This is a genomic window from Bacillus sp. RO1 (assembly GCF_012524115.1).
Lineage (GTDB): Bacteria > Bacillota > Bacilli > Bacillales > Bacillaceae_I > Sutcliffiella_A.
The window spans coordinates 57,672-115,342 of record NZ_JAAZWB010000060.1 but is presented as its reverse complement, the minus strand read 5'-3'; the positions used below and the strand labels follow the sequence as shown (position 1 = coordinate 115,342).

General features: G+C 41.1%; 58 protein-coding genes (2 of these 58 cut by a window edge). 57 read left to right on the top strand and 1 reads right to left on the bottom strand.

Going from position 1 to position 57,671, the window contains the following annotated elements; all coding sequences use genetic code 11:
* The 18 genes from HC179_RS07910 to spoVM all read left to right on the top strand — a co-directional run.
* On the top strand, positions 1–1,450 hold the 3' portion of the coding sequence (locus HC179_RS07910; RefSeq protein ID WP_168863831.1) for a calcium-translocating P-type ATPase, SERCA-type. The gene continues 1,238 nt to the left of window position 1, outside the view; only the last 1,450 of its 2,688 coding nucleotides appear in the window; its start codon lies beyond the left edge, outside the window; the stop codon is at positions 1,448–1,450.
* A 193-nt stretch (positions 1,451–1,643) separates the two neighbouring features.
* Positions 1,644–2,519, top strand: a complete 876-nt coding sequence (locus HC179_RS07905; protein ID WP_168863830.1) for a YicC/YloC family endoribonuclease — start codon at positions 1,644–1,646, stop codon at positions 2,517–2,519.
* A 60-nt stretch (positions 2,520–2,579) separates the two neighbouring features.
* On the top strand, positions 2,580–2,843 hold the full coding sequence (gene remA, locus HC179_RS07900; protein ID WP_010193107.1) for an extracellular matrix/biofilm regulator RemA: 264 nt from the start codon (positions 2,580–2,582) through the stop codon (positions 2,841–2,843).
* 15 nt (positions 2,844–2,858) lie between these two features.
* Entirely contained in the window at positions 2,859–3,473 is a 615-nt protein-coding gene (gene gmk, locus HC179_RS07895) for a guanylate kinase (RefSeq protein ID WP_060665843.1), read from the top strand.
* Between the two features lies 1 nt (position 3,474).
* Complete coding sequence (gene rpoZ, locus HC179_RS07890; protein WP_060665844.1) at positions 3,475–3,708, top strand: DNA-directed RNA polymerase subunit omega; 234 nt, start codon at positions 3,475–3,477, stop codon at positions 3,706–3,708.
* A 540-nt stretch (positions 3,709–4,248) separates the two neighbouring features.
* Positions 4,249–5,454: a bifunctional phosphopantothenoylcysteine decarboxylase/phosphopantothenate--cysteine ligase CoaBC gene (gene coaBC / locus HC179_RS07885; RefSeq protein ID WP_168863829.1), complete on the top strand. Its 1,206-nt coding sequence runs from the start codon at positions 4,249–4,251 to the stop codon at positions 5,452–5,454.
* Entirely contained in the window at positions 5,451–7,862 is a 2,412-nt protein-coding gene (gene priA / locus HC179_RS07880; RefSeq protein WP_168863828.1) for a primosomal protein N', read from the top strand. The genes coaBC and priA overlap by 4 nt, the downstream gene beginning before the upstream one ends.
* Before the next feature lie 18 nt (positions 7,863–7,880).
* On the top strand, positions 7,881–8,360 hold the full coding sequence (gene def, locus HC179_RS07875) for a peptide deformylase (RefSeq protein ID WP_168863827.1): 480 nt from the start codon (positions 7,881–7,883) through the stop codon (positions 8,358–8,360).
* Between the two features lie 5 nt (positions 8,361–8,365).
* Entirely contained in the window at positions 8,366–9,313 is a 948-nt protein-coding gene (gene fmt, locus HC179_RS07870; protein WP_168863826.1) for a methionyl-tRNA formyltransferase, read from the top strand.
* Between the two features lies 1 nt (position 9,314).
* Positions 9,315–10,652: a 16S rRNA (cytosine(967)-C(5))-methyltransferase RsmB gene (rsmB, locus tag HC179_RS07865; RefSeq protein ID WP_168863825.1), complete on the top strand. Its 1,338-nt coding sequence runs from the start codon at positions 9,315–9,317 to the stop codon at positions 10,650–10,652.
* Positions 10,653–10,655: 3 nt separating this feature from the next.
* Positions 10,656–11,747, top strand: a complete 1,092-nt coding sequence (rlmN, locus tag HC179_RS07860) for a dual-specificity RNA methyltransferase RlmN (RefSeq protein WP_168863824.1) — start codon at positions 10,656–10,658, stop codon at positions 11,745–11,747.
* A 9-nt stretch (positions 11,748–11,756) separates the two neighbouring features.
* Positions 11,757–12,506, top strand: a complete 750-nt coding sequence (locus HC179_RS07855; RefSeq protein ID WP_168863823.1) for a Stp1/IreP family PP2C-type Ser/Thr phosphatase — start codon at positions 11,757–11,759, stop codon at positions 12,504–12,506.
* A gap of 5 nt (positions 12,507–12,511) precedes the next feature.
* Positions 12,512–14,485: a Stk1 family PASTA domain-containing Ser/Thr kinase gene (gene pknB, locus HC179_RS07850; protein ID WP_168863822.1), complete on the top strand. Its 1,974-nt coding sequence runs from the start codon at positions 12,512–12,514 to the stop codon at positions 14,483–14,485.
* Positions 14,486–14,503: 18 nt separating this feature from the next.
* Positions 14,504–15,382, top strand: a complete 879-nt coding sequence (rsgA, locus tag HC179_RS07845; protein WP_168863821.1) for a ribosome small subunit-dependent GTPase A — start codon at positions 14,504–14,506, stop codon at positions 15,380–15,382.
* Positions 15,383–15,385: 3 nt separating this feature from the next.
* Positions 15,386–16,039, top strand: a complete 654-nt coding sequence (gene rpe / locus HC179_RS07840; protein ID WP_168863820.1) for a ribulose-phosphate 3-epimerase — start codon at positions 15,386–15,388, stop codon at positions 16,037–16,039.
* A 53-nt stretch (positions 16,040–16,092) separates the two neighbouring features.
* Complete coding sequence (locus HC179_RS07835) at positions 16,093–16,278, top strand: hypothetical protein (protein WP_168863819.1); 186 nt, start codon at positions 16,093–16,095, stop codon at positions 16,276–16,278.
* A 248-nt stretch (positions 16,279–16,526) separates the two neighbouring features.
* Entirely contained in the window at positions 16,527–17,183 is a 657-nt protein-coding gene (locus HC179_RS07830; protein ID WP_168863818.1) for a thiamine diphosphokinase, read from the top strand.
* Between the two features lie 71 nt (positions 17,184–17,254).
* Entirely contained in the window at positions 17,255–17,335 is an 81-nt protein-coding gene (gene spoVM, locus HC179_RS07825) for a stage V sporulation protein SpoVM (RefSeq protein ID WP_060665857.1), read from the top strand.
* Positions 17,336–17,812: 477 nt separating this feature from the next.
* Here the strand turns inward: spoVM and rpmB are convergent, their stop codons facing one another.
* Positions 17,813–18,001 carry a 50S ribosomal protein L28 gene (rpmB, locus tag HC179_RS07820; RefSeq protein ID WP_010193132.1) on the bottom strand — a complete coding sequence of 63 codons (189 nt, stop codon included), beginning with the start codon at positions 17,999–18,001 and terminating at the stop codon, positions 17,813–17,815.
* Positions 18,002–18,365: 364 nt separating this feature from the next.
* Here rpmB and HC179_RS07815 point away from each other — a divergent pair, with 364 nt between their 5' ends.
* From HC179_RS07815 to fliG, 39 genes are all read left to right on the top strand, one after another.
* Positions 18,366–18,728: an Asp23/Gls24 family envelope stress response protein gene (locus HC179_RS07815; RefSeq protein WP_010193134.1), complete on the top strand. Its 363-nt coding sequence runs from the start codon at positions 18,366–18,368 to the stop codon at positions 18,726–18,728.
* 16 nt (positions 18,729–18,744) lie between these two features.
* Positions 18,745–20,421, top strand: a complete 1,677-nt coding sequence (locus HC179_RS07810; RefSeq protein ID WP_168863817.1) for a DAK2 domain-containing protein — start codon at positions 18,745–18,747, stop codon at positions 20,419–20,421.
* Positions 20,422–20,535: 114 nt separating this feature from the next.
* Positions 20,536–21,198: an L-serine ammonia-lyase, iron-sulfur-dependent subunit beta gene (gene sdaAB / locus HC179_RS07805; protein ID WP_168863816.1), complete on the top strand. Its 663-nt coding sequence runs from the start codon at positions 20,536–20,538 to the stop codon at positions 21,196–21,198.
* A 60-nt stretch (positions 21,199–21,258) separates the two neighbouring features.
* Positions 21,259–22,146 (top strand): L-serine ammonia-lyase, iron-sulfur-dependent, subunit alpha, encoded by an 888-nt coding sequence (gene sdaAA / locus HC179_RS07800; RefSeq protein WP_148986544.1) that lies wholly within the window; start codon positions 21,259–21,261, stop codon positions 22,144–22,146.
* Positions 22,139–24,187 carry an ATP-dependent DNA helicase RecG gene (gene recG / locus HC179_RS07795; RefSeq protein WP_168863815.1) on the top strand — a complete coding sequence of 683 codons (2,049 nt, stop codon included), beginning with the start codon at positions 22,139–22,141 and terminating at the stop codon, positions 24,185–24,187. Before sdaAA ends, recG begins: the two co-directional genes overlap by 8 nt.
* A 140-nt stretch (positions 24,188–24,327) precedes the next feature.
* Positions 24,328–24,894, top strand: a complete 567-nt coding sequence (gene fapR / locus HC179_RS07790; RefSeq protein WP_010193141.1) for a transcription factor FapR — start codon at positions 24,328–24,330, stop codon at positions 24,892–24,894.
* Between the two features lie 19 nt (positions 24,895–24,913).
* Complete coding sequence (plsX, locus tag HC179_RS07785) at positions 24,914–25,933, top strand: phosphate acyltransferase PlsX (protein ID WP_168863814.1); 1,020 nt, start codon at positions 24,914–24,916, stop codon at positions 25,931–25,933.
* Positions 25,933–26,889, top strand: a complete 957-nt coding sequence (gene fabD / locus HC179_RS07780) for an ACP S-malonyltransferase (protein ID WP_168863813.1) — start codon at positions 25,933–25,935, stop codon at positions 26,887–26,889. Before plsX ends, fabD begins: the two co-directional genes overlap by 1 nt.
* Positions 26,882–27,622: a 3-oxoacyl-[acyl-carrier-protein] reductase gene (gene fabG / locus HC179_RS07775; protein ID WP_168863812.1), complete on the top strand. Its 741-nt coding sequence runs from the start codon at positions 26,882–26,884 to the stop codon at positions 27,620–27,622. The genes fabD and fabG overlap by 8 nt, the downstream gene beginning before the upstream one ends.
* A gap of 207 nt (positions 27,623–27,829) precedes the next feature.
* Positions 27,830–28,063: an acyl carrier protein gene (gene acpP, locus HC179_RS07770; protein ID WP_010193151.1), complete on the top strand. Its 234-nt coding sequence runs from the start codon at positions 27,830–27,832 to the stop codon at positions 28,061–28,063.
* Positions 28,064–28,325: 262 nt separating this feature from the next.
* Complete coding sequence (gene rnc, locus HC179_RS07765) at positions 28,326–29,039, top strand: ribonuclease III (protein WP_168863838.1); 714 nt, start codon at positions 28,326–28,328, stop codon at positions 29,037–29,039.
* A 246-nt stretch (positions 29,040–29,285) separates the two neighbouring features.
* Positions 29,286–32,852, top strand: coding sequence for a chromosome segregation protein SMC (gene smc, locus HC179_RS07760; protein ID WP_168863811.1), 3,567 nt, complete (start codon positions 29,286–29,288; stop codon positions 32,850–32,852).
* Positions 32,853–32,871: 19 nt separating this feature from the next.
* Positions 32,872–33,870 (top strand): signal recognition particle-docking protein FtsY, encoded by a 999-nt coding sequence (gene ftsY / locus HC179_RS07755; protein ID WP_168863810.1) that lies wholly within the window; start codon positions 32,872–32,874, stop codon positions 33,868–33,870.
* A 572-nt stretch (positions 33,871–34,442) separates the two neighbouring features.
* Positions 34,443–34,781 carry a putative DNA-binding protein gene (locus HC179_RS07750; RefSeq protein ID WP_148986536.1) on the top strand — a complete coding sequence of 113 codons (339 nt, stop codon included), beginning with the start codon at positions 34,443–34,445 and terminating at the stop codon, positions 34,779–34,781.
* A gap of 12 nt (positions 34,782–34,793) precedes the next feature.
* Complete coding sequence (ffh, locus tag HC179_RS07745; RefSeq protein WP_168863809.1) at positions 34,794–36,140, top strand: signal recognition particle protein; 1,347 nt, start codon at positions 34,794–34,796, stop codon at positions 36,138–36,140.
* Between the two features lie 118 nt (positions 36,141–36,258).
* Positions 36,259–36,531: a 30S ribosomal protein S16 gene (gene rpsP, locus HC179_RS07740; protein WP_148986534.1), complete on the top strand. Its 273-nt coding sequence runs from the start codon at positions 36,259–36,261 to the stop codon at positions 36,529–36,531.
* Positions 36,532–36,539: 8 nt separating this feature from the next.
* Entirely contained in the window at positions 36,540–36,770 is a 231-nt protein-coding gene (locus HC179_RS07735; RefSeq protein WP_060665873.1) for a KH domain-containing protein, read from the top strand.
* Between the two features lie 110 nt (positions 36,771–36,880).
* Positions 36,881–37,399, top strand: a complete 519-nt coding sequence (rimM, locus tag HC179_RS07730; protein ID WP_168863808.1) for a ribosome maturation factor RimM — start codon at positions 36,881–36,883, stop codon at positions 37,397–37,399.
* 1 nt (position 37,400) lies between these two features.
* Positions 37,401–38,150 carry a tRNA (guanosine(37)-N1)-methyltransferase TrmD gene (gene trmD / locus HC179_RS07725; RefSeq protein ID WP_168863807.1) on the top strand — a complete coding sequence of 250 codons (750 nt, stop codon included), beginning with the start codon at positions 37,401–37,403 and terminating at the stop codon, positions 38,148–38,150.
* 121 nt (positions 38,151–38,271) lie between these two features.
* Complete coding sequence (gene rplS / locus HC179_RS07720; protein WP_010193413.1) at positions 38,272–38,616, top strand: 50S ribosomal protein L19; 345 nt, start codon at positions 38,272–38,274, stop codon at positions 38,614–38,616.
* Between the two features lie 163 nt (positions 38,617–38,779).
* Complete coding sequence (lepB, locus tag HC179_RS07715) at positions 38,780–39,331, top strand: signal peptidase I (RefSeq protein ID WP_168863806.1); 552 nt, start codon at positions 38,780–38,782, stop codon at positions 39,329–39,331.
* Positions 39,332–39,369: 38 nt separating this feature from the next.
* Entirely contained in the window at positions 39,370–40,227 is an 858-nt protein-coding gene (gene ylqF, locus HC179_RS07710) for a ribosome biogenesis GTPase YlqF (RefSeq protein ID WP_060665877.1), read from the top strand.
* 54 nt (positions 40,228–40,281) lie between these two features.
* A complete protein-coding gene (locus HC179_RS07705) occupies positions 40,282–41,052 on the top strand; it encodes a ribonuclease HII (protein WP_168863805.1) in 771 nt (256 codons plus the stop codon).
* A gap of 14 nt (positions 41,053–41,066) precedes the next feature.
* Positions 41,067–42,404: a hypothetical protein gene (locus tag HC179_RS07700; RefSeq protein WP_168863804.1), complete on the top strand. Its 1,338-nt coding sequence runs from the start codon at positions 41,067–41,069 to the stop codon at positions 42,402–42,404.
* Entirely contained in the window at positions 42,401–42,697 is a 297-nt protein-coding gene (locus HC179_RS07695) for an EscU/YscU/HrcU family type III secretion system export apparatus switch protein (protein ID WP_168863803.1), read from the top strand. Before HC179_RS07700 ends, HC179_RS07695 begins: the two co-directional genes overlap by 4 nt.
* A 226-nt stretch (positions 42,698–42,923) precedes the next feature.
* Complete coding sequence (gene sucC, locus HC179_RS07690) at positions 42,924–44,084, top strand: ADP-forming succinate--CoA ligase subunit beta (RefSeq protein ID WP_060665881.1); 1,161 nt, start codon at positions 42,924–42,926, stop codon at positions 44,082–44,084.
* An 18-nt stretch (positions 44,085–44,102) separates the two neighbouring features.
* Positions 44,103–45,005, top strand: a complete 903-nt coding sequence (sucD, locus tag HC179_RS07685; RefSeq protein WP_168863802.1) for a succinate--CoA ligase subunit alpha — start codon at positions 44,103–44,105, stop codon at positions 45,003–45,005.
* A gap of 75 nt (positions 45,006–45,080) precedes the next feature.
* Positions 45,081–45,968 (top strand): DNA-processing protein DprA, encoded by an 888-nt coding sequence (gene dprA, locus HC179_RS07680; protein WP_168863801.1) that lies wholly within the window; start codon positions 45,081–45,083, stop codon positions 45,966–45,968.
* A 432-nt stretch (positions 45,969–46,400) separates the two neighbouring features.
* The gene (topA, locus tag HC179_RS07675) at positions 46,401–48,479 is read left to right on the top strand and encodes a type I DNA topoisomerase (protein ID WP_168863800.1); all 2,079 of its coding nucleotides are present in this window, start codon (positions 46,401–46,403) and stop codon (positions 48,477–48,479) included.
* Positions 48,480–48,585: 106 nt separating this feature from the next.
* Entirely contained in the window at positions 48,586–49,890 is a 1,305-nt protein-coding gene (gene trmFO, locus HC179_RS07670) for an FADH(2)-oxidizing methylenetetrahydrofolate--tRNA-(uracil(54)-C(5))-methyltransferase TrmFO (RefSeq protein ID WP_060665885.1), read from the top strand.
* Positions 49,891–49,954: 64 nt separating this feature from the next.
* Positions 49,955–50,863, top strand: coding sequence for a tyrosine recombinase XerC (xerC, locus tag HC179_RS07665; RefSeq protein ID WP_168863799.1), 909 nt, complete (start codon positions 49,955–49,957; stop codon positions 50,861–50,863).
* Positions 50,864–50,885: 22 nt separating this feature from the next.
* Positions 50,886–51,428, top strand: a complete 543-nt coding sequence (gene hslV, locus HC179_RS07660; RefSeq protein ID WP_168863798.1) for an ATP-dependent protease subunit HslV — start codon at positions 50,886–50,888, stop codon at positions 51,426–51,428.
* Between the two features lie 17 nt (positions 51,429–51,445).
* Entirely contained in the window at positions 51,446–52,846 is a 1,401-nt protein-coding gene (gene hslU / locus HC179_RS07655) for an HslU--HslV peptidase ATPase subunit (protein ID WP_168863797.1), read from the top strand.
* Positions 52,847–52,871: 25 nt separating this feature from the next.
* Positions 52,872–53,651 (top strand): GTP-sensing pleiotropic transcriptional regulator CodY, encoded by a 780-nt coding sequence (codY, locus tag HC179_RS07650; RefSeq protein ID WP_060665889.1) that lies wholly within the window; start codon positions 52,872–52,874, stop codon positions 53,649–53,651.
* Between the two features lie 637 nt (positions 53,652–54,288).
* A complete protein-coding gene (flgB, locus tag HC179_RS07645; RefSeq protein ID WP_168863796.1) occupies positions 54,289–54,678 on the top strand; it encodes a flagellar basal body rod protein FlgB in 390 nt (129 codons plus the stop codon).
* A complete protein-coding gene (gene flgC / locus HC179_RS07640) occupies positions 54,678–55,130 on the top strand; it encodes a flagellar basal body rod protein FlgC (protein WP_168863795.1) in 453 nt (150 codons plus the stop codon). Before flgB ends, flgC begins: the two co-directional genes overlap by 1 nt.
* Positions 55,131–55,175: 45 nt before the next feature.
* Positions 55,176–55,442: a flagellar hook-basal body complex protein FliE gene (gene fliE, locus HC179_RS07635; RefSeq protein WP_392396809.1), complete on the top strand. Its 267-nt coding sequence runs from the start codon at positions 55,176–55,178 to the stop codon at positions 55,440–55,442.
* Between the two features lie 141 nt (positions 55,443–55,583).
* Positions 55,584–57,173 carry a flagellar basal-body MS-ring/collar protein FliF gene (fliF, locus tag HC179_RS07630; protein ID WP_168863794.1) on the top strand — a complete coding sequence of 530 codons (1,590 nt, stop codon included), beginning with the start codon at positions 55,584–55,586 and terminating at the stop codon, positions 57,171–57,173.
* Between the two features lie 18 nt (positions 57,174–57,191).
* Positions 57,192–57,671: the beginning of a flagellar motor switch protein FliG gene (gene fliG, locus HC179_RS07625; RefSeq protein ID WP_148986514.1), read on the top strand. The gene runs 540 nt beyond the window's last position; only the first 480 of its 1,020 coding nucleotides appear in the window; it begins with the start codon at positions 57,192–57,194; its stop codon lies off the right edge, out of view.

Below are 57,671 nucleotides of genomic sequence, written 5' to 3'. Positions count from 1 at the left end.
GAAGGCAGGTTTTACTCGTGAAGGTTTACTAAATGAATTCCAAATTGTAAAAGAATATCCGTTTGACTCGGAACGAAAGATGATGAGTGTTGTAGTAAAAGATAAACATGGAAAGCTTTTTGTCATCACAAAGGGTGCACCAGATGTGATAACAAACGTAAGTGATTCGTTATTATGGGAAGGAAAACGGGAACTGTTTTCAGCTAAATATGAAGAAATTATAAAAGAAATGGTTCATAAACTGGCATCACAGGCTTTAAGGAATATTGCGGTGGCCTTCAAGTCGATTTCTAATTTTCATGAGGGCATGCACGAAAGAGAGATAGAAAAAGACCTTGTCTTTATTGGACTCCAAGGGATGATTGATCCTCCTCGCCCAGAAGTAAAACAGGCTGTTCGTGAATGTAAGGAAGCAGGAATCAGGACAGTGATGATCACAGGTGATCACATCGTCACAGCAAAAGCGATTGCAGCTGAAATTGGTATTCTTCCCATGGGAGGAAAGGTACTTGAAGGAAAAACTCTTCAGAAGATGAGCCAGGAAGATTTAGAAGACATGGTGGATGATGTGTATGTGTTTGCCAGGGTGTCGCCACAGCACAAACTGTCCATCGTAAAAGCTCTACAGAAAAAGGGACATATTGTTGCCATGACTGGGGATGGAGTTAATGATGCCCCAGCGATAAAAGCCTCTGACATTGGAATTGCGATGGGTATTACCGGTACGGATGTTGCGAAAGAAGCAAGTTCCCTGGTCCTATTGGATGACAATTTTGCCACTATAAAATCAGCTATAAAAGAAGGCCGTAACATTTATGAGAACATCAGGAAGTTCATCCGTTATTTGTTGGCTTCTAATGTTGGGGAAATACTTGTCATGCTGTTTGCAATGTTATTGGCTTTGCCGCTTCCGCTTGTTCCCATCCAGATTTTGTGGGTGAATCTTGTAACAGACGGCTTGCCGGCTATGGCGCTTGGCCTTGATCAGGCAGAAGGGGACGTCATGAAGCGTAAACCAAGGCATCCAAGGGAAGGCGTTTTTGCCAGAGGCCTTTGGTGGAAAATAATATCACGCGGCTTTCTAATAGGACTTGCCACCTTGATTGCATTTATGATTGTATACAAACAACACCCAGATAATCTCATTTATGCACAAACAGTCGCATTTGCTACGCTTGTCATGGCTCAGCTGATTCATGTGTTTGATTGCCGGAGTGATAGATCTATTTTCCATCGAAACCCGTTTCAGAACATGTACCTTGTCGGGGCAGTCATTTCCAGTATCGTCTTGATGCTGATCGTTATCTATTATCCACCTTTACAAGGTATTTTCCATACAGTGGCACTCGCTCCAAAAGAGTGGTTATTGATCTTGGGGATGGCATCGCTACCGACTTTCTTGTTAGTGGGTACTCTTTTCACAGGAAAAGCAAAAAAGAATATGGTATAATAAATTCAAGGTAGTAGAGGGGAACTCTATTGCCTTTTCTTCTTTTTTCGCCATCATTTAAATACCCACTTAATTTTCTATAAAAATAGCTTTCAAATTAGGGGAAACAATGCTAATATAGTGGTTGCTTAGCATCAACAATAGCCAGTTTTCCGGCTCTTTTTCTATACTTAAGAACGGACGTGAGTATACTATGGTGAAAAGTATGACAGGCTTTGGGCGGGCAGAAGCGGCTCAAGGAGCGTATCAGGTTCTTGTCGAGATGAAATCTGTCAACCATCGCTTTTGTGAGATTAATATCCGGATGCCTAAGCAGTTCCTAGCAATGGAAGAGACGATGAAAAAAGTCGTTAGCTCTTATTTGCAAAGAGGAAGAATAGAAATGTTCATAACGATTGAGGGCCAAGACACTCAAGATAAACATTTGAATGTGGATTGGGAGCTTCTTTCGGCATACATAGATTCTATACATAAGGTAAAAGATAGATACCAAATTTCCGGTTCCATTGAGATTAATGATATACTAAAATTAGAAAATGTGTTTACGATTATGGAAACACAGACAGGAATGGAAGCAATAGGAGAATTGTTGCTCGAACAAATCCATTCAGCGTCCAAGCAATTGGTTGCCATGCGTGCTGCTGAGGGCGATCAGTTGAAAAAGGATATTATCACTCATTTAAACTTTATCGGAACTATGTCGGAACAACTTGCAGAATTAGGTCCGACAGTTGTGGAAGCGTATCGGTTGCGTTTGGAAAAAAAGCTGAAGGAATATTTAGGTTCCCAGATAGACGAACAACGTATACTGGCAGAAGCCGCAATTTTTGCTGATAAGGCTGACATTAATGAAGAATTGAAAAGAATTAACAGCCACCTTGGTCAATTTACCCAATCCCTCCATTCCACAGGGCCGGTAGGCAGGAAGCTGGATTTCCTTGTGCAGGAATTGAACAGGGAAGTAAATACCATCGGTTCCAAGGCAAACAACGCAAATATTGCGAATCTGGTAGTCGAAATGAAAGCTTGCCTGGAAAAAATTAAAGAACAGGTGCAAAACATTGAATAATCGTTGATTACTAACCATTGAACACGGTTAGAATAGAGTTTGTAACAAGAGGTGGGAACCATGAGCATAAAGTTGATTAATATTGGCTTTGGTAATATCGTATCAGCAAATCGTATCATATCTATTGTTAGTCCTGAATCTGCTCCAATTAAACGGATCATCCAAGATGCAAGAGATCAGGGTATGTTAATAGATGCAACTTATGGAAGACGTACAAGAGCAGTACTAATAATGGATAGCGATCATGTTATCTTATCGGCAGTGCAACCGGAAACCGTGGCACAGCGCCTGGTAAATAAAGATGATATGTCTGATGAAGGGTAGGTATTTGTAAATATAATGAGAGATAGAGGATTATTGATTGTTCTTTCCGGACCTTCCGGTGTAGGAAAAGGGACAGTAAGAAAAGCGTTATTTTCAAAAGAAGATGTTAGTTTGCATTATTCTATTTCCATGACGACACGTAACCCACGTGAGGGAGAAGTGGACGGAACAGATTACTTCTTTAAGTCTAGAGAAGTATTTGAACAGTTAATAGAAGAAGATAAATTTATCGAGTGGGCAGAGTATGTTGGAAACTACTACGGTACTCCTGTTGATTATGTAGAGCAATGTTTAGCTGAAGGCAAGGATGTCTTCCTTGAAATTGAAGTCCAAGGTGCCATTCAAGTTAAGAGCAAATTCCCTGAAGGTGTATTCATCTTCTTGATGCCGCCAAGCCTATCTGAACTAAAGAACCGAATCACGACAAGAGGTACTGAAACAGAAGACTTAATCAACAACCGCATGACAGTTGCCAAAGAAGAAATCGAAATGATGGACGCTTATGACTATGTGGTGGAAAATGATCAAGTGGACCTTGCTTGTGACAGAATACAAGCAATTGTACAGGCGGAACATTGTAAACGTACAAGATTGCGTGAAAAATATAAGCAAATGCTGGAGGCTGAATAATATGCTATACCCATCTATTGATTCACTAATGCAAAAATTAGATTCAAAATATACACTTGTAACCGTTTCTGCACGACGCGCTCGTGAATTGCAACAAGTAAACGATCAAATGATCGAAAAAACGGTTTCTCACAAATTTGTTGGGAAGGCCCTTGAAGAGATTGACGCAGGCTTATTATCTGCCAAGACTATTAAAACTGCTGAAAGAAGCGAAGGCATCCTAAATCACAAGTAAAGATAACAACCTAGAAATAGGTTGTTATTTTTTTAAAAAGAAAGAAAGTGTATAGTACGGTTGATTTCCGTCCAGGCGCTTCGCTTGCCTGCGGGCGGTCCGTGATCCTCCTCAGGCTTCGCCTTCCGGGGTCTCACCTGTCCCTTCCTCCCGCGGGCGTCTCCGCGCCTTCCACTCCAATCAACAAGATGACTTCTTTTACCTAAGGTTTTGTGAAAAGGCATCTAAATGAGTTAACTGAAAATGAAGTAACCTTTCGTTTGAGTAACTTCAAGCTGTGGATTGGAGCAAAAGGCGAAGACTCCTGAGGGAGATAGCGGTAGCTTGAGACCCCGCAGCGGAGCGAGGAGGCTCAAGCACCGCCCCTAGGAAAGCGAAGCCATTTGCGGAAAGGAACAGCGGCGATTAACCAAACCGCAAAAATTTTCACAATAAAAAGGACCGGGCGGATTTTGCACGGTTTTTCTTAATGAGGCAAGAGGCACAGTCTAAAGATAGTGGGAGAAAACAGATTTTCAAGTACATGACGGGGGTTGTGAAATGAAAAATAAAAAAATCCTATTGTGTGTAACAGGTGGTATAGCAGTATATAAAGCGGTCGCTTTAACAAGTAAACTGGTTCAGCAAGGTGCCGAAGTAAAGGTAATTATGAGCCAGTCTGCCTGCAAATTTGTTACACCGTTGTCTTTTCAAGCTTTATCAAGAAACGAAGTATTCACGGATACATTCGAAGAAAAGAATCCTGCCGTTATTTCACATATTGACCTTGCAGACTGGGCAGATGTGGTGCTTGTTGCGCCTGCGACCGCAAATGTAATCGGTAAGCTTGCGAACGGTTTAGCGGATGATATGATTACGACAACTTTATTGGCAAGTACGGCCCCTGTATGGATCGCACCAGCTATGAATGTACATATGTATGATCATCCTGCAGTTAAGCAAAATATGGAGCGGCTTGTGTCTTTCGGTTATCGATTTATTGAACCGGGAGAAGGTTTTTTGGCGTGTGGTTATGTAGGAAAGGGTAGATTGGAAGAACCTGAAACCATTGTTGAAGGACTGAAGCGGTTTTTTCAGAAACATGACAAATTAACGCTAACAGGTAAACAGATTCTTGTTACAGCAGGCCCGACTATTGAAAAAGTGGACCCGGTACGCTTTTTCACTAACCGTTCAACAGGGAAGATGGGCTATGCCATTGCGGAAGCTGCAGCTAGTTTAGGTGCAGAAGTTATCTTGGTATCAGGTCCGACAAACCTTCCTGATCCTCCGAATGTAAAAACAATCCGAGTGGAATCTGCTGAAGAAATGTTTAACGCAGTGATGGCTCATTATGAACAAACGGATGTCGTCATAAAATCAGCTGCCGTTGCCGACTACCGTCCTAAGTTTGTTTCTGACATAAAAATGAAAAAGCAGGACGGGGACAGCGTTCTGGAGTTAGAGCGGACAAAAGATATCCTCAAAACATTAGGAGAAAGAAAAGAACACCAGTTGCTGGTAGGGTTTGCAGCTGAAACAAATAATGTAGAGGAATATGCCAAAGGTAAGCTTGCAAAGAAAAACCTGGATTACGTAGTAGCCAACAATGTAACAGTTTCAGGTGCTGGCTTTGGAACAGATACGAATTTAGTAACCATCTATAAAAAAGATGGAACAAGCATATCCCTGCCGATGATGACCAAACAGGATGTGGCTTATGCACTGCTTGAGGAAGTAGCAGCAACACTTGAGGAAGAACGATGACCTATTATGCTAGTGTGATCGTTGATGTTCCTGCCAAACAAACGGATAGAGCCTTTGATTATGAGATTCCTTCAAAATGGAATGGGTTCATACAACCTGGAATGAGGGTGAATGTACCTTTTGGTCCAAGGCAGATCCAAGGCTTTGTCGTGGATGTGAAAGATAGTACTACTGTTCCTAAAACACGTCCGATCACTTCATTGATAGATATTCAGCCAATCCTGACAAAAGAACTTATGCAACTTGCAGACTGGCTTAGAGACCATACTCTATGTTTTACTATTTCAGCTTACCAAGCAATGTTACCAGCCGCATTAAAGGCGAAATATGAAAAATGGCTAATTGCCAGAAACATAGAGGGAGTCCCTTCAGAGCTTCAACCATTCTTCCACACCTCCAATCGTGTGAAATTTGAAGAGGTGGTAGGGACAAGTCACTTTAAAACAATCAAACATCTGATCGAAGAGGACGTTTTAGAAGTTTATTATGAGGTTAAAGATAAACTTTCCAAGAAAACGAGAAAAGTAGTGGAGTTACAGGTGTCGAAAGAGGCCCTAACAGAAGCAAAAAAGAAAATCTCTGCTCGTGCTGCAGCACAACATAAGCTGTTGGACTTTTTCTTAGAAACAAGTATTGAAAAGATGGATAAAAAAACTCTGTTAGAAGAGTTGCAGATTGGGACAAGTGCGATTCACGCATTAGTAAAACTTGGTATCCTCTCAGAAAATGATGAAGAAATATACAGAGATCCATATGAAAACAGGGAATTTGAAAAGTCTCAAGCGCTTCCCTTAACCCAACAACAACAAGAAGCGATCATACCCATTTTAGATTCTATTGAACAACATACGCATGAAGCGTTTGTCATGTTCGGTGTCACAGGGAGCGGTAAAACAGAAGTATATATGCAGGCTGTGGATGCTGTACTTAAGCAAGGAAAAGAAGCAATTGTTCTTGTCCCTGAAATTGCCTTGACTCCGCAAATGGTCAACCGATTTAAATCAAGGTTCGGTTCCGACGTGGCAGTCATGCACAGCGGTCTTGGTATGGGAGAAAAATACGATGAATGGAGAAAAATACATCGAAAGGAAGTCAAGGTTGTAGTAGGTGCCAGGTCCGCTATCTTTGCTCCCTTTGAAAATGTAGGCATAATCATCATAGATGAAGAACATGAAACAAGCTATAAACAAGAGGACACCCCGCGTTATCATGCCCGCGATATTGCTTTAGAAAGGGGCAGATATCACCAATGCCCTGTTGTTCTTGGCAGTGCCACCCCCACGCTTGAAACCTTCGCCCGTGCATCCAAAGGGGTATATAATCTTTTGACGATGTACAAGAGAATGAGTGAACAAGGAATGCCGGCAGTGGAAATTGTCGACATGAGAGAGGAATTGCGAGACGGGAACAGGTCGATGTTCTCAAGAAGCCTTCTTGAAAAGCTCCAGTCTAGATTGGAAAAAGGCGAACAATCCGTTTTATTTTTAAATAAAAGGGGTTATTCTTCTTTTGTAATGTGTCGAGACTGTGGATATGTGGTGGAATGTCCTCATTGTGACATCTCATTGACTTATCACCGAAGCAGCAACCAAATGAAATGTCATTATTGTGGCTACGAAGAACCTGTCCGTTCTACGTGTCCATCTTGCGACAGTGAACATTTCCGTTTCTTTGGAACAGGTACCCAAAAAGTCGAAGAAGAACTAACAAAACTTCTTCCACAAGCAAGGGTAATAAGGATGGACGTGGATACGACGAGCAGGAAGGGCTCCCATGAAAAGCTTCTCAAGCAATTTGGTGACCAGAAGGCAGATATTCTGCTTGGTACGCAAATGATTGCCAAAGGGCTTGATTTTCCGCTTGTAACCCTTGTTGGGGTATTGACGGCAGATACGATGCTGAACGTTCCTGATTTTCGTTCTTCCGAAAAAACCTTCCAGCTCCTCACACAGGTAAGCGGAAGAGCTGGTAGACACGAACTGGCCGGAGAAGTAGTCGTCCAGACGTATAGCCCGGAACATTACAGTGTGGAGCTTGCCGGCACACACAACTACCTGGAATTTTACCAAAAAGAAATGCAAATTAGAAAACTGCATCAATATCCGCCATTTTACTATTTGGCGCTAGTTACCGTGACACACCAGGAATTAACCAAAGTGGTTACCGTGACAGAAAAAATTACCCATTTTTTAAACATGCAATTATCCAATGAGGCTGTTATACTTGGACCGGTTGCTTCTCCTATAGCGAGAATAAAAGACCGCTACAGGTATCAATGCATCATTAAGTATAAACGAGAACCAAATCTACACGCAGCACTGAAAACGGTAATAGAAAAATACCAAACACAAATGGATCAAGATAAATTAGCTGTTCATATTGATTTAAATCCATATATGCTTATGTAACAGATGGAGGAATTAAGATTGACTATATTAGATATTGTGAAGTACCCAGCGCAAGTGTTGGAGCAAAACTGTGAGGCGGTTACTCTTTTTGATAAAAGGTTGATTCGACTCTTGAACAATATGTATGATACGATGCTCGAGGCAGACGGGGTCGGCCTCGCAGCACCGCAAATCGGTGTTGCAAAAAGAATCGCGATTGTAGATATTGATGATAAACATGGGAAGGTAGAACTGATCAACCCTGAGATCATAGAAGAAGAAGGAGAACAGGTCGGACCTGAAGGCTGCTTAAGCTTTCCTGACTTGTATGGAGAAGTGAAACGCGCCGATTATGTGAAGGTACGCGCTCAGAACCGTAAAGGCAAATGGTATGAGCTGGAGGCACGAGGATTCCTTGCCCGTGCTATACAGCATGAGATTGACCATTTAAACGGTGTATTGTTCACATCTAAAGTGTTAAGGTATATTGAACCAGACGAGTTGGAAGTAGAAGGGTGATAGAAATGAAGAAGAAAATTGTGTTTATGGGGACGCCGGATTTTGCGGTACCAGTCTTGCAACAAATCATCCAGGACGGATATGAAGTAATTGCAGTAGTAACCCAACCTGACCGCCCGAAAGGCAGAAAAAAGGTGTTAACACCACCCCCGGTAAAAGTAGAGGCAGAAAAACATAACATCCCGGTTTATCAACCCGAAAAAATTAAAGAAGCTGTGGAGTATGAAAAAATCACTTCCTTAGAGCCGGATTTGATTGTAACAGCAGCATTTGGGCAGATTTTACCTAAGCCCCTGCTTGATGCACCGAAATATGGCTGTATCAATGTCCATGCTTCCTTGCTTCCAAAATTGCGAGGCGGAGCACCAATTCATTACTCTATCATCCAGGGTCATGAAAAAACAGGTGTTACTATCATGTATATGGTAGAAAAATTGGATGCCGGTGATATGCTGACACAGGTGGAAGTGGAAATTGAAGAGCGTGACCATGTCGGCACGTTGCATGATAAATTAAGTGTGGCCGGATCTAAGCTGCTCTCAGAAACGCTTCCGCTACTTTTTGAAGAAAAGCTACAAGCGGAAGTCCAAAACCATGAAGAAGCAACGTTCGCTTCCAACATTAAGCGGGAACAGGAAAAGATTGACTGGACGCAAAATGGTGAGGAGATCTATAACCATATTCGAGGCTTGCATCCATGGCCGGTTGCGTATACAACCATGGATGACCAAGTGATGAAAGTTTGGTGGGGAGAGAAAACCGAAACTGCTAAGGATGCTGTACCTGGTACCATCATTGGGATTGAGGATGATGGTTTCATCGTCAAAACAGGTAATTCAACTGGGATAAAAATAACAGATTTGCAGCTGGCTGGTAAGAAGAGAATGACTGGTTCGCAATACTTGAACGGTGCAGGAGCTTCGTTATCAGAAGGCATAAAGCTAGGAGACTAAAATGAAAAATGTAAGAGAACTTGCTTTAGAGGCATTATTGAATGTCGAAAAAAAGCAAGCCTACAGTAACTTATTGTTAAACAACTACTTGGATTCAGGTAAGTTATCCAAAAAAGATGCCGGGCTATTTACCGAGATAGTCTATGGTACCATCCAACGGACCATCACCCTGGACTATTACTTGGCTTCTTATATTGAGAAGCAAAAAAAGTTGCAGGATTGGGTAAAAGTCCTGCTAAAGATGACTTTGTATCAAATGTTGTATTTGGACAAAGTTCCTGCACGTGCAGCCATTTATGAAGCGGTGGAAATTGCCAAAAAAAGAGGTCACAAAGGTGTTGCATCTGTTGTCAATGGCGTGTTAAGGTCCATACAGCGTGACGGTGTTCCTGATCTTGAGAAATTGGAAAATGATGTCGAACGTATATCCATTTCAACAAGCCATCCTAAGTGGTTAGTGGAAAAATGGATTGAACAATATGGCGTCCATGATACAGAAAGAATGTGTGAAATGAACCTTGTTCCTCCACACCAATCGGCAAGAGCAAATACGGCGAAGGCAGAAGTGGATGAAGTGTTGCAAATGCTCACCGCACAAGGATTCAATGTAGAAAAAGGGGAAGTTGCAGAAGAAAGCATTGTCTCTTTAAAAGGAAATATGGCTTATTCCAATGCCTATAAAAATGGCTATATGACCATACAAGACGAGAGTTCCATGCTAGTTGCTAGTGCTCTTGGTGTTGAGCAGGGCGACTATGTTTACGATTGCTGTGCTGCTCCTGGTGGGAAAACGACACATATTGCCGAATTATTAAGGGATAGTGGGAAAGTCATTTCAACGGACCTCCACGATCACAAGGTAAAGCTGATTAAAGATCAAGCAGAGCGACTTAAGCTTTCTAACATTGAAGCACAAGCACTCGATAGCAGAAAGGCCCAAGAAATTTTTAAACCGGAACAGTTTGATAAAATCCTAGTGGATGCACCATGCTCAGGCTTTGGAGTTATCCGCAGGAAGCCGGACTTGAAATATACGAAGTCGATGCAGGACATCAAGCAACTAGCTTCCATTCAATTGGCTATACTAAAGGAAGTGGCACCTCTTGTAAAAAAAGGTGGAACTTTGGTATATAGTACATGTACAATTGATAAAGAAGAAAATGCTGATGTTGTTCATGCATTTCTAGAAGAAAACAAAGAGTTCGAAATAGATTTCAACATTAAAGAATTACTGCCAGAAAAGGTAAACAGCTATGTTAAAGAAGGTATGCTCCAACTATTGCCTCACTATTTTGGTACGGATGGATTTTTTATTGTTAGACTAAAAAGGCAGGTGTAAAAGATGGAACATAATACAAAAGAACAACGCAAACAAGAAGAAGCAACGCGAAAACCGTCCATCTATTCTTTACAATTGCACGAATTGGAAGAATGGTTACTAAGTATCGGAGAGAAAAAATTTAGAACAACACAGATTTTTGAATGGCTCTATCAAAAGCGTGTGACGTCATTTGAAGATATGTCCAATCTCTCCAAAAGCTTAAGAGAAAAGCTGGAAGAAACATATGCACTAACGACATTAAAGACAATTGTTCAACAAACATCTTCTGATGGAACGATGAAGTTCCTATTTGAACTGCATGATGGTTATTCCATTGAGACAGTTCTGATGAAGCATGAATATGGAAATTCTGTTTGTGTAACTACACAGGTAGGCTGCCGAATCGGCTGTACGTTCTGTGCCTCTACTCTTGGCGGGTTAAAACGTAACCTTGAAGCAGGAGAAATTGTTGCCCAAGTTGTGAAGGTGCAACAAGCTCTTGATGAAATGGATGAACGTGTCAGTCATGTGGTTATCATGGGTATTGGGGAACCATTCGATAATTTCGATGAGATGCTCGATTTCTTGAAAATTATTAACCATGACAAAGCACTTAATATCGGCGCACGCCATATTACCGTTTCTACAAGTGGAATCATCCCTAAAATCTATAAGTTTGCGGATGAAAACATGCAAATCAACTTTGCTGTTTCCCTCCATGCACCAAATACAGAGATACGTTCAAAACTGATGCCTATTAATAGAGCATATAAACTACCTGAACTAATGGAATCTATCCGTTATTACATTAATAAAACAGGACGTCGTGTTAGTTTCGAGTATGGCTTGTTCGGTGGAGTAAATGATCAGGTCGAGCACGCCGAGGAATTAGCACAACTTCTAAAAGGCATGAAATGTCATGTCAACTTGATTCCAGTGAATTACGTTCCAGAGCGTGATTATGTGAGAACGCCAAAAGAACAAATTAATTTGTTTGAAAAAACGTTGAAAAAGCTTGGCGTCAACGTAACAGTTCGTCGTGAGCAGGGTCACGACATCGATGCTGCATGCGGACAGCTGCGTGCGAAGGAGCGGAAAGAAGAGACGAGGTGACAATGGTTAATGGTCTTTTTAACAGATAGAGGGAGAGTTCGTTCACATAATGAAGACAATGGGGGAATTTTTGTTAATAAAGACGGCACAAAGCTTGCAGTGGTTTGTGACGGCATGGGGGGCCATCAAGCAGGTGAAGTGGCAAGCGAAAGAGCTGTAAGTCACATCAAGGAAGTGTGGGAAGAGACAACCAACATCTCTTCCCCTGAACCTGCTGAAATTTGGCTGAAGACGTTCATACTTCAAGCGAACCAAACACTGTTTGACCATGCAAATGCCCATGAGGAATGCAATGGGATGGGGACTACAATCGTTGCTGTCATTATTGGCGATGGTTTTGTTACCTATGCACATGTCGGTGACAGTAGGATTTATCTTGTTTCAGAGGAAAGTGCCAAGCAATTAACAGAAGATCATACATTTGTTAATGAACTTGTTAAAACGGGGCAAATATCAAAGGAAGATGCAGAACATCATCCTAGAAAAAATGTTATTCTACAGGCTTTAGGGACAGAAAAAACAGTGAAAATAGATATAAAAACCATTACATATGATGACCCAGGATATATTCTCCTTTGTTCAGACGGTTTGAGTGACAAAGTGAAAGACCGGGAGTTAGTTGAGGTTTTAAACAACGGGAACCATGCATTGTCTGAAAAGGCAGAGGAATTAATAAGACGCGCCAACCATTACGGTGGGGAAGATAATATCACGGTTGCCATCTTGGAATTATCTGTCTCCGAAGCTGGGAGTGGGTGAAATAGGTGTTAATAGGTAAAAGATTAAATGATCGCTACAAAATTATGGAAGTCATCGGTGGCGGTGGAATGGCGAATGTTTACCTTGCCCATGACATGATTTTGGATCGTGATGTCGCAGTTAAAGTATTACGGTTAGATTTTGCAAATGATGAAGAATTTATTCGCCGCTTTAGAAGAGAGGCACAATCTGCAACAAGCCTAGACCATCCGAATATAGTAAGCATTTACGATATTGGCGAAGAAGATGACATTTATTATATCGTGATGGAGCATGTTTCAGGAAAAACATTAAAGCAATACATTCAACAATATGCGCCTGTGGAACAATATAATGCAGTGGAGATCATGAACCAGCTGACATCAGCTATTTCACATGCCCATGAAAACGGGATCATTCACCGGGATATAAAACCGCAGAACATATTGATTGATGATTATGGTACCGTGAAAGTGACCGACTTTGGCATAGCCATGGCCTTGAGCTCTACTACGATCACTCAGACCAACTCGCTTTTAGGTTCTGTTCATTATTTATCTCCTGAACAGGCAAGAGGAAGTTTGGCAACGAAAAAATCTGATGTTTATGCATTAGGTATCGTTATGTTTGAATTGTTAACAGGAAGATTGCCGTTTTCTGGTGAATCTGCTGTTTCTATTGCTCTAAAGCATTTACAATCACAAACACCATCTCCAAAGCGCTGGAATCCTACTTTACCTCAAAGTATGGAAAATGTCGTATTAAAGGCAATGGCAAAAGACCCACTTCATCGCTATGAATCTGTAGATGAAATGCAGGCAGATGTAATGACGGCACTTGAACCAAGCCGTATGAATGAACCTAAATTTTACATCCCAGATGACGACGAAGAGGCGACAAAGGCAATTCCGATCATTAAAGGCAGCTTAAACAATATTACCAATGAAGATGAAACGAGAATTCGTCCACCAGAAAATAAACCTGTAAACGAGACGGCGGAAGAACCACCTCCATCTAAAAAGAAGAAAAAGAAAAAATGGGTTATTGGTTTATTAGTCCTGCTTTTATTACTTGTTGGTGGCGGGGTTGCTGCATTTACCCTTTTACCATCCATGCTTCTACCGAAAGATGTAACGGTTCCTGATGTGTCAGGTAAGGAGTATGACGATGCAGTGAAAGAATTAATTGACTTAGGTTTTGTTTTAGAAGAACCTAAAGAGGAACCAAGCGATGACATAGAAGAAGGAAAAGTAACGAGAACCATCCCTGAAGCAGGAAAAGTGGTAAAAGAAGGTAAAGTAATCACCATTTTCCAGAGCTTAGGAAAGGAAAAGGTCGAAATGGCTGATTACTCGGGACTTCCTGTCAATGAAGCTATAAATAGAATAGAAGCAGCCAATTATGATGATTATGAACTCGATGAAGTTCACTCTGATGAAGTACCAGAAGGAGAAGTCATCCGACAAGAACCAGAAGCTGGAGAAAGCGTAGTCCCAGAAGAAACTGTAGTAAGACTTATTGTTTCTATGGGTTCAAGTCCAATAGAACTCGATAATTACCAAGGATCGTCCATTGAGTTTGCCCAACGACATCTTGCAAGCTTAATGTTAGTGCCAGAAGTTACAAGAGAGTATAATGATTCTGTCTCTGAAGGGAATATTATTAAACAGGAGCCTGAACCGGAATCCCAAGTTAAAAAAGGTGATACCATCAAACTTATTGTTTCTGATGGCCCACAACCTGAAGATAAATCAGTAGATATACCACTCGAAGTTAAGTATGATCCAGAAGAAGAGGGTGCAGAGCAAACAGTTGAATTATATTTAGAGGATCTAAACAACACCATGGATGGAGATCCTAAAGAAACCTTCATTATTACAGAGGACTTAATTACGAGTTTCACGGTAACTGTGGCATATAAGCAACAGGCAAAATATCGAATTGTTGTAGATGGAAAAGAAATTGAAAATAAAACCATCAACTATGACGACATAGAGTAATTATTAAGGAGTGAGTGTATGCCAGAAGGCAAGATTGTCAAAGCATTGAGCGGGTTTTACTATGTTTTGACAGCGGATGGCGAAATTACCCAATGCAGAGGAAGAGGGGTTTTTCGAAAAAATAAGATAACCCCTCTTGTTGGGGACTCCGTAATATTTCAAGCGGAGAACGATCAAGAAGGATACATTATGGACGTATTGCCTCGAAAAAACGAGCTCGTAAGGCCTCCAATCGCTAACATCGATCAAGCAATCCTTGTGTTTTCTGCGATGGAACCTGAATTCAGTACCGTTTTATTGGATCGATTTCTTGTGCTGATTGAATCAAAAGGAGTTAGTCCTTTGATATGTATCTCAAAAATGGATCTACTGGGTGAAGATGCTAAACTTATGGAATTCGCCAAGTATTATCGCTCCATAGGGTATGAAGTGCTGTTAACATCCACAAAGGAACCTCAGCAGCTTAAGGAAATTTTGCCATACCTAAAAGATAAGACATCCGTCATTGCGGGACAATCAGGAGTTGGAAAATCATCTCTTTTAAACGTGTTACGCCCTGAGTTAGAATTGAAAACGGATAACATTTCCTCCCATCTTGGACGAGGAAAACACACAACACGGCATGTGGAGCTGATGGAAATCAACCATGGTTTTGTTGCGGATACTCCAGGATTCAGTTCATTAGAGTTCCTTGAAATGGAAGCAGAAGACGTAAAAGATTGTTTCCCTGAATTTGTAGAAAAAAGCTTTGATTGCAAATTTAGAGGCTGTACTCATTTGAAAGAGCCAAAATGTGCAGTAAAAGAAGCTGTTGAAAACGAAGAAATTGCATCTTTCCGATATAAACATTACGTTTCTTTTGTAGAAGAAATAAAAGATAGAAAGCCGAGGTACTAAAATATGATAAAAATCGCCCCTTCCATTCTAAGTGCTGATTTTGCCAACTTAGGAAAAGACATTCTTGATGTGGAACAAGGAGGAGCAGACTATATTCATATTGACGTAATGGACGGACATTTTGTGCCAAACATCACCATTGGCCCATTAATCGTAGAAGCAGTTCGTCCCATCACGAAGTTGCCATTAGATGTTCACCTGATGATTGAAAACCCTGATGCATACATTGCGGATTTTGCTAAAGCTGGTGCAGATATCATCTCTGTACATGTGGAAGCATGCCGCCATCTTCATCGCACCATTCAGCATATCAAATCACAAGGCGTAAAAGCTGGGGTGGTCATCAATCCAGCTACACCTGTGGAAAGCATTATTCCTATCTTAAATGACGTGGACTTGGTGCTTTTAATGACTGTTAACCCTGGATTTGGCGGACAGGCTTTTATTCACGATGTGTTGCCGAAAATTAAGCAAGTGGCATCTTTGGTGGAAGAAAGAGGATTGACCATCGATATTGAGGTTGATGGTGGAGTGAACCCTGAAACAGCTAAGCTTTGTGTAGAAGCCGGTGCAAACGTTCTGGTTGCAGGCTCTGCCATTTACAACAAAGAGGATCGCAAACAGGCAATCTCCTCCATCAGAAGCAACTTATCATAATTTTGCCTTTGTGCGGCATGCTAGAGGTAAACGGTGAGGGAGGAATTTCTGAGATGGATATTTCAAAGGATGACCAGGCAATACTTGAACAAGCATTGCATTCCGCATTGGCCAATAGCACCGACTACAACGAAATTGACATGTATGAACAGCTGCTGAAGAAATTCTCTGCAGCTGGTGTGGAAAATAATCAACTTGATGGATTCCGTTACGATTATGACGATTCATCCAGTACGTAAAAAGTCTTCGTTAATGAAGGCTTTTTTATGTTAAGTCTCTGTTAAAGCATACTGGTGATTGCAGCAACCTAGCTGTTGATTGGAACAAATGGCGAAGACTCCTGCGGGGGAGTAGCGACAATGTTGAGACCCCGCAGGGCGCAGCCCGTGGAGGCTCAAGGTCGCCTCGCGGAAAGCGAAGCCTAGTGTGGAAATCAACAGCGGTGTTTAAAAAAGCCTATGTTAAAAAAGATAAGGGGAGAGCAGAATTGATTATACATATTGTTGCTGGGGGACCAACAAACAGAATTCCCAAGCTTCATGATTGGCAAGCTGAAGATGTGAATTGGGTGGGGGTTGATAGAGGGGTTGCTTACTTACTTGAGCATAATATCGTTCCAACTAAAGCTTTCGGAGACTTTGACTCCATTACAAGTGAAGAACTTCATAACATAAAAGCACAACTCCCTCACGCAGAAGTCTTTCCAAGCGAAAAAGATGAAACAGATACGGAACTTGCAGTAAACTGGGCGCTTGAACAAAATCCATCACTCATCAGAATTTTTGGAGGAACCGGTGGAAGATTGGATCATTTTTTAGGAAACATACAGCTTTTATTGAAGGGTCTTGAAAAAGGGGCGGTTATTGAGATACACGATATTCAAAATCAACTTTTTGCCCATAGGGAAGGTACATACTCTATCAAGAAAAATAAATCTCTGCCATATATCTCATTTATGCCCATCACCCCTGATGTAAAAGGCATCACACTTAAGGGATTTAAATATCCATTAGAAAAAAAGCATATTCGCTTCGGGGACACACTATGTATTAGTAATGAACTTGAAGTGGAAAGTGGTACTTTTTCATTTGATGAAGGCATATTAATGGTGATAAGGAGCCGTGATTATCATCCATTATCCTAAAACGGTCCCAGCGATCCGCAAATTTGCAACCTGAATGAATAATAAGGTAAAAGTTCGGAGGAGGGAATGTAATGAAATTTTATACAATCAAACTACCTAGGTTCTTGGGGGGAATAATCCGAGCTATGCTTGGGTCGTTTAAAAAGGAGTAAAGCACCTGGTTAAGGGTGCTTTTTTTATAAATTGAGTATTATTTTAATGTGGAAGGTTTAGTGGGTAACGTGAGCAGATTGGGCAAATGTCCGAAGTTTTGGTGATTTTGACCGAAGTTTTTCAAAAGTTGACCGAAGATTTTGCGAAGTTGACCGAAGTTTTCCGGAAAATGACCGAACCAATTTTTTAAGTGACCGAACGTCACTGTGAAGTTGACCAAACATCTAGTTGAATTGTCCGAACCATCTTAAAAACACTAAGGAAAATGACCGAAGTTGCCAAAATATTGTCCGAACCAATTTTTACATGCTAAAAAAGGACCAAAACATACAATCTAAACTCATTTCGACTAATTTCCAACCGTATATACGATAAAATAGTTATGTAAATCGAAGCGTTCCCTCATAAATCAACCCAAAGTAAAAAGCGACAGGAAGACTCGCTCCCTGTCGCTTCTTTATGTGCGCAAATATTAATTAAACGCGCTCAACTTTACCTGATTTTAAAGCTCTTGCAGAAACGTATACACGCTTTGGCTTACCGTCTACTAAAATGCGAACTTTTTGAAGGTTTGCACCCCAAGTACGACGAGTAGAGTTCATTGCGTGAGAACGTGCGTTTCCAGAACCAGTCTTTTTGCCTGTGATTACACATTTACGTGCCATGTTCAATTCCCTCCTAACTACAAAGAAACATCATTCAATATTTTCATTAGTAATAAGAAAGTACCTTCTTATTATTGCGAGAAAAACCATACATAAGGTCTACGTCCATAGAAGTACCCTTCTGCATCATTTTTCTTTACCAAAATAATCTCTTGAAAATACTTATATAATTTAACATACTACCCCACACTTTGCAATAGTTCTAAGGAAAGCTTTCAAGAAAAAAACCTTGACATACATGTTTTTAGCATTCAGTATAATAATAGTATTATTAGAATAGTACCCGCCTGCTTTTAAAATGAACGTTTTTATAGTAAAATAGCGTGTAGACAAGGTGAAAAATCCAATTGAAGGGGGAACCTTTATGTCCATCGAACTAAAAACATCCTATGGTCAAATAGATATTTCTAACGATGTAGTTGCTACTATTGCTGGTGGAGCTGCAGTTGATTGTTACGGAATAGTAGGCATGGCCTCTAAAAGCCAATTGAAAGATGGGTTATCCGAAATACTTAGAAAAGAGAATTTTACTAAAGGCGTTATCGTACGCCAAGAAGAAGATCAGCTACATATTGATATGTACATCATCGTAAGCTATGGAACAAAGATTTCAGAAGTGGCTCACAATGTACAGACTAAAGTAAAATATACCTTGAATCAAATGCTCGGTCTTTCCGTTGATTCTTTAAATATTTATGTACAGGGAGTTCGAGTTACGAACCCGTAATAAGGAGGAAAATTTAGTGTCAGTAAAAGTTCTAAATGGGAAACGTTTTGCACAAATGGTCATCCAGGGTGCAAATCATCTATCAAACAACGCTAAAACAGTGGATGCGTTAAACGTTTTTCCGGTTCCGGATGGAGATACGGGAACAAATATGAATCTTTCCATCACTTCAGGAGCGAAAGAAGTGAAGGGCAATGTTTCTGAACATATTGGGAAGGTTGGTTCGGCACTGGCTAAAGGCCTACTTATGGGTGCAAGAGGTAACTCTGGAGTTATTCTTTCTCAATTATTCCGCGGATTCTCTAAGCATATCGAATCTAAAGAAACGATTAACAGCAAAGACTTTGCTCAAGCGCTTGAAGCAGGAGTACAAACAGCTTACAAAGCTGTTATGAAGCCCGTGGAGGGAACCATTCTTACTGTAGCGAAAGATGCTGCCAAGAAAGCTGTTGCGGTTGCTAAAAATGAAGAAGATATCATCGTTTTAATGGAAGAAACATTAAAAGAAGCAAATGCTTCCCTTAAGCGCACACCGGACCTTCTTCCTGTGCTAAAAGAAGTAGGAGTAGTGGACAGTGGCGGACAAGGGTTAGTTTATATTTATGAAGGATTTCTTGCAGAGCTGAAGGGACAAAGCATTGAAGATATCGTGCCTACAACAACCATGAACGAGCTTGTTAATGCAGAACATCATAAAAATGTTCACTCTGCAATTAATACAGAAGATATCGAGTTCGGTTATTGTACGGAGTTCATGGTTAAATTTGAAGAGGAAAAAGTGAAAACTAATCCTTTTACAGAAGAAAACTTCCGTAACGACCTGTCTCAATATGGGGACTCTCTTCTGGTTATTGCAGATGAGGAAATTGTGAAAGTACACATTCATGCGGAGCAGCCTGGAGATGTTTTGACTTATGGTCAAAAATACGGAAGCCTGATCAACATGAAGATTGAAAATATGAGAGAACAGCATAGCAACCTACTTTTTGAAGAGGATGACTATCCTGCTCCAAAACCTGAAGTAAACAAAAAGCGTGAGAAATTTGGAATCATTACGGTTGCGATGGGCGAAGGCATTGCCGAGCTATTCAAGAGCATCGGAGCTAAAGCGGTCATTGAAGGTGGCCAGACTATGAATCCAAGCACTGAGGATATCCTTAAAGCGATCGATGAAGTGAATGCCGATAACGTGATTATCCTTCCAAATAACAGCAACATCATCATGGCTGCAAAACAAGCAGCAGAAGTTGCTGATCAAAACGTTGCGGTTGTGGAAAGTAAAACAGTTCCACAAGGAATGGCAGCAATCCTTGCATTTAACCCGACAGGAGAGCTTGCTGACAATGAAGCAACAATGAAAGAAGCTCTAGGCTCTGTAAAAACTGGACAAATTACATTCGCTGTCAGAGATACAAACATTGATGGTGTTGAAATCCAGAAAGATGACTTCATGGGTATTGCTGACGGAAAAATTGTTCTTACTAACAAAGACAAAAAAACCGCTGCAAAGGAACTTCTTACTTCCATGGTTGACGAAGAATCCGAAATTCTTACTGTCATCTACGGTGAAGATGTAACAGAAGAAGATGTGGAAGAATTGGTGAGTGAATTAGAAGAATCCTATCCGGATGTGGAAGTGGAAGTCCATAATGGAAAACAGCCACTATATTCCTTTATCTTTTCGATCGAGTAGGCTAATATAATATTTGAAGACAAAAGAAGGGCTAACACCCTTCTTTTGTATGTGTACAAAAAGAAAATTTGCTGAGGGTTTTAACAGCAAACCGACATAGGGGAGTGGGCAGGCATGAAATATAAAAGTGTATTTGATATTATTGGCCCGGTCATGATAGGACCATCAAGTTCCCACACAGCCGGAGCCGCTAGAATTGGGCGTGTGGCAAGAAGTCTTTTTGGCAGGCAGCCAAAATGGGCAAATATATCCTTTTACGGTTCATTTGCAAAAACATATAAAGGGCATGGCACAGATGTAGCAATTGTCGGGGGCTTACTTGATTTTGATACATTTGATGAAAGAATTAAAACCTCTCTTCAGATTGCAGATTCATTAGGAGTTGCCATATCATTTCATGAAGAAGATGCCGTCACAGACCATCCGAATACGGCAAAAGTTGTAATCGGTGATGAACACGGGGAATTGGAGCTTGTCGGTATTTCGATAGGCGGTGGGAAAATTGAGATTACGGAGCTTAACGGCTTTGCTCTAAAGCTTTCAGGAAATCATCCTGCATTACTTGTGGTGCATGATGACCGTTACGGTGCGATAGCTGGAGTTGCCAATGTATTAGCGAAGTTCGCCATTAACATAGGTCATATGGAGGTTTCCCGCAAGGAAAAAGGAAAAACAGCCTTAATGACCATAGAAGTGGATCAAAATATTGATGATGCAGTAATTCAAGAACTAACCGCATTACCTAACATCACTCAAGTTACAAAAATTGTAGACTAGCTTTTAGAATAATAATGATAGCGCTTTCAACTGATGTATAGCTCTTAAGGGGGAAATTTCATGTTTCGTAATGTAGCAGAACTGATTGAAATTGCACAAAGCAGTAATAAGAAGATTTCAGAGATAATGATTGAACAGGAAATGGAATTTACGGGCAGAACCCGTGAAGAAATTTTTGAACAGATGGACAAAAACCTTACCATTATGGAGCAGGCTGTAGAAAGAGGCCTTGAAGGAGTAAGATCCGTTTCTGGTTTAACAGGCGGAGATGCGGTCCTTCTACAAAAATATATTGAAAAAGGCAATTTCCTGACAGGTAAAAATATATTGGATGCAGTAAGTAAAGCAGTCGCGACAAATGAAGTAAATGCTGCCATGGGTACAATCTGTGCCACTCCAACAGCTGGTTCTGCTGGGGTAGTTCCTGGAACGCTTTTTGCCGTCAAGAATGTGCTTAACCCGACAAGAGAAGAAATGATTAACTTCTTATTCACGTCAGGAGCTTTCGGGTTTGTTGTTGCTAATAATGCCTCTATCTCCGGTGCTGCCGGTGGATGTCAGGCTGAGGTAGGATCCGCTTCAGGGATGGCGGCAGCTGCTATCGTGGAAATGGCGGGTGGAACTCCTGATCAATGTGCACAAGCAATGGCCATAACGCTTAAAAACATGTTAGGATTAGTATGTGACCCTGTTGCAGGACTTGTAGAAGTCCCTTGCGTAAAGCGTAATGCAATGGGTGCAGCAAATGCGATGGTCGCAGCAGACATGGCACTGGCAGGGATCACTAGCACCATCCCGTGTGATGAAGTGATTGACGCGATGTACAAGATTGGACAGACCATGCCTACTGCACTTAAAGAAACTGCACAAGGAGGGTTGGCGGCAACACCAACTGGTCGTGAATTGGAAGCGAAAATATTTGGTGTTCCCTTACAAAAAGGTGACTAATTTATCAGAGATAACAGTAACATCCTTAAAAGGCATAGGGGAAGAGACCGCAAACTCCCTGCATGCAATGGGAATCTACTCAGTAGAAGATCTGCTGATGCATTTCCCATATAGATATGAAGATTACAGGCTTAGAGATATATCAGAAGTAAAACATGAAGAGAAAATAACGGTTGAAGGGAAGGTTCATGGGGAACCTTCTCTTATGTATTTTGGCAAAAAGAAATCCAGGCTTACGTTTCGATTTTTTGTTGGCCGTTTTTTAGTGAAGGCGGTATGTTTCAACCGGCCGTATTACAAGAATAAACTTTCCATTAATGATACTATCACGATTACCGGAAAATGGGATCAGCATAGACAAACTATTACAGTCATGGAAATTCATTTTGGTCCATTCATGAAAGAAAGTGAAGTCGAACCTGTTTACTCAGTCAAAGGAAATATTACTGTCAAACAAATGCGTAAGTTTATTAGTAATGCAATGAAAACATATGGATCCGAATTGGAAAGTGCACTCCCTCTCTCTATTTTACAAAAGTACAAACTACCTTCAAAAGGTGATTCAATAAAAGCGCTACATAACCCAGTCAATCAAGAAATGTTGAAGCATGCGAGACGGTATTTTGTATATGAGGAATTTTTACTTTTCCAGCTAAAGATTCAGGCATTAAGAAAATATAAACGCGAGCAAACAAAAGGACTGGTTCATCAGTTTTCAGATAAAATGCTAGACCAATTCATCAACAGCCTGCCATTCCCGCTAACAGGTGCACAGAATAGGGTGTTGGGAGAAATCATAGGCGACATGACATCGCCTTTCCGAATGAACCGGTTATTGCAAGGTGATGTTGGCTCTGGTAAAACCGTGGTTGCGGCAATTTCTCTATATGCTGCACACCTATCTGGTTATCAGGGAGCGTTAATGGTGCCAACGGAGATACTTGCAGAACAACATGCGCAATCCTTAACAAGTTTATTTAGTGAAACGGCTGTCAACATAGAATTGTTAACAAGTTCTGTCAAAGGGAAGCGACGCAGGGAGCTCTTGGAACGATTGTCTAATGGCGACATAGATATTCTGGTCGGAACTCATGCATTAATACAAGATGAAGTGAATTTCAAAAGTCTTGGCCTTGTCATTACTGATGAGCAGCACCGTTTTGGAGTGGAACAGCGAAGGGTTCTCCGCGAAAAAGGTTCAAATCCAGATGTATTGTTTATGACTGCAACGCCAATTCCAAGAACGCTTGCCATTACAGCCTTTGGAGAAATGGATGTTTCTATTATTGATGAAATGCCAGCAGGGCGAAAAGCAATCGAGACCTACTGGGCGAAACATCAGATGATTGATAGGGTATTAGGGTTTGTGGAAAAAGAGCTTAAAAAAGGTAGACAAGCATATGTCATCTGCCCGCTTATCGAGGAATCGGAAAAATTGGATGTGCAAAATGCAATAGATGTGCACGATATGCTTACACATTACTACCGGGGAAATTGGAATATTGGATTAATGCATGGTAGGTTGAATTCTGAAGAAAAAGAAAAAGTCATGGAAGCTTTCAGCCAAAATGAAGTGCAACTACTTGTTTCGACAACTGTTGTAGAAGTTGGTGTTAACGTACCAAATGCGACGATGATGGTGATCTATGATGCAGAACGCTTTGGTCTTTCCCAATTGCATCAGCTTCGCGGCCGCGTCGGACGTGGCAGTGAACAATCTTACTGTATACTGCTTGCAGATCCCAAATCGGAAGTCGGGAAAGAACGCATGAAAATCATGACAGAAACGAACGACGGTTTTGTGCTTTCAGAGAAGGACCTGGAACTGAGGGGACCTGGTGATTTCTTTGGCAGAAAACAAAGCGGCGTCCCTGAATTTAAAGTGGCAGATATGGTCCATGATTACCGTGCTCTTGAAGTAGCGAGGCAGGATGCTTATGATCTTCTTTATTCCGATAGCTTTTGGGTGGATGAGGAATATAAAGGGTTAAGAGAAATGATCGAACACTCCGGGATATTAGATGGTGACAAGTTGGATTGATAGAGGCAGTGTGAAGCTATTTAGGTGGCTTTCTCTGCCTTTTTATTTCGATGTCACGAAATTTTGTCTTGCAATATGCTTTTTATGTATATATACTACTATTAGTACCTAGTCATAATAGTTCGGATGGTGTGTATTTTATGAGACGAAACAAAAAGGAGCGCCAGTTATCTTTAAAAGATAAGATACAGGAGAACCCTTTTATTACAGATGAAGAACTTGCAGATTTTTTTCAGGTCAGCATCCAAACAGTCCGGTTGGATCGTCTGGAGTTAAATATCCCTGAATTAAGGGAGAGAATAAAGAACGTGGCTGCACGGACGCTTGAAAAAGAAGTGAAATCATTGCCTCTTGATGAAGTAATCGGTGAAATTATTGACCTTCAATTAGATGAGAGCGCGATTTCCATTTTTGATGTCCAAAGTGAGCATGTCTTTAAGCGAAATCAAATTACACGAGGGCATCACTTGTTTGCGCAGGCCAATTCTTTGGCAGTTGCCGTCATCAATGATGAACTGGCGTTAACGGCAAAAGCTACCATCCGATTTACACGACCTGTTAAATTGGGTGAAAGAATTGTGGCAAAAGCCTTTGTTAGTAAAGTAGATAAAGAAAAAGGTAGAACAACTGTAGAAGTGAAAAGCTCCGTTGGCAGTGAAAAAGTCTTCCATGGTGAGTTTGAAATGTTCCGCTCTACAAGTTCTTGATTAAAGGCAGGTTATAATAATGAGAATTGCCATTGATGCGATGGGCGGCGATCATGCGCCAAAGACGATTGTGGAAGGTGTCATGAAAGCTGTTGAAAAATATAGTGATGTTACCTTTACCCTTGTTGGGGATGAAAATAAGATTCGACCATACTTAACTAATGAAAAACAAATAACGATTTTACATACAGATGAGGTTATTTCTGGAGATGAGGAACCAGTCAGGGCTGTTCGCCGCAAGAAAAACTCCTCGATGGTCCTGATGGCCAAAGAAGTGAAAGAGGGACGGGCAGATGCTTGCATTTCAGCAGGGAACACTGGGGCATTAATGACGGCAGGGCTTCTGATTGTCGGCCGCATAAAAGGAATTGAACGCCCTGCGCTATCACCGACTTTACCGACTGTTGACGGAAAAGGGTTCGTCATGTTGGATGTAGGTGCAAATGCGGAGGCTAAACCTGAGCATTTATTCCAATATGCATTAATGGCATCCATTTATGCAGAAAAAGTTCGAGGTGTAAAGGCCCCTCGTGTAGGTTTATTGAATGTAGGAACAGAAGATAAAAAAGGGAATGAACTGGCCAAATCTGCTTTTGAATTTATCAAAGAATCCAATGCAGTTCATTTTATCGGAAATGTTGAGGCGAGGGACCTCTTAAATGGTGTGGCAGATGTAGTGGTAACAGACGGGTTTACCGGAAACATCACGTTAAAAGCCATCGAAGGAACCGCACTTTCTGTCTTTGATATGTTAAAAGAGGCGCTGACAAGTGACCTGAAAAGCAAGCTTGCAGCAGCAGTCTTGAAGCCGAAGCTTAAAACTATTAAAACAAAAATGGACTACTCCGAATATGGTGGGGCGGCTCTATTTGGCTTAAAGGCGCCAGTCGTCAAGGCCCATGGCTCTTCAGATGACAATGCTGTTTACAATGCGATACGTCAAACACGCGAAATGCTACAAAAAGATATGGTTGGTACCATTGCGCGAACTATTGAAAAAATGGAGTTTGTGACTAAACAAGAGAACGGGGGAGAATAATGGGGAAGGTTGCATTTGTTTTTCCAGGACAAGGCTCACAAATTGTTGGTATGGCTCAAGAATTAGCCACTGAATATAAAGAAGTTCAAACGGTAATTGAGAAAGCGGACGAGAAATTAGGCTACAAACTATCATCCTTGATGTTTGAAGGGCCTCAAGAAGAGCTCACGCTGACATACAATGCCCAGCCGGCTCTCCTGACATCAAGTATCGCTATTTTGCAAATGCTTAAACAAGCAGGTATTAATGCGGACTACACAGCAGGACATAGCCTTGGTGAATATTCTGCTCTTGTAGCGGCAAATGCCATCAGCTTTGAAGATGCTGTCTATACTGTCCATATGCGCGGAAAATATATGGAAGAAGCAGTTCCAGCTGGTGTTGGATCCATGGCTGCCGTGCTTGGTCTTGAAGAAAGTCTATTGACAGAAGCTTGTGAAGAGGCATCCGCCCAAGCTGGACCTGTTCAACTTGCAAACTTGAATTGTCCTGGTCAGATTGTCATATCCGGTTCGGCACAAGGTGTGTCGCTAGCATCTGAAAAAGCGAAGGAAAAAGGCGCAAAAAGAGTAATTCCTCTTGTAGTTAGCGGACCTTTCCATTCCAGTTTAATGAAACCTGCAGCTTCCAAACTGGAAGATACTCTGTCCTCCATATCTATTAATGACGCAACAATGCCTGTCATTGCGAATGTGGATGCAAATGAAATGAGAAGCGCTTCGGAGATTCCTGTGAAGCTAGTGGAACAGCTCTACTCACCTGTTCGATGGGAACAATCTGTAGAGAAACTGATAGAACTTGGAGTCGATACATTTGTTGAAGTGGGCCCTGGTAAAGTGCTATCAGGTCTCATCAAAAAAGTGAATCGCAGAGCAACGACCATACCAGTTTACGATAAAGAAACACTACAAAAAGCAATTGATCACTTTAAAGGGGAGGACTCTACAAATGCTTAAAGGAAAAACAGCTGTTGTCACAGGGGCGTCCCGCGGAATTGGCCGTGCCGTTGCACTTGAATTAGCAGAGCAAGGTGCAAATGTAGTTGTTAACTATTCAGGAAGCGAAGCAAAGGCTTATGAAGTAGTGGAAGCTATTAAAGAATTGGGATGCGAGGCTATCGCAGTACGTTGTAATGTGGGGAATATGGAAGACGTACAAGCAATGATGAAAGAAGCGCTTACTCAGTTTGGTACCATTGATATCCTTGTCAATAACGCTGGTATTACCCGCGATAATCTTCTAATGCGAATGAAGGAAGACGAGTGGGATGATGTGATCAACATTAATCTTAAAGGTGTATTCAACGCGACAAAAGCAGTAACACGTCAGATGATGAAGCAACGATCTGGCAGAATTATAAACATTGCGTCTATCGTCGGTGTAATGGGGAATGCAGGGCAAGCAAATTACGTAGCGGCAAAAGCAGGTGTGATTGGACTTACTAAATCAACGGCACGCGAATTAGCTTCTCGCCATATCACCGTAAATGCAATAGCCCCAGGATTCATCACAACGGATATGACGGATAAATTAACAGAAGAAGTGAAGGCGGAAATGCTCAAGCAAATACCGCTTGCAAGATTCGGAGAAGCAAAAGACATTGCCTCAGTCGTATCTTTCCTAGCATCCGAAAAAAGTGCCTACATCACCGGCCAAACCCTCCACGTAGACGGCGGAATGGTGATGTAATCTATGGTTTTGATGATTTATAGCTGGGGTGATTGTAGCGAAAGGCGAAGACTCCAGCAGCGCCCCGCTGAAAGCGAAACCGTTCGCGGAGATCAACAGCGGAGTCTTACGGAATTCTCTATTAAGTCATCAGGGAGACTTTCGAAACAACAAACACTAGTTTTTTAAAAACAAATTCACTATAATACTTGAGGGGAGGTGAAAGTTATGGCAGATGTATTAGAGCGTGTAACAAAGATCATTGTTGATCGTTTAGGTGTAGACGAGTCCGAGGTGAATCTTGACTCCAAATTCAAAGACGATTTGGGTGCTGACTCTCTTGATGTAGTTGAACTAGTAATGGAGCTTGAAGACGAGTTTGATATGGAAATTTCAGACGACGAAGCAGAAAACATTACAACAGTTGCCGATGCGGTAAACTACATAAAAGCAAACGCTTAATCTTTTTTGATTGTCCCACTAAGGTGGGACTTTTTGTTTTTACGGAAATAATAAAACGAGGAATTGCCTAATAGCAATAAAAGATAGCCGAATTTATATAATTTCAGGCAAGTTGCTATTTGTATCCTATAAATAATTTGTTAAAATAGTAATGTTATACAACTTTCATCATCAAAAAAGAAGAACGTTGCCATCTTAGTGAAAGAAGATTGTATGTTGGAGGCTCCTTTACATGACCAGAAACAGAAGTAGAATAAATGAAATGAAAAACGAAGCAACAAAAAAGAATTTTGCTATGCTTCAAGAAAAAATAGGAGTTACGTTTCATAATGAGAAACTTTTATATCAAGCTTTCACCCATTCATCCTATGTGAATGAGCATCGCAGAAAACCTTACGAGGACAATGAGCGTTTGGAATTTTTGGGTGACGCAGTTTTAGAATTGACCATTTCTCAATTTTTATATAAGAAATACCCTTTGATGAGTGAAGGTCAATTAACAAAACTAAGAGCGTCTATTGTATGTGAACCTTCTTTAGTTTCATTCGCCAATGAACTTTCGTTCGGTCAATATGTACTGCTTGGTAAGGGAGAAGAAATTACAGGCGGAAGAGCTAGACCAGCGCTGCTTGCAGATGTATTTGAGGCATTTATTGGCGCGCTGTATCTGGACCTTGGCCTAGAGACCGTGTTCGCCTTCCTTGAAAAGTATGTATACCCCAAAATTAATGAAGGTGCTTTTTCTCATGTGATGGATTTCAAAAGTCAACTGCAAGAGATGATACAACGCAATGCACTTGGAGTAATTGAGTATGAAGTGCTTGAAGAAAAAGGCCCGGCCCACAACCGAGAATTTGTGTCTAAGGTTTCCCTGAATAAAGAAGAGATGGGAATTGGAGTCGGCCGTTCAAAAAAAGAGGCCGAACAACATGCGGCCCAGTTCGCTCTTCAGAAACTAAAAAAAGTCAGAAAATGAAGATAGGCGATCCAACGGTGTCTCAAAATACCACAAGGATCGCTTACTTTTCTGTTACATAAATATTAATAAATTCTAGCTGGTGATTGGAGCAAAAGGCGGAGACTCCAGCGGGAGGATAGCGACAATGTTGAGACCTCTGAAGCGTTGTGAGGAGGCTCAAGGTCGCCCTCTGGATAAGCGAAGCCATTTGCGGAAATCAACAGAGGCGTTTAAAAGATAATGAAACTAAATGAGGTGAGGAATATGTACCTCAAACGATTGGAAGTAGTAGGGTTTAAGTCGTTTGCTGAAAAAATATCCGTTGATTTCGTACCAGGTGTCACAGCTGTCGTAGGTCCGAACGGAAGCGGAAAAAGTAATATTATCGATGCCATCAGATGGGTCCTTGGAGAACAATCAGCCAAATCCCTTCGCGGTTCTAAAATGGAAGACATCATTTTTGCCGGCAGTGATAGCAGAAGAGCATTAAATATGGCAGAGGTTACACTGACCTTAGATAACAGTAACCGTATCCTGCCAATAGATTATATGGAAGTGAGCGTTACAAGAAGGGCACTGAGATCTGGTGACAGTGAGTTCCTAATTAATAAACAAACATGCAGACTTAAGGACATAGTAGACCTTTTCATGGATTCTGGTCTTGGAAAGGAAGCCTTTTCCATCATCAGTCAAGGAAAAGTGGAAGAAATACTGAGCAGTAAATCAGAAGAGCGTCGAAGTATTTTTGAAGAAGCAGCTGGCGTCCTAAAATACAAATCCAGAAAAAAGAAAGCTGAAAGTAAACTAATGGATACTCAAGAGAATCTTAACCGGGTATCGGATATATTACATGAGCTGGAAGGGCAAGTGGAGCCATTGCAAATACAGGCTTCCATTGCCAAAGATTACCTGGAGAAGAAAGAAGAGCTTGAGCAAATTGAAGTAGGCGTCACGGTACACGAAATTGAAGAGCTTCATCAAAAATGGGAAAAAAATTCTTTGGAAGTCAAAAATAGTACCGAAAAAGAGCTTGTACTATCTTCTGAATTAAGCCAAAAGGAAGCGACACTTGAAAAGTACAAGGATCAAGTGGCCGCTTTGGACGAATCCATTGATTCCTTGCAACAAGCCCTTTTAGTAGCGAGTTCGGAACTTGAGAAACTTGAAGGAAGAAAGGAAGTTCTGAAGGAGCGTAAGAAAAACGCGACGACAAACCGTGCCCAATTAGAAAATTCATCGGTGGAGCTTTCAGAATTTATCCATGTTCAAAAGGACAAATTGGAAAGCGAAAAACACCTTTTGAATAAGCTTCGTGAAGAATTAGTATTAACAGAGCAACAACTCAAGGAAAAACAGGTGATCAACGAACAGTTTGACATGAATATTGAAGCGAAAATAGATGCTTTAAAGAGTGACTATATTGAACTTTTAAATAAACAGGCATCTGTTCGCAACGAAATCTCCTATCTTGAGCAGCAAGAAAAGCAGGAAGGCATGAAGGTAACCCGTCTAGACGAGGGCAACAGAAAATATGTCGATCTTCGGACTAATACCCAACAGAAGAAGGAAAAAGTACTTACCGACCATAAACAGGTACAAGAAGAACTGAATCAAACTGTAGACCGTTATAGAGCAGAGCAGGCAAGTTTGGAACAATTTAAACAGTCCTACCAGAAAAAAGAAACAACCTTGTATCAAGCATACCAATTCTTACAGCAAACCCGAGCGAGAAAAGAAATGCTCGAAACGATGCAAGGAGATTTTACAGGATTTTTTCAAGGTGTAAAGGAAATCCTGAAAGCTAGGGATGAAAATAGGCTTACTGGTATAAAAGGGGCTGTAGCCGAACTTATCCAAGTGAATCAAGATGTAGAGACGGCAATTGAGATTGCTCTTGGGAGCGCGACGCAGCATATCGTTGTGGATAATGAACAAAATGCGAGAGCATCCATCCAATACTTGAAAAAGAACGGTTTTGGGCGTGCCACTTTCCTGCCAATGACGGTCATGAAGCCTAGGACATTATCAGACTATCAAATGAACCAGATTAGTCAACATGAAGCTTTTGTAGGAATTGCCTCTGCTCTTGTGGAGTTTGACTCAGCCTATGAAAATATCGTCCATAACCTCTTGGGTACTATAGTCATTGCAAAAGACCTTAAAGGAGCCAATGCATTGGCAAGTATCCTTCAGCATCGCTATCGCATCGTTACACTAGAAGGGGATGTAGTAAACCCTGGTGGCTCCATGACAGGAGGGGCTGTTAAACAAAAATCTAATTCCCTCTTAAGTCGCGGTCGTGAGCTTGATTCCATTTCAGCAAAGCTAGAAGAGATGGAAAACAAAACAGCCTTGCTTGAGGATCAGGTAAAAACACTCAAGAAGAAAATAGAAGAGAAAGAGTCCCAAGTTATAGAGTTAAAGGGAATTGGTGAGGAATTAAGGTATAGAGAACAGCAGGTTTCAAGTCTTCTTCGGGAAGTGGAACTGGAAGAGAAAAACGTCAATGAACATTTAAGTATATATGATTATGAAAAGCAACAGCTCACCAATTCCATGAAGGATGCTGTGAACAAAAAAGCAAAGCTAGATGCCGAGCTGAAAACGGTTGGAGTGCAAATTGCTGCTCTAGACAAAGAGATTTCAAAACTAAATTCCTTAAAGTTGGAGCAACATGCAAACAAGGAGACCGTGCAAAACGAGCTTACTCAACTTAAAGTGGATTATGCGAGTAAAAAAGAAAAGCTTACGAACCAGTCGGAAAAAGTGACTACTATCGAAACAGATCTTGAACAAGCCACAGAAAGATTAAATGATATTAAGGAAGACTTATCTCTTTTACAAAGTGAAATGAATGATAATTCATCAGGTGAACAAAAACTGGAAGTGGCTGCAGCTGAAAAATTACAAGACAAAAACACCACGATGAAACTCATTGCAGAGCGCCGGGCTGAGAGGCTTTCTTACTACGAAAAGGTGGAACAAGAAGAGCTTCAACTAAAAGATTTAAAAAGACAGTATAAACAACTTACGGAAGTTCTAAAGGCGGAAGAAGTGAAAATGAACCGTCTAGATGTGGAATTAGATAATAGACTTCACCATTTAAGGGAAGAGTATATGCTGTCCTTTGAAGCGGCAAAAGAAGATTATCCACTTGAGATAGAGATCGAAGAAGCACGTAAAAAAGTAAAGTTAATCAAGCTGGCCATTGAGGAGCTTGGCACAGTCAATATCGCTGCAATAGAGGAATATGATCGAGTAAGCGAACGATATACATTCCTTAAGGAGCAAAAAGACGATCTTCAAGAAGCGAAGGATACCTTGTTCCAAGTAATCGGTGAAATGGATGAAGAAATGAAAAAGCGCTTTGAGACCACCTTCACGAATATACGCGCACACTTTCACGATGTGTTTCGTTCTCTATTCGGCGGAGGAAGAGCGGATCTTGTGTTAACAGATCCTTCCGATATGCTAAATACAGGCGTGGATATTGTGGCACAACCGCCTGGTAAAAAACTGCAGAATCTCGGCCTCTTGTCAGGAGGAGAAAGAGCGTTGACAGCAATAGCTCTGCTGTTCTCCATCCTAAAGGTAAGACCTGTTCCGTTCTGCATCCTCGATGAAGTAGAAGCGGCGCTTGATGAAGCAAACGTACACCGTTTTGCCCAATACTTAAAACAGTTCAGTGAAGAAACCCAATTCATTGTCATCACGCACCGCAAGGGAACGATGGAATTCAGTGACGTCCTTTACGGAGTTACGATGCAAGAATCTGGCGTTTCCAAATTGGTCTCTGTCCGGTTAGAAGAATCCAAAGAACTTGTTAAATAGAGAGGAAGAGAATGAAAAAATGAGTTTCTTTAAAAAATTGAAAGAAAAGCTTACCAACCAAACAGAATCTGTAACGGAAAAATTCAGAGAGGGATTAACGAAAACTCGCGACTCTTTTTCGGGTAAGGTTAATGATCTTGTTGCTCGCTACCGCAAAGTCGACGAGGATTTCTTTGAAGAATTAGAAGAAATCCTGATTGGAGCGGATGTTGGCGTAAACACCGTGATGGAATTGATTGATGAGCTTCGAATGGAAGTAAAACGACGCAATATCCAAGATCCCCGTGAGGTTCAAAGTGTCATTTCTGAAAAATTGGTGGAGATTTATCAAGCTGGAGATGATGTGTCTCCAACCATCAATTTTCAACAAGACGGCTTGACGGTAGTTCTGGTTGTAGGTGTAAACGGAGTAGGGAAAACTACTTCTATAGGAAAAATAGCTAAGAAACTGAAGCAGGAAGGAAAGAGCGTACTTCTTGCAGCAGGAGATACATTCCGTGCCGGTGCTATCGACCAGCTTGAAGTATGGGGCGAGCGTGTTGGTGTGGATGTGATCAAGCAATCAGAGGGTTCAGATCCGGCAGCTGTTATGTATGATGCCCTCCAAGCGGCTAAAGCTCGTAAAGTTGACGTACTTCTTTGCGATACAGCAGGTCGACTTCAAAACAAAGTCAATTTAATGAAGGAACTTGAAAAGGTGAAGCGTGTGATTGAGCGTGAAGTACCAGGCGCACCGCATGAAGTCCTTCTAGTATTGGATGCAACTACGGGCCAGAATGCTTTAAGTCAGGCAAAAATCTTTTCTGAAGCAACGAATGTTACGGGAATCGTTTTAACAAAGCTTGACGGTACTGCAAAGGGAGGTATCGTTCTAGCTATCCGCAATGAAATGAAAATTCCGGTCAAGTTTGTTGGTTTAGGAGAAAAAGCAGAAGATTTGCAAGAATTTAATGCAGAGCAATATGTGTATGGATTGTTTGCAGATATGATGGAAAAAGAAGAAGCACAAGAAAGCTAAAAAACGTACTACCACTTGCCGCCCCTCTAATCTGACGGGCGGTTTTTTAAAAAAACAAGATAGAATATGAAACTGTTGATTTCCGTTCCAGGCGCTTCGCTTGCCTGCGGGCGGTCCGTGAGCCTCCTCGGCTTGCAGCCTGTGGGGTCTCACCTGTCCCTTCCTCCTGCGGGCGTCTTCGCGCCTTCCACTCCAATCAACAAGGTGACCTCATTTATTGAAGGGCTTATGAGATTTCATCTAACGGAATTAAATGAAAAAGAACTATCATTTCGTTCTCATAATTTTCAGCTGTGGATTGGAGCAAATGTCGGAGACTCCAGCGGGGGAGAAACGGTAGATTGAGACCCCTGAAACGTTGTGAGGAGGCTCAAGCACCGTCCCGCGGAAAGCGAAGCCATTTGCGGAAAGGAATAGCGGTGGTCAACCAACAAACTAAAGTCTTTTAGACTAATTTTATTTAACATACTTGCTATTCTCACAGGTCAAGAAAAAAACTTGACATTCCCCATCCCAACCTGTAAACTAAGCTATTGTAAAGGCATTTCACTTAACAAGGGAGAGTGAAGAGGATGCTTGAAAAAACAACGAGAATGAACTATCTCTATGATTTCTATCAGTCGTTGTTAACACCAAAGCAACGAAGCTATATGTCTTTGTATTACTTAGATGATCACTCCCTTGGTGAGATAGCAGAGGAATATAACATAAGTCGTCAAGCAGTGTATGATAACATAAAACGTACAGAACAGATGCTTGAGCAATATGAAGAAAAGCTTTTGTTATTTCAAAAGTTTCAAGAGCGGCAGTCGCTTGTGCAGCAGATGAAGGATGAAGTCGAAAAGGCGGAAACTCCGTTTAACGGCCAGACTCTTTTAGCGCTGATTGAGTCGCTTGAGAAATTAGATTAGGGGGCGGCATACATGGCATTTGAAGGTTTAGCCGACCGTTTGCAAAATACGATACAGAAGATTCGCGGAAAAGGTAAGGTAAGTGAACAAGACGTTAAAGAAATGATGCGTGAAGTTCGACTGGCTTTACTTGAAGCGGATGTTAACTTCAAAGTAGTGAAAGACTTTGTAAAACGCGTGAATGAACGTGCAGTTGGACAAGAAGTCATGAAAAGTCTTACACCCGGTCAGCAAGTAATTAAAGTGGTAAAAGAAGAACTCACCGCGCTTATGGGCGGGGAGCAAAGTAAAATTGCAGTGAGCAGCAGACCGCCGACCGTCATCATGATGGTAGGTCTACAAGGTGCAGGTAAAACGACGACAACAGGAAAGCTTGCAAACCTATTGCGCAAAAAGCACAATAGAAAGCCTCTTCTAGTTGCAGCCGATATTTACCGACCGGCAGCTATTAAACAGCTTGAAACACTTGGAAAACAACTCAGCATGCCTGTTTTTTCTTTAGGAGATCAGGTTAGTCCTGTTGAAATTGCAAAGCAAGCCATTCAAAAAGCGAAAGATGAGCATCATGATTATGTGCTGATTGATACCGCAGGACGTTTGCATGTAGATGAAACACTAATGGACGAGTTAAAACAGGTGAAAGAAATATCCAACCCGGATGAAATCTTCCTTGTAGTCGATGCAATGACAGGACAAGATGCTGTAAATGTGGCGCAAAGCTTCAATGAACAGCTTGGCTTAACTGGCGTTGTATTAACAAAACTGGATGGAGATACCCGAGGGGGAGCTGCATTATCCGTTAAGGCGGTAACCAATACCCCGATCAAGTATATTGGTATGGGAGAAAAATTGGATGCCATCGAGCCTTTTCACCCTGAACGTATGGCCTCTCGTATTTTAGGTATGGGAGATGTGCTGACTCTAATTGAGAAGGCACAATCGAATGTAGACGAAGAAAAAGCCAAGGAGCTTGAACAGAAGCTGCGTACGATGAACTTTACGTTTGATGATTTCCTAGAACAGCTTGGCCAAGTAAGAAACATGGGGCCTCTTGATGAAATCCTTGGAATGATACCTGGAGCCAACAAGATGAAAGGCTTAAAAAATGTCCAGGTGGATGAAAAGCAAATTGGTCACGTTGAAGCAATTATCCAATCCATGACTAAAGCGGAGAAAGATAATCCAGATTTAATTAACGCGAGCCGTAAAAAGCGGATAGCAAAAGGTAGCGGTCGACCTATTCAGGAAGTAAACCGTCTACTTAAACAATTTGAAGAGATGAAAAAAATGATGAAACAGATGACAAGCATGCAAAAAGGAAAAGGCAAAAAAGGCGGCTTCAAATTTCCTTTCATGTAAGCATCCACAGCATTTTTTCTCTTAATAAATAAAGTGACAAGAAAAAACACTTTACAAACAAGTAACTACTTGTTATCATACTATCTTGTGTGAAATATTTTCGGAGGTGCTATATTAAATGGCAGTAAAAATTCGTTTAAAACGTATGGGTTCTAAAAAATCCCCATTCTATCGTATTGTAGTAGCAGATTCTCGTTCTCCTCGTGATGGACGTTTCATTGAAACAGTTGGAACTTACAACCCTGTAATGCAACCAGCTGAAGTTAAAATCAATGAAGAATTAGCTCTTAAATGGTTACAAGATGGCGCGAAGCCTTCTGACACAGTTCGTAACCTTTTCTCTAACGAAGGTATTATGGAAAAATTCCACAATGCCAAATTAGGTAAGTAAGAGGCAAAATGACAGAACTAATCCAAACAATTGTGACGTCGTTAGTAGATCATCCAGAAAATGTAGTGGTTACGGAAAAAGAAACAGGTAATGTTCTTACGTATCAACTTACGGTGCATCAAGATGATTTAGGGAAAGTGATTGGTAAGCAGGGTAGAATTGCAAAAGCAATCCGAACAGTCTTGTTCGCTGCTGCTTCTCACGAGAATAAACGAGTGCAATTAGAGATTATGGAGTAGGGGGAGGCTTTGATGCTTCCCCTTTTCTTTTTGGTTAAATAGGTAAGAGAACCTCTTTGAGGGTACTCTATTTATATAGAAGATAAGCGTTGCGCGTGGAGGTGCATGAAATGTCAAAGTGGTTCAACGTAGGTAAGCTTGTAAATACACACGGGATAAAAGGTGAGGTTCGTGTGGTTTCTAGAACGGATTTTCCTGACGAACGTTATAAAAAAGGGAATCTCCTATACTTATTCTTGCCAAATGAAAAGGAACCTGTAGAAGTTAAGGTTGCATCTAGAAGAGTACATAAATCCTTCGATCTTCTCACATTTGAAGGGTTCCATAATGTAAACGAAGTGGAAAAATTCAAAGGAGCTATTGTTAAGGTTCCAGAAGACCAACTAGGTGAACTGGAAGAAGGAGAATATTACTTCCACGAGATTGTTGGCTGTAAAGTAATCCTTCAGGAAACGATGGAGGAGATTGGAACAGTTAAAGAAGTGTTAACACCAGGAGCAAACGATGTCTGGGTAGTTAAGGCAAAGAAAGGGAAGGACATATTAATCCCTTATATTGATCAAGTAGTGAAGAAAGTGGATGTGCAGGAAAAAACGATCATCATAGAGCCGCTAGAAGGACTGTTTTAATATGAAGATTGATATCCTTTCCATTTTTCCGGAGATGTTTACAGGTGTTCTCGGTTCCTCCATTCTAAAAAAAGCTGCGGATAAAGGTGCCGTTCAATACAGTGTGACCGATTTTCGAGAGTTTGCGGATAACAAACATAAGACAGTAGATGATTATCCTTATGGCGGCGGCGCTGGTATGGTTCTCAAGGCTCAGCCGATCTTTGATGCTGTTTCATCACTCACAGAAACCAATCAGTCTTCCGAAAAGCCCAGAGTGATTCTCATGTGTCCTCAAGGAGAGAGGTTCACGCAGAAAAAAGCAGAAAAATTAGCACAAGAAGAACATCTGATATTCATCTGCGGTCATTATGAAGGCTATGATGAGCGAATCAGAGAACATGTTGTCACAGATGAGATCTCCATTGGGGACTATGTCCTTACTGGTGGCGAACTTGCTTCCATGGTCATAGTAGACAGTGTGGTTCGTTTACTTCCAGATGTATTAGGAAAAGCGGCTTCCCATGAACAGGACAGCTTTAGTACAGGCCTTCTTGAGCATCCCCATTATACGAGACCGGCTGATTTCCGGGGCATGAAAGTGCCGGATGTTCTGATATCAGGTAATCATGCACATATTGAAGAATGGCGGACAAAAGAGTCTATACGAAGAACATGGAACAGAAGACCCGACTTATTCGATGAATATCCGTTAACAGATCAACAGCAAAAGTGGCTTGAAGAAATTAAAAAAGAGGATAAGGCATATTGATTTTATTCGTCTAATATGCTATTATACTCTTTGTGACTTAGCTATGGCTATGTCTAAAAACGATGTTCCGCTGCATCAAATAAGTATGGTATGAGCATCTGTGGAAAAGGAGCAGAAAACTATGCAAAAATTAATCCAAGATATTACTCAAGAGCAGTTGAAAACTGATCTTCCTTCTTTCCGTCCTGGTGACACTGTACGTGTTAACGTTAAGGTTGTAGAGGGAACGCGTGAGCGTATTCAGGTATATGAAGGAGTAGTAATCAAACGTCGTGGCGGCGGAATCAGCGAAACTTTCACAGTTCGTAAGATCTCTTACGGTGTTGGAGTTGAGCGTGCATTCCCACTACACTCCCCTAAAATTGAGGGAATTGATGTAGTTCGTCGTGGTAAAGTACGTCGTGCGAAACTTTACTACCTACGTGCATTACGTGGTAAAAAAGCGCGTATCAAAGAGATTCGATAATCAAAGGGGGAGCTTGGAGACAAGCTCTCTTTTTTTACTAAAAAAATGGCTGCGCAATATCTATCGTTTTGTTTAAATAAAAACAAGGTATATAATTGAAGTAGAATTACATATAAATTCTCGTTAAATATGAGAACATAATGAAAACGGCGGAGGAACAGATATGGCACGTTCTAAAAATGAACTTTGGGAATGGGTAAAGGCCTTAGCTATCGCAGTAATTCTTGCAGCAGCAATACGTTATTTCTTTTTTGCACCGATTGTTGTGGATGGTGATTCCATGATGCCCACACTTCATAATCAGGATAGAATGATCGTGAACAAGATTGGATATAAAGTTGGTGAACCAGAAAGATTTGACATCGTTGTGTTCCATGCAACAGAAGACAAGGACTATATCAAGCGTATTATCGGTTTGCCGGGGGACGAAGTGGAATATCGGGATGATGTCCTGTATATCAACGGAAAAGCCTATGAAGAGCCGTATTTGGACAGCTATAAGGCTCAATATCCGGATGGCCCATTAACGGAGGATTTCACTCTAGAAGAAAAGACCGGCCTTAAGGAAGTGCCAGAAGGTCATCTTTTCGTAATGGGAGATAACCGCAGATTCAGCAAGGATGGGCGTCACATCGGTACAGTGCCACAAGAAGAAGTATTAGGCAAAACCAATATCGTCTACTGGCCGCTATCAGACTTAAGAATGGTAAAATAATATATGATTTTTCGCAAGGACTTCAGGAGGCAATTCTCATGACAATACAGTGGTTCCCCGGGCATATGGCGAAAGCCCGCAGACAAGTAACAGAAAAACTAAAATTAATTGATATCGTCTACGAATTGGTAGACGCGCGGATTCCCGTATCATCACGCAACCCGATGATTGACGAAATCATCTCCAATAAACCAAGAATCATCCTACTAAACAAAGCAGACATGGCAGATGCAAAGGTGACGCGCGAATGGTTGGAGTATTTCAATCTCCCAGGTTCATCAACAAAAGCGATTGCTATTGACTCTCAAACCGGTAAGGGGATACAGCAAATCGCAACATTATCAAAAGAGCTATTAAAAGAGAAGTTTGATAAAATGCAATCTCGCGGAATTAGACCAAGAGCAATCAGAGCACTGATTGTCGGCATCCCCAATGTTGGGAAATCCACACTTATTAACAGGCTGGCGAAGAAAAATATTGCTCAAACAGGAGACAGACCTGGTGTAACAAAGGCCCAGCAATGGGTCAAAGTTGGTAAGGAGTTGGAATTACTTGATACACCGGGTATCCTTTGGCCGAAGTTTGAAGATCAGGAGGTAGGCTACCGCTTAGCTACTACTGGTGCCATTAAAGACACCATCATCAACCTACAGGACATTGCTGTATTTGCACTTAGATTTCTGACAGACGCCTATCCAGAGAGGTTGAAGGAACGATATGGTCTCGAGGAAATACCAGAGGATATCGTAGAACTTTTTGATGCGATTGGCTCTAAACGAGGGTGCAAGATGAGCGGTGGGTTGATCGATTATGATAAGACTGCTGAACTCATCATACGGGAGATCCGTTCTGAGAAGCTAGGCAAGCTTAGTTTGGAGAAGCCGGAAAAACTATAGAAAAAGGCTGGCACATGTGCAGCCTTTTTCTTTTTGGGTAAAGGAGTTAAAAACATGGAGAAAAAGTCGATAAAAGAAATAGAGAAAATGCTAGATGGAATTGATAGTGAAAAAGATCCCTACCTCCTACTTATCAAAGAGGATGAACGAAAAGGTGTTAAAGCTCTTTATAAAAGGTGGACAAAGAGAAGGTCGGAACAGCAGAAACTTATTGAGCAGTTTCAAGAGATGCAAAAATATGAACGCTCTTTATGGCAAAGCGGACGCCGATATATTGCCGGTATAGATGAAGTAGGGCGCGGTCCCTTAGCAGGACCGGTGGTAGCCGCTGCAGTCATTCTCCCAGAGAACTTTCACCTACCTGGACTCACTGACTCCAAAAAACTGAGTCCGCAGAAACGAGAACACTTCTACCATTACATAAAAGATCATGCTATCAGTTATGGAATCGGGATAGTGGACTCCGAAGCAATTGACCAAGTTAATATATATGAGGCAACAAAACTAGCAATGATACAAGCAGTGAAGAGCCTTTCTGAAACACCTGATCATCTTTTGATTGATGCGATGAAGCTGGATTTAGCCATTGAACAAACATCCATTATTAAAGGAGATGCCACAAGCATTTCCATTGCTGCCGCTTCTGTGTTGGCTAAGGAGACAAGAGACACATATATGAAGGAACTTGCAAGAGAATTTCCACAATATGGTTTTGACAAAAATATGGGCTACGGAACCCGAGAACATCTAATTGCTTTAGAAGAAGTAGGGGTGACCCGAGAACACCGTCGATCATTCTCACCAGTAAAGGAAATGGTTGACTAAAAGAGGAGTTAGCTATGAACATTTTGCAGTTCATCCAATCAAAGGGGATTGGTATTGATTCATTGTTGGGCAAACCATCTATCGACCCTCTTTCACAAATACCTGGAAGAGTTCTTCGAGCAATGGTAACGGAGCAGTTGAATGGTGCTGTTTTTTCCATTAAGAAGGGATCTATCACTGTACAAGCAGTCATCTATGGAAAAGTGGAGGTTGGCAAGGAATATACGTTCTCCGTACAGAAGGGAGAGAGTGGAGTGTTCTTGGTGCCTACCCATAAAGATGTAGCTTCCTATCAACCGCTATCTTCCCAAGTAGAAAAAAATTCTAATGGAACGAATAAACCCGCTATCCAAACAACCTCTTCTCCTGCTCCTTCACAAACGACTCAAGAGGTCATACAGGCACTGGTCGCACAAAAAGGAGGAAAGATGCCTTTTATCACCATAAAAGAAATGGCGGAGGTGATAGACCGCCTGCCACCGTCACTAAAGGAAAAGGGGATGGAGTTGGTAAAAGTGCTGGTTTTGCGAAATGGTCTCACCAACATTCCTGAAAAGCTCCAAATGATGGTTACTGGCCTTTCTGACCAGGAAACGACCTTGCAAACACTGTCCAAAGTGGAAGCTCATCTTCAAAAAGCAGCACCGCTTACTCTGATTCAGGAAAACCTATTGGATGTCATTCAAAAAATGCAGCTTCCTAAAACCCTTCACACCAAAGGAGAGGCATTGCAATTTATCAGACAGGTTCTCCCCCTGCTGGGCTTGAATTTTGAAAATGATCTATTCCATTTCGTTCGGCAGGACCAGCCGTTATCACAAGCGAAGCTGGAACACTTGAAGCCGCTACTTTTGAATTATTTAAACCAAGCAACAACAACTGAGGAGAAAGCGACCATCAATCAACTCGTCTCCAAATTGACTAGTTTTCAACTCCTAACAAGAGAAGAAGGAAATCTTCATCATGTTTTCATCCCCCTACCTGTTAACTTGGAGAATGAAGCAAGAGAATGGTATGTACATATAAGCTCGAAAAAAAAGAACGAAACCCTAGATCCCGAATATTGCCGAATTGTCCTTTTACTCGACTTGCCCGTATTTTCTTCTGTCATGGTAGACATGCTTGTACAAGGAAAAGTAGTGAGTATTTATTTTCAACATTCCTACCCGAGACTTGAAACACTTGTCCAACAAAGCGCTTATCTATTAAAAAGCACACTGACTGACAAAGGCTATACTTTAAGCAATATCAAAGCTGATTGGAAAGAAGCCGAAAGAACACCTGGGATGTCATTGGACTATTTAAGGACAATTTTGTCCCCGCCGCAGGAAGGGGTGGACATTAGAATATGAGTAAAGACATCTTAAAGAGAAAAAAAGCGGTTGCCATCAAGTATGAACAGAACAAAAGTGTGGCACCTGTTGTGCAGGCAAAGGGTACTGGGCTCATAGCTGAAAACATTCTGGAGGAAGCCAAAAAGCATAATATCCCCATACAGGAGGATCAGGCATTATTAGAGATACTGATGGAAATAGAATTAAATGAAACAATACCTGAAGAACTATATGAGATCGTGGCAGAGGTCTTAGCATATGTGTACAACCTTCATAAAGACGAGAAAAAGAATGTGAAAAATACCACGTGAAGGTTTTTTAACATAATGAAAATAGATTGAATAATCTGTCAAATATCCTGTGTTTTTACGAATCGCCCCCTTTTCTTCAACAAAATAGGATGTCAATCTATTAATTTTTTGAAAATAGTATAATATTTTTGCAGAAAGGTAGACATTTGATGGCGCATTTAATAAAATGAAAGCGCAGTCTATTTTTAAATAATGTTCTGTTATACATAAGATTGGAGGATGGGAAATGAATATCCATGAATATCAAGGAAAAGAGATCCTCAGAAAATACGGGGTAGCTGTTCCAAATGGCCGCGTTGCATTTACAGTAGAAGAAGCAGTGGACGCTGCAAAAGAACTAGGAACAGAAGTTTGTGTTGTGAAAGCACAAATTCACGCAGGTGGCCGCGGTAAAGCCGGCGGAGTTAAAGTTGCCAAAAACCTGGATGAAGTTCGCGAATACGCAGGAGATATCCTGGGTAAAACGTTGATTACACATCAAACAGGTCCTGAAGGCAAAGAAGTAAAACGCTTACTTATTGAAGAAGGTTGCGACATTAAGAAAGAATACTATATTGGTCTTGTGTTAGATCGTGCAACTTCCCGTGTCGTATTAATGGCATCTGAAGAAGGCGGAACAGAAATTGAAGAAGTGGCAGAGCAAACGCCAGAAAAAATCTTCAAAGAAGTTATTGATCCAGTTGTAGGTCTTACTGGGTATCAAGCACGCCGAATCGCGTTCAACATCAATATTCCAAAAGAATTGGTTGGAAAAGCAGTTAAGTTCATGATGGGACTATATACAGCTTTTGTGGAAAAAGATTGTTCTATCGCTGAGATCAACCCATTAGTAGTAACTGGCGACGGTAACGTAATGGCACTTGATGCAAAGCTTAACTTCGATTCCAATGCATTATACCGTCACAAAGATATCCTTGAGTATCGTGACCTGGAAGAAGAAGATGCAAAAGAAATCGAAGCTTCCAAATATGATCTAAGCTACATCTCACTAGATGGTAACATCGGATGCATGGTTAACGGTGCAGGACTTGCGATGGCAACAATGGACATCATCAAGCATTACGGTGGAGACCCTGCTAACTTCCTAGATGTTGGGGGCGGAGCTACTGCTGAGAAAGTAACAGAAGCTTTCAAAATTATCCTTTCTGATGATAATGTAAAAGGGATTTTCGTTAACATTTTCGGTGGAATTATGAAGTGTGACATCATTGCTACAGGTGTTGTGGAAGCAGCGAAGCAAGTTGGACTTGAAGTACCTTTAGTAGTTCGTTTGGAAGGTACAAACGTAGACTTAGGAAAACAGATCTTACGTGAGTCGGGCTTAAATATCGTTGCAGCAGAATCCATGGCTGATGGTGCACAAAAAATCGTAGCGCAAGTAGGATAAGAAAGGCAGGGGACATTCATGAGTGTATTCATTAATAAAGATACAAAAGTAATCGTACAAGGTATTACTGGTTCCACAGCGTTGTTCCATACAAAACAAATGCTTGAGTATGGTACACAAATCGTTGGTGGTGTAACACCAGGTAAGGGTGGCACTGAGGTTGAAGGTGTACCTGTATTCAATACAGTAGAAGAAGCTGTCAAAGCTACTGGTGCAAATGCATCTGTTATCTACGTTCCAGCTCCATTTGCTGCAGATGCAATCATGGAAGCGGTAGATTCAGATCTTGACTTGGCTATTTGTATTACAGAGCATATTCCTGTACTTGATATGGTAAAAGTGAAGCGTTACATGGAAGGGAAAAAGACTCGTCTTGTTGGTCCTAACTGCCCTGGCGTTATCACTCCTGGTGAGTGCAAGATCGGAATCATGCCTGGTTATATCCACACAAAAGGCCACGTTGGGGTTGTTTCCCGTTCTGGTACATTAACTTACGAAGCAGTTCACCAATTATCTCAAGAGGGTATTGGTCAATCTACGGCAGTAGGTATCGGTGGAGACCCTGTAAACGGTACGGATTTCATTGATGTATTAAAAGCGTTTAATGAAGATGAAGATACGTATGCGGTTATTATGATTGGTGAAATCGGCGGAACAGCTGAAGAAGAAGCAGCTCTTTGGGTAAAAGAGAACATGACAAAACCTGTTGTCGGCTTCATCGGAGGCCGTACTGCACCTCCTGGTAAGCGTATGGGTCACGCAGGAGCAATCATCTCAGGTGGTAAAGGTACTGCCGATGAGAAGATCCGTGTGATGAATGAGTGCGGCATTGAAGTTGCTGATACTCCATCTGTTATGGGTGAAACACTTATCAAAGTAATCAAAGAGCAAGGCATTTACGACAAATGTAAAACACATTAATATAAAGATGGATAAGGGATAGTCGAGTTAGGCTATCCCTATTTCCATGAAAATTGAAAGAGGTGTATTGCTTATATGCAAATAGAGAAAAAAAGATTGATAACCCTGCATCATTGTCCAGGAATCTCCTTGAAAACACTCCACCATCTATTATGGAAAGATCCCACATTTGACCTTCTATACACCATGAAACCTTCTGACATTGCTTCCTATTTCACCATCACATCAAAGCAAGCACATTCCATCTACTATTACATCCACAACAATAATGTCACACAACTTCTTTCTATTTATAAAGAACACGACATTCAGTCCCTGACTTTTTGGGATGATGACTATCCTGCCTTATTAAAAGAAATCTATGATCCTCCAGTAGTCCTCTATACAAAAGGTAACCACCAACTTCTGAAAACCAGAATGCTGGGAATAGTCGGTGCTAGATTGATGTCTTCATACGGCAGTCACTCCCTAAACAAATTGGTTCCCCCGCTTTTAAAAGAAGACTTCACAATCGTAAGCGGATTGGCAAAAGGGGTGGACATTTGTGCGCATCGGTTAGCAATGGAAAGCGGTGGAAACACCATCGCTGTCTTAGGTAGTGGCTTGTTTCATATTTATCCGAAAGAACACCGATCTTATGCAGAAACAATCGCCTCCCAACATCTACTCCTCTCAGAATATCCACCATACACAAGTCCAACAAGATGGAACTTCCCACAAAGGAATCGTATTATCAGCGGTTTAAGTGAAGGGGTAATCATTATTGAAGCGAAAGAGAAAAGCGGGTCCCTCATTACTGCAGATCAAGCAATGGAACAAGGGAGAGAGGTGTTTGCTGTTCCAGGGTCGATCCTTTCAGAAACATCCAAAGGGACAAATACCCTCATTCAACAAGGAGCAAAACTTGTGATTAGTCATCTTGATATTTTAGAAGAATTGACTAGCAATGAAATGGTAAAATGAAAAAATAGGCACAGAGATTACAATTAAGTGACAAAAAAATAACTATTTTTGAGAGAATTTTCGTTTTTTACTTTACAAATCAATATATGTCTATATTATTATAGGGTACAATGATATTAAAAATTGTACCCTTTTCTTATTATAGGAAAGGCTTCTCTAATGAGAAAAGTTTGCGGGGACTAGTATATAAAGAAGATTCTGTGTCTACATATAATACATAAGGGTAACCGGAATGTTTAATGAGGATAAAACTAGGAAAATACATAAAATATTGAAATACTCTGTTTGACAAACGGTTACATAATATTTAATAATGGTGAAGATTTATAATAATAGATAAAACTAAAATGAAAATAGAAGCTAAAAACTTTGAGAAAACGCATCATCTTATTGTTTTTTCTAAGAATTTACCCTCTTGAGGAGGATTATTGAATGGCAGATTACTTAGTGATTGTGGAATCACCAGCAAAAGCGAAAACAATAGAACGATATTTAGGAAAAAAATATAAAGTGAAAGCCTCCATGGGGCATGTAAGAGATTTGCCTAAAAGTCAGATGGGTGTTAATGTCGACCATGAATTCGAGCCGAAATATATTACCATTAGAGGGAAAGGTCCCGTCTTGAAGGAATTGAAAACTGCTGCCAAAAAAGCGAAGAAAATTTTCCTCGCGGCTGACCCGGATCGTGAAGGGGAAGCTATCGCATGGCATCTTGCCCATAGCCTCGATATAGATATCACATCTGATTGTCGGGTCGTTTTTAACGAAATTACAAAAGACGCAATTAAAGAATCATTCAAACATCCAAGACCGATTAATCTTGACGTAGTCGACGCCCAGCAGGCAAGAAGGATTTTGGATAGACTTGTAGGATATAATATTAGCCCTTTATTATGGAAGAAAGTGAAAAAGGGATTAAGTGCTGGACGCGTTCAGTCTGTTGCTGTACGTTTAGTCATTGAGCGAGAGCAAGAGATAAATGCGTTTGAACCAGAAGAGTACTGGTCCATAAAAAGCAGCTTCCTTACCGGAAAATCAAAAGAATTTGAAGCAAGCTTCTATGGAGTAGACGGAAAGAAAACAGAGTTGAAATCTGAAGAGGATGTTAATGAGATTCTAGGAAGGCTTGAGGGCAACTCTTTTGAAATCAAGAGTGTAACCAAAAAGGAGCGTAAACGTAATCCAGCGCTTCCTTTCATCACATCTTCACTGCAACAGGAGGCTGCGCGTAAACTTAACTTCCGTGCCAAGAAAACCATGATGATGGCTCAGCAGCTATATGAGGGCATTGAACTTGGAAAACAAGGTACAGTCGGTCTTATCACTTACATGCGTACCGATTCAACGCGTATTTCAGAAACCGCTAAAAAAGAAGCGGTGGAATATATCGAAAAAACGTATGGCAAACAATTTGTTTCTACTGAAGAAAGAAAAGAAGCAAAAAAGAGCAACGCGCAGGATGCCCATGAAGCGATACGTCCAACTTCTACCATGAAGGACCCACAGTCCATTAAAGAATACTTATCGCGAGATCAATTCCGTTTATACAAATTGATTTGGGAGCGTTTCGTTGCAAGTCAGATGGCACCCGCAATCTTGGATACAGTCAGTGTGGACTTGACCCAAAATGATGTGCTATTCCGTGCGACCGGATCTACGGTCAAGTTTCCTGGTTTCATGAAAGTATATGTAGAAGGTAATGACGATCAACAGGAAGAAAAAGAAAACCTGTTGCCTCCTTTAGAGAAAGGAGACACAGTCTTTTCCAAAGATATCGATCAAAAGCAACACTTTACACAACCTCCACCAAGATATACGGAGGCTAGGCTTGTACGTACCTTAGAGGAGCTCGGGATAGGAAGACCCTCAACGTATGCACCTACACTAGATACAATCCAGAAAAGGGGCTATGTTGCGCTTGATAATAAACGATTTGTTCCTACTGAGCTTGGAGAGATTGTCATCCAATTGATTTTGGAGTTCTTCCCGGAAATCATTAATGTGGAGTTTACTGCCGATTTGGAGACAAACCTCGATAATGTCGAAGATGGAAAAGTTAACTGGGTAAACATCATTGATGGCTTTTATCATGAATTCGCCAAGCGGTTAGAAAAAGCGGAAGCGGAAATGCAGGAGATTGAAATTAAAGATGAGCCTGCAGGTGAGGATTGTGAACTTTGCGGTCACGAAATGGTTTTTAAAATGGGAAGGTACGGAAAATTTATGGCTTGTTCCAATTTTCCAGATTGCCGTAATACAAAACCTATCGTGAAAGAGATCGGCGTTCCTTGTCCTAAATGCGAAAAAGGGAATATCGTCGAAAGAAAAAGTAAAAAGAAACGAATTTTCTATGGCTGCGACCAATACCCTACCTGTGAATTCCTATCATGGGATAAGCCTATTGCGAGAAAATGTCCAAAGTGTGAATCCTTACTGGTCGAGAAAAAGCTTAAAAAAGGTGTACAGGTACAGTGCGTAGAGTGCGATTATAAAGAAGAACCACAAGGATAAGCTGATTGATAGCAAAGAGGGGACTGACACTTGAGTGGTTGGGTCAGCCCTTTTTCCTTTGTGAAAAAAATAGTGAATGTAGCAATATATTTTGGAGGTATCAGTTATGACAAACACAGTAGTTAATGTAATTGGAGCTGGCCTTGCCGGCAGTGAAGCAGCATGGCAGCTTGCAAATAGAGGGATACAGGTTCATCTATATGAAATGCGTCCAGTCAAACAAACACCTGCCCATCACACAGATAAATTTGCAGAGCTTGTTTGCTCCAATTCCCTACGCGCCAACAACTTGACAAATGCAGTAGGGGTGTTAAAAGAAGAGATGAGAATGCTTGACTCGGTCATCATTCGTTCAGCAGATGACTGTGCGGTTCCAGCAGGCGGTGCCTTGGCTGTGGACAGGCATGAATTTGCTGCTAAAGTTACTGAAAGAGTAAAAGAACATCCTAATGTGACTGTATTTAATGAAGAGATGGAACAAATCCCTGACGGACCGACCATCATAGCAACAGGGCCGCTAACGTCCAAAGCCCTATCAGACCAGCTTCGTTCCTTAACTGGTGAAGAATATCTATATTTCTACGATGCTGCAGCACCTATCATCGAAAAAGACAGCATCAACATGGATATTGTTTATTTGAAATCCCGTTATGATAAAGGGGAAGCGGCCTACTTGAATTGCCCGATGACAGAAGAACAGTTTAATCGTTTCTACGATGCCCTAGTGGAAGCAGAAACTGTTCCATTGAAAGAGTTTGAAAAGGAGATTTTCTTTGAAGGGTGTATGCCAATTGAAGTAATGGCAAATCGTGGAAAGAAGACGATGCTCTTTGGACCTTTAAAGCCAGTTGGTTTAGAAGACCCAAAAACGGACAAACGTCCATATGCTGTTGTGCAACTTCGTCAAGATGATGCGGCAGGCACTTTGTATAATATTGTTGGTTTTCAGACACATTTAAAATGGGGTCCACAAAAAGAAGTAATCCGTCTAATTCCTGGTTTAGAAAATGCGGAGATTGTTCGATACGGTGTTATGCACCGCAATACTTTTATCAATTCTCCTAACCTGCTGAAACCTACCTATCAATTCAAAGAAAGAGAAGATCTCTTCTTTGCCGGTCAAATGACAGGAGTCGAAGGGTATGTAGAATCGGCAGCCTCAGGCCTAATAGCGGGGATGAATGCAGCTCGCCTAGTTCTTGGAGAGGAACCATTGGTGTTCCCTAAAGAAACTGCAATTGGAAGTATGGCACATTACATCACTTCTACAAATGCGAAAAACTTCCAACCAATGAATGCTAATTTTGGGTTATTCCCCGAGCTTCCGAAGAAAATCAAAAATAAGCAAGAGCGCAATGAAGCGCATGCTAGGAGAGCGTTGGAAACAATTCAGAATTTTGTAAAAAATTAATCAAATTAATTGCAAGGGCTACTAAATTGTGATAATATTTAGTAGCCCTTGTGAGGTGATAAGTATGCAAAATGTTAAAGTTCCATTAATTTCTTTTCTAGAATATTTACAAATTGAAAAAAATTACTCAAAATATACTATTGTATTTTATCAAAAGGATATTGAAGATTTTTTTGATTTTATGAAAGAGGAAGCCATTTCAAGCATCAATGAAGTCACTCATACAGAAGCAAGAATGTATTTAACCAGGCTCCATCAAAAAAAGCTCGCACGAAAATCAGTAGCAAGAAAAACATCAAGCTTGCGCAGCTTCTATAAGTTTCTTCTCCGAGAAGAAAAAGTGGAGCAAAACCCGTTTAGCAGTGTTTCCTTGCCAAAACAGGAAAAGCGACTTCCACAGTTCCTCTACAGTGAAGAGCTGGATAAGTTGTTTGCTGTATCAGATTTGGCAACACCGCTAGGTCAGAGGAATCAAGCGCTGCTAGAGTTGCTCTATGCCACTGGCATCCGTATTAGTGAATGTTGTCACATTCAAGTTCAAGATATTGACTTTCAAGTCGGTACCATCTTAGTCACTGGAAAAGGGAACAAACAGCGTTATATACCTTTCGGAAGTTTTGCTCAAGATGCAATGAAGACCTATTTGGAAGACGGACGCAAATCACTGCTTGAAAAGCAAAAAACGCCGAATTCCACCAAGCATCTTTTTCTAAATTTCCGTGGAGGTCCCCTTACTCCCCGTGGTGTAAGGCTAATACTTAATGACATGGTACAACAGGCATGCTCAACTTTACATATTAGCCCACATATGCTCAGGCATACTTTTGCCACGCATATGTTAAATGAAGGAGCAGACCTTCGTGTAGTGCAAGAATTGCTCGGACATGCCAGTTTATCATCCACCCAGATCTATACACATGTGACGAAAGAACATTTGCAAAAGACGTATAATCAATTTCATCCTCGTGCATGAGGAACGATTGGAGGATCATTTCATGTCATCATTTCATGCTACTACGATATTTGCGGTCCAACATAAGGGACGATGCGCAATGTCAGGTGACGGTCAGGTTACATTTGGAAACGCAGTTGTTATGAAGCATACAGCACGCAAAGTGCGCAAGCTTTTCAACGGAAGGATTCTAGCTGGTTTTGCAGGATCTGTGGCAGATGCATTTACCTTGTTTGAAATGTTCGAGGCAAAGCTGGAGGAATATAACGGCAATATCCAGCGTTCAGCAGTTGAGCTTGCCAAAGAATGGCGAAGTGATAAAGTGTTGAGGAAATTGGAAGCGATGTTGATTGTAATGGATGAGTCCAGCATGCTGTTAGTATCCGGAACTGGTGAAGTTATTGAACCTGACGACGGGATACTTGCCATTGGTTCAGGTGGAAACTATGCACTTTCTGCAGGCCGTGCTTTAAAAAGATATGCAGGCGAGCATATGACAGCACGTGAGATAGCAAAAGCCTCCTTGGAAACAGCTGGAGAGATTTGCGTGTACACGAATGACAATATCATTGTAGAAGAACTATAGAAAAGGCGGTTGTGAACATGAGTACAAAATTAACCCCTAGGCAAATAGTAGATATGCTCGATCAATATATTGTAGGTCAGACCAATGCGAAAAAAGCGGTTGCGGTTGCTCTTAGAAACAGATATAGAAGGAGCCTGCTTAAAGGCAGCCTTCGGGATGAAGTAGTTCCTAAGAACATTCTAATGATCGGACCGACTGGTGTCGGAAAGACCGAAATTGCCCGCAGAATCGCAAAGCTTGTTGGTGCGCCATTCATCAAAGTAGAAGCAACGAAGTTCACAGAAGTAGGCTATGTGGGCCGTGATGTTGAATCAATGGTACGCGATTTGGTGGAAACATCCGTCCGTCTTGTAAAAGAAGAAAAGATGGCGAGTGTGAAAGAAAAAGCCTTGGAAAATGCAAACAAGCGATTGGTGGAACTATTGGTTCCAGGCAAACAAAAAAGCGCGTCATATAAAAATCCGCTTGAGATGTTTTTTGGAGGAAATGCAAGCTCAAATGATACGGATGAGCAGGAAAAGCAAGAAGAAGTATCTATTAAAGAACAAAGAAGAAGAGTGGCCCATCAACTTGCTCTAGGTGAACTAGAAGACCGTTATGTGACGGTGGAAGTGGAAGAACAGCAAGGGTCCATGTTTGATATGTTACAAGGCTCGGGTATGGAACAAATGGGCATGAACATGCAGGATGCCCTAAGTAATCTAATGCCGAAGAAAACGAAGAAAAGAAAGCTTACAGTCCGTGAGGCAAGACCGGTTCTTGCCCATGAAGAAGCACAAAAGCTCATTGATATGGATGAAGTGACTCAAGAAGCTGTGAACCGAGCAGAACAAAGTGGGATCATTTTCATTGATGAAATCGATAAAATCGCGAAAAAGAACAGTGGTTCTTCCGCGGATGTATCTCGGGAAGGTGTACAACGTGATATTCTTCCAATTGTGGAAGGATCAACCGTTGTCACAAAATACGGCCAAGTAAAGACAGATCATGTTTTATTTATTTCAGCCGGTGCCTTCCATATCGCCAAGCCATCTGATCTCATTCCGGAATTGCAAGGTCGCTTTCCGATTCGTGTGGAATTGACCAAACTATCCATAGATGATTTTGTAAGAATTTTAGTCGAGCCGGATAATGCTTTACTTAAACAATATACGGCATTATTGGAAACGGAAGGTATAAAAGTCGAATTTTCTGACGATGCTATTCGTAAACTAGCTGAAGTAGCGTTCCAAGTGAACCAAGATACTGATAATATCGGTGCCCGTCGACTTCATACGATTCTAGAGAAGTTGTTGGAGGACCTATCATTTGAAGCGCCGGATATCAATCTAGAGAAAATCGTCATCACACCGAAATATGTGGACGAAAAACTAGGTAATATTGTAAAAAATAAAGATTTAAGCCAATTTATTTTATAGAGCAGATTTTTAGGAGGAAATAAACATGCCATTATTACAAAAAACAAGAACCATCAATGCTATGCTGCAAAGAGCGGCTGGTAAACCAGTTAACTTTAAGGAAATGTCGGAAACACTTTGCAATGTTATTGAAGCAAATGTTTTTGTATTATCCCGCCGTGGAAAACTATTAGGCTATTCCATTAACCAACAGATTGAGAACGAGCGTATGATCAAGATGCTTGAAGATCGTCAATTCCCTGAAGAGTATACAAAAAACTTATTCAATATCTCTGAAACATCTTCAAACTTGGATGTGGAAAGTGAATATACAGCTTTCCCTGTAGAGAACAAGGAATTATTCAAATCAGGTTTAACGACAATCGTACCAATTATCGGTGGAGGAGAGCGTTTAGGTACTCTTATCCTTGCACGTCTTCAAGAGCCATTCTCTGATGATGATTTAATCTTGGCGGAATATGGTGCGACCGTTGTAGGTATGGAAATTCTACGTGAGAAAGCAGAAGAAATTGAAGAAGAAGCAAGAAGCAAAGCTGTTGTACAAATGGCAATCAGCTCTCTATCTTACAGTGAGCTTGAAGCAATTGAGCATATCTTTGAAGAGCTTGATGGAAAAGAAGGTCTTCTAGTAGCAAGTAAAATTGCGGACCGTGTGGGAATCACTCGTTCTGTTATCGTTAACGCTCTGAGAAAATTAGAAAGTGCTGGTGTAATCGAATCCCGTTCACTAGGAATGAAAGGTACTTACATTAAAGTCCTAAACGACAAGTTCCTATTTGAACTTTCCAAACTTAAATCACATTAATAATAACCATAGAATAAGGGTCTGACTCCTATCTGCAACATGCAGAAGAGTCAGACCCTTTTTGGTTTAACTTGAGGGAGTATATAAACCGTTGATTTCCGTTCCAGGCGCTTCGCTTGCCTGCGGGCGGTCCGTGAGCCTCCTCACAACGCTTCAGGGGTCTCACCTGTCCCTTCCTCCCGCGGGCGTCTACGCGCCTTCCACTCCAATCATCAAGGTAATCTCATTCTTCGGAGGTTAATGGAAAGTATACTAACCGGGTTAACTGAAATAGTGATAACCTTTTTTACTTACGATTTCTAGCTGTGGATTGGAGCAAAATGCGAAGACTCCTGAGGGAGATAGCGCTAGGTGGAGACCCCGCAGGCTAAGGCCGAGGAGGCTCCAGCAGTGCCAATAGGAAAGCGAAGCCAATTGCGGAAATCAACAGCGGCGAACAAGTTATTTATAGGACCTTTCTTATTCTGATATAGTTATAGGTCTATGTACCTAGTGGGTAAAATGAGCCAAATTGACGATTTTTTTTAACAATTGACACATAGACATATTGGTTACCTTAATTTACAATAAAAGCATACATACATAATTCGACAAATATATATAATTCGTAACAAAAGATTTGTTTATGGGGGTACTAATGAATATTTTTTCGACATCAATCCAAGCATTGGAAAAAGGTATACAGTATTCAGGTGCAAAACATAAAGCCATTTCACATAATATCGCAAACGTTGATACACCAAATTTCAAACGCAAAGAAATAAAGCCTACTTTTGGAGAAACTTACCAAAAAGCACTTACAGCAAATAAGACAGATAACAGACATAGAGAATTTTCGGGCAGTTCAAATAACGCTTTTAGAATGGATAGCACATCGTATTCCTACTCACATAACGGCAATAATGTCGACATAGATAAAGAAATGTCAGACTTGGCTGAAAATCAAATTTATTATTACACCTTAATCGATCAAATGAGCGGGAAGTTTCAATCGCTTCAGAACGTGATTAAAGGAGGTAGATCGTGATGTCTATGTTTAAAAGCATGAATATCTCTGCTTCTGCACTGACAGCCCAGAGGCTCAGAATGGATGTCATATCCTCTAACATGGCAAATGTTGATTCAACACGAGGTGAATACCGCAACGGGCAGTGGGAACCTTACAGGAGGAAGTTGGTGGAAACTGCACCAAAGGAAAACAGTTTCCAATCCTATTTGCAAAAAGCTTCTGGAACAGGTAATGGATTTGGTAGTGGCGTGAAAGTGACAAGGATAAAAGAGGATGATGCTCCTTTCCGCCTTATGTTCGAGCCGGAGCACCCGGATGCAAATGAAGAAGGATATGTTCAGCTCCCGAATGTCGATCCTCTAAAAGAAATGGTGGACCTAATGAGTGCATCAAGGTCTTATGAAGCCAATGTAACGGTATTTAATGCTTCTAAAGGGATCATGATGAAAACGCTGGAACTTGGTAAATAGGTGGAGGGTTAATAGATGATTACTAAAATAGCAAATTCTAATCAGATGTTTCAGAATCTAAATAGTGTTCAGAAAACCAGTGGCGATGTGCATCAACAGTTTTCTACCTATTTGAAGGATGCTTTGAATGAAGTCAACAATGCACAAGTAGCATCCAATCAAATTACTACCAAGCTCGTCAATAATGAAGGAGTAGAACTCCATGACGTATTGATTGCCCAGCAAAAGGCAAGTGTAGCCATGTCGCTTACGATGGAAGTAAGAAACAAGGGTGTAGAAGCATATCAGGAAATCATGAGAATGCAAGTGTAAGACACTTGGAACTATGCTAAAAAATAGATACATAAATAACCTATTGTCACCCAACAGTGACAGCGATCTTACAGATAGAAAATAATGCGGTTATTTACTGCATAACTTTGCTGCAAGATAATAACCGGGGGAATTGACGTAATGAAAGAGAGATTACAAGAAATAAAGACAAAAACTTTTTCCTTTTGGACGAATAGATCAAAAGCTCAAAAGACAGCGATGGTCAGTACAGTTATCGTATCCTTTTTTGCAATAATCGCAATTGTGTACTTTTTGAACAAGACAGACATGGCCCCTCTATACAAAGATTTGACCGTTCAGGAAACAGGGCAAATTAAAGAAGTGTTAGATGGTAGGGGCATCCAATCACAGATAACTAATAACGGTACCGCAATCTTGGTTCCTCAACAATCGGTAGATTCATTGAAAGTGGAATTGGCTGCCGAAGGTCTTCCGAAAAGCGGCAGCATCGATTATGGTTTTTTTGGCGAAAGATCAGGATTTGGAATGACAGACAACGAATTTCGAATAATGAAGCTAGACGCCATGCAAACAGAGCTAGCGAATTTAGTGAAAAGTATTGAAGGGGTGAAAGATGCCCAGGTCATGCTCAGCCTTCCAGAAGAAGGAGTATTCGTAAGAGAATCGACTCAAGTGGCATCAGCATCCATCGTAATTGAAAATGATCCTGGATATCAATTTGACCAGAATAATGTTAATGCGCTATACCATCTAGTATCAAAAAGTATTCCTAACTTATCTACTGATAATATCGTCATCATGAACCAAAACTTTGAGTATTTTGATTTAAAAAATAACCAAAATTCTGGCAGTACCTTTAATGCATCCACGCAACTGGAATTAAAGAAGGAAATTGAGAGAGACATTCAAAGACAGGTCCAGCAGATGCTCGGAATGATGATGGGCTATAACAAAGTGGTTGTCTCTGTGACAACTGATATAGATTTTACCCAGGAAGCAAGGGAAGAAAACACTGTAACACCAGTGGACCCCGAAAACATGGAAGGAATTGCTGTAAGTGTTGAAAGAATTACCGAGAGTTATACAGGTAGTGAAGGTAACGCAGGTGGGGTGCCGGGAACTGGAGAAGCAGATATTCCTGCATATGTTGCCGGAGGTGGAAATGGCAGTGGCGATTACGAAAGAATGGAAGAAAGAATTAATAATGAAGTCAATAGAATCAGGTCTGAAATTGTAGAAAGCCCTTATAAAGTAAGAGATTTGGGCATCCAGGTTATGGTGGAGCCTCCTGTAGCCGATGATCCATTATCCATGCAAGAAAATACAATTGAAGATATTAGACAAATACTAAGCACGATTGTCCGTACAACCATAGATAAAAACATGTTAGGGGATGACCCTGAACAAGCTAACATTGATGAAAAAATTGTTGTTTCCGTTCAGCAGTTCAATGGAAAAGTGGAAATGGAAGAAACGACAGATTCTGCAATTCCAACCTGGATATATGTTGTAGCTGGTATTCTCCTTGCTGTCATCCTCTTGTTATTGTTCCTTCTATTCAAGCGTAATGGAAAAGCGGAAGAGGAAGAGGTAATGGTTACAGAAGAAGAAACTGTCCAAATCCATGTGCCGGATATAAATAATGAAAAAGAGTCGGAAAGTTCAGCGCGTCGAAAACAACTAGAAAAAATGGCTAAAGAAAAGCCGGATGAATTTGCTAAACTATTACGTTCATGGTTGTCGGAATAGAAGGGGAGGGAGACGAATATGGCAAAAGCAACACAGGCAAAATCCTTTTCGAATAAACAAAAGGCGGCCATCTTATTGATCTCGCTTGGTCCGGATGTTTCGGCTTCCGTTTACAAGCATTTATCAGAAGAAGAAATTGAAAAATTAACACTCGAAATCAGCGGGGTACGTACAGTCGATTCTCACATCAAGGAAGATGTCCTGGAAGAGTTTCACCAAATAGCCCTTGCTCAAGATTATATCTCTCAAGGCGGGATTAGTTACGCCAAAACCGTTTTAGAAAAAGCTTTAGGTAAAGACCAGGCAACAGCAATCATTACAAGGCTTACTTCTTCTTTACAGGTTAAGCCCTTTGACTTTGCTAGAAAAGCGGACGCTTCTCAGATTCTGAATTTTATACAAAACGAACACCCACAAACGATTGCGCTTGTCTTATCCTACTTGGAACCGACAAAGTCTGGTCAAATACTATCAGAGTTACCACAAGAATTACAGGCA

What these genes read in the sequence shown, in the direction of transcription:
- HC179_RS07905 (WP_168863830.1), top strand. Translation starts at nt 1,644, where the DNA reads ATGGTGAAAAGTATGACAGGCTTTGGGCGGGCAGAAGCGGCTCAAGGA.
- remA (WP_010193107.1), top strand. Translation starts at nt 2,580, where the DNA reads ATGAGCATAAAGTTGATTAATATTGGCTTTGGTAATATCGTATCAGCA.
- gmk (WP_060665843.1), top strand. Translation starts at nt 2,859, where the DNA reads ATGAGAGATAGAGGATTATTGATTGTTCTTTCCGGACCTTCCGGTGTA.
- rpoZ (WP_060665844.1), top strand. Translation starts at nt 3,475, where the DNA reads ATGCTATACCCATCTATTGATTCACTAATGCAAAAATTAGATTCAAAA.
- coaBC (WP_168863829.1), top strand. Translation starts at nt 4,249, where the DNA reads ATGAAAAATAAAAAAATCCTATTGTGTGTAACAGGTGGTATAGCAGTA.
- priA (WP_168863828.1), top strand. Translation starts at nt 5,451, where the DNA reads ATGACCTATTATGCTAGTGTGATCGTTGATGTTCCTGCCAAACAAACG.
- fmt (WP_168863826.1), top strand. Translation starts at nt 8,366, where the DNA reads ATGAAGAAGAAAATTGTGTTTATGGGGACGCCGGATTTTGCGGTACCA.
- rsmB (WP_168863825.1), top strand. Translation starts at nt 9,315, where the DNA reads ATGAAAAATGTAAGAGAACTTGCTTTAGAGGCATTATTGAATGTCGAA.
- rlmN (WP_168863824.1), top strand. Translation starts at nt 10,656, where the DNA reads ATGGAACATAATACAAAAGAACAACGCAAACAAGAAGAAGCAACGCGA.
- HC179_RS07855 (WP_168863823.1), top strand. Translation starts at nt 11,757, where the DNA reads ATGGTCTTTTTAACAGATAGAGGGAGAGTTCGTTCACATAATGAAGAC.
- rsgA (WP_168863821.1), top strand. Translation starts at nt 14,504, where the DNA reads ATGCCAGAAGGCAAGATTGTCAAAGCATTGAGCGGGTTTTACTATGTT.
- rpe (WP_168863820.1), top strand. Translation starts at nt 15,386, where the DNA reads ATGATAAAAATCGCCCCTTCCATTCTAAGTGCTGATTTTGCCAACTTA.
- HC179_RS07835 (WP_168863819.1), top strand. Translation starts at nt 16,093, where the DNA reads ATGGATATTTCAAAGGATGACCAGGCAATACTTGAACAAGCATTGCAT.
- spoVM (WP_060665857.1), top strand. Translation starts at nt 17,255, where the DNA reads ATGAAATTTTATACAATCAAACTACCTAGGTTCTTGGGGGGAATAATC.
- rpmB (WP_010193132.1), bottom strand. Translation starts at nt 18,001, where the DNA reads ATGGCACGTAAATGTGTAATCACAGGCAAAAAGACTGGTTCTGGAAAC.
- HC179_RS07815 (WP_010193134.1), top strand. Translation starts at nt 18,366, where the DNA reads ATGTCCATCGAACTAAAAACATCCTATGGTCAAATAGATATTTCTAAC.
- sdaAB (WP_168863816.1), top strand. Translation starts at nt 20,536, where the DNA reads ATGAAATATAAAAGTGTATTTGATATTATTGGCCCGGTCATGATAGGA.
- sdaAA (WP_148986544.1), top strand. Translation starts at nt 21,259, where the DNA reads ATGTTTCGTAATGTAGCAGAACTGATTGAAATTGCACAAAGCAGTAAT.
- fapR (WP_010193141.1), top strand. Translation starts at nt 24,328, where the DNA reads ATGAGACGAAACAAAAAGGAGCGCCAGTTATCTTTAAAAGATAAGATA.
- plsX (WP_168863814.1), top strand. Translation starts at nt 24,914, where the DNA reads ATGAGAATTGCCATTGATGCGATGGGCGGCGATCATGCGCCAAAGACG.
- fabD (WP_168863813.1), top strand. Translation starts at nt 25,933, where the DNA reads ATGGGGAAGGTTGCATTTGTTTTTCCAGGACAAGGCTCACAAATTGTT.
- fabG (WP_168863812.1), top strand. Translation starts at nt 26,882, where the DNA reads ATGCTTAAAGGAAAAACAGCTGTTGTCACAGGGGCGTCCCGCGGAATT.
- acpP (WP_010193151.1), top strand. Translation starts at nt 27,830, where the DNA reads ATGGCAGATGTATTAGAGCGTGTAACAAAGATCATTGTTGATCGTTTA.
- rnc (WP_168863838.1), top strand. Translation starts at nt 28,326, where the DNA reads ATGAAAAACGAAGCAACAAAAAAGAATTTTGCTATGCTTCAAGAAAAA.
- smc (WP_168863811.1), top strand. Translation starts at nt 29,286, where the DNA reads ATGTACCTCAAACGATTGGAAGTAGTAGGGTTTAAGTCGTTTGCTGAA.
- ftsY (WP_168863810.1), top strand. Translation starts at nt 32,872, where the DNA reads ATGAGTTTCTTTAAAAAATTGAAAGAAAAGCTTACCAACCAAACAGAA.
- HC179_RS07750 (WP_148986536.1), top strand. Translation starts at nt 34,443, where the DNA reads ATGCTTGAAAAAACAACGAGAATGAACTATCTCTATGATTTCTATCAG.
- ffh (WP_168863809.1), top strand. Translation starts at nt 34,794, where the DNA reads ATGGCATTTGAAGGTTTAGCCGACCGTTTGCAAAATACGATACAGAAG.
- rpsP (WP_148986534.1), top strand. Translation starts at nt 36,259, where the DNA reads ATGGCAGTAAAAATTCGTTTAAAACGTATGGGTTCTAAAAAATCCCCA.
- HC179_RS07735 (WP_060665873.1), top strand. Translation starts at nt 36,540, where the DNA reads ATGACAGAACTAATCCAAACAATTGTGACGTCGTTAGTAGATCATCCA.
- rimM (WP_168863808.1), top strand. Translation starts at nt 36,881, where the DNA reads ATGTCAAAGTGGTTCAACGTAGGTAAGCTTGTAAATACACACGGGATA.
- trmD (WP_168863807.1), top strand. Translation starts at nt 37,401, where the DNA reads ATGAAGATTGATATCCTTTCCATTTTTCCGGAGATGTTTACAGGTGTT.
- rplS (WP_010193413.1), top strand. Translation starts at nt 38,272, where the DNA reads ATGCAAAAATTAATCCAAGATATTACTCAAGAGCAGTTGAAAACTGAT.
- lepB (WP_168863806.1), top strand. Translation starts at nt 38,780, where the DNA reads ATGGCACGTTCTAAAAATGAACTTTGGGAATGGGTAAAGGCCTTAGCT.
- ylqF (WP_060665877.1), top strand. Translation starts at nt 39,370, where the DNA reads ATGACAATACAGTGGTTCCCCGGGCATATGGCGAAAGCCCGCAGACAA.
- HC179_RS07705 (WP_168863805.1), top strand. Translation starts at nt 40,282, where the DNA reads ATGGAGAAAAAGTCGATAAAAGAAATAGAGAAAATGCTAGATGGAATT.
- HC179_RS07700 (WP_168863804.1), top strand. Translation starts at nt 41,067, where the DNA reads ATGAACATTTTGCAGTTCATCCAATCAAAGGGGATTGGTATTGATTCA.
- HC179_RS07695 (WP_168863803.1), top strand. Translation starts at nt 42,401, where the DNA reads ATGAGTAAAGACATCTTAAAGAGAAAAAAAGCGGTTGCCATCAAGTAT.
- sucC (WP_060665881.1), top strand. Translation starts at nt 42,924, where the DNA reads ATGAATATCCATGAATATCAAGGAAAAGAGATCCTCAGAAAATACGGG.
- sucD (WP_168863802.1), top strand. Translation starts at nt 44,103, where the DNA reads ATGAGTGTATTCATTAATAAAGATACAAAAGTAATCGTACAAGGTATT.
- dprA (WP_168863801.1), top strand. Translation starts at nt 45,081, where the DNA reads ATGCAAATAGAGAAAAAAAGATTGATAACCCTGCATCATTGTCCAGGA.
- topA (WP_168863800.1), top strand. Translation starts at nt 46,401, where the DNA reads ATGGCAGATTACTTAGTGATTGTGGAATCACCAGCAAAAGCGAAAACA.
- trmFO (WP_060665885.1), top strand. Translation starts at nt 48,586, where the DNA reads ATGACAAACACAGTAGTTAATGTAATTGGAGCTGGCCTTGCCGGCAGT.
- xerC (WP_168863799.1), top strand. Translation starts at nt 49,955, where the DNA reads ATGCAAAATGTTAAAGTTCCATTAATTTCTTTTCTAGAATATTTACAA.
- hslV (WP_168863798.1), top strand. Translation starts at nt 50,886, where the DNA reads ATGTCATCATTTCATGCTACTACGATATTTGCGGTCCAACATAAGGGA.
- hslU (WP_168863797.1), top strand. Translation starts at nt 51,446, where the DNA reads ATGAGTACAAAATTAACCCCTAGGCAAATAGTAGATATGCTCGATCAA.
- codY (WP_060665889.1), top strand. Translation starts at nt 52,872, where the DNA reads ATGCCATTATTACAAAAAACAAGAACCATCAATGCTATGCTGCAAAGA.
- flgB (WP_168863796.1), top strand. Translation starts at nt 54,289, where the DNA reads ATGAATATTTTTTCGACATCAATCCAAGCATTGGAAAAAGGTATACAG.
- flgC (WP_168863795.1), top strand. Translation starts at nt 54,678, where the DNA reads ATGTCTATGTTTAAAAGCATGAATATCTCTGCTTCTGCACTGACAGCC.
- fliE (WP_392396809.1), top strand. Translation starts at nt 55,176, where the DNA reads ATGTTTCAGAATCTAAATAGTGTTCAGAAAACCAGTGGCGATGTGCAT.
- fliF (WP_168863794.1), top strand. Translation starts at nt 55,584, where the DNA reads ATGAAAGAGAGATTACAAGAAATAAAGACAAAAACTTTTTCCTTTTGG.